At 53.0% G+C, this 57,671-nt stretch carries 52 protein-coding genes and 1 pseudogene (1 of these 53 running past the window's edge); 27 read left to right on the forward strand and 26 right to left on the reverse strand.

The annotated features are described in order from the left end of the window. Positions 1-39: 39 nt before the first annotated feature. The gene (locus tag ACFL9S_RS04505; RefSeq protein WP_405260477.1) at positions 40-1,170 is read right to left on the reverse strand and encodes an AI-2E family transporter; all 1,131 of its coding nucleotides are present in this window, start codon (positions 1,168-1,170) and stop codon (positions 40-42) included. Between the two features lie 125 nt (positions 1,171-1,295). Continuing rightward, positions 1,296-2,090: a spermidine synthase gene (locus ACFL9S_RS04510; protein ID WP_405260479.1), complete on the reverse strand. Its 795-nt coding sequence runs from the start codon at positions 2,088-2,090 to the stop codon at positions 1,296-1,298. Between the two features lie 292 nt (positions 2,091-2,382). Here ACFL9S_RS04510 and ACFL9S_RS04515 point away from each other — a divergent pair, with 292 nt between their 5' ends. Continuing rightward, on the forward strand, positions 2,383-2,676 hold the full coding sequence (locus tag ACFL9S_RS04515) for a hypothetical protein (RefSeq protein ID WP_405260480.1): 294 nt from the start codon (positions 2,383-2,385) through the stop codon (positions 2,674-2,676). A gap of 287 nt (positions 2,677-2,963) precedes the next feature. Here the strand turns inward: ACFL9S_RS04515 and rsmF are convergent, their stop codons facing one another. From rsmF to yebS, 3 genes are all read right to left on the reverse strand, one after another. Further along, positions 2,964-4,400, reverse strand: a complete 1,437-nt coding sequence (rsmF, locus tag ACFL9S_RS04520; protein ID WP_405260482.1) for a 16S rRNA (cytosine(1407)-C(5))-methyltransferase RsmF — start codon at positions 4,398-4,400, stop codon at positions 2,964-2,966. A gap of 169 nt (positions 4,401-4,569) precedes the next feature. Continuing rightward, a complete protein-coding gene (locus ACFL9S_RS04525; protein WP_405260484.1) occupies positions 4,570-7,203 on the reverse strand; it encodes an MlaD family protein in 2,634 nt (877 codons plus the stop codon). After that, on the reverse strand, positions 7,172-8,416 hold the full coding sequence (gene yebS / locus ACFL9S_RS04530; protein WP_405260486.1) for a membrane integrity lipid transport subunit YebS: 1,245 nt from the start codon (positions 8,414-8,416) through the stop codon (positions 7,172-7,174). The genes ACFL9S_RS04525 and yebS overlap by 32 nt, the downstream gene beginning before the upstream one ends. Positions 8,417-8,639: 223 nt before the next feature. Between yebS and ACFL9S_RS04535 the strand changes: the two genes are divergently transcribed. The 4 genes from ACFL9S_RS04535 to htpX all read left to right on the forward strand — a co-directional run bounded on the left by ACFL9S_RS04535 (position 8,640) and on the right by htpX (position 13,061). After that, entirely contained in the window at positions 8,640-9,140 is a 501-nt protein-coding gene (locus tag ACFL9S_RS04535; RefSeq protein WP_200642411.1) for a GAF domain-containing protein, read from the forward strand. 96 nt (positions 9,141-9,236) lie between these two features. Next, positions 9,237-9,929: an RNA chaperone ProQ gene (gene proQ, locus ACFL9S_RS04540; RefSeq protein ID WP_405260488.1), complete on the forward strand. Its 693-nt coding sequence runs from the start codon at positions 9,237-9,239 to the stop codon at positions 9,927-9,929. A 19-nt stretch (positions 9,930-9,948) separates the two neighbouring features. Next, positions 9,949-11,994 carry a carboxy terminal-processing peptidase gene (gene prc / locus ACFL9S_RS04545; RefSeq protein WP_405260490.1) on the forward strand — a complete coding sequence of 682 codons (2,046 nt, stop codon included), beginning with the start codon at positions 9,949-9,951 and terminating at the stop codon, positions 11,992-11,994. 185 nt (positions 11,995-12,179) lie between these two features. Continuing rightward, a complete protein-coding gene (htpX, locus tag ACFL9S_RS04550; RefSeq protein ID WP_405260492.1) occupies positions 12,180-13,061 on the forward strand; it encodes a protease HtpX in 882 nt (293 codons plus the stop codon). Between the two features lie 50 nt (positions 13,062-13,111). Here htpX and ACFL9S_RS04555 read toward each other — a convergent pair whose 3' ends face one another. Next, the gene (locus ACFL9S_RS04555) at positions 13,112-14,485 is read right to left on the reverse strand and encodes an MFS transporter (protein ID WP_405260494.1); all 1,374 of its coding nucleotides are present in this window, start codon (positions 14,483-14,485) and stop codon (positions 13,112-13,114) included. A gap of 188 nt (positions 14,486-14,673) precedes the next feature. Here ACFL9S_RS04555 and kdgR point away from each other — a divergent pair, with 188 nt between their 5' ends. Further along, positions 14,674-15,465 carry a DNA-binding transcriptional regulator KdgR gene (kdgR, locus tag ACFL9S_RS04560; RefSeq protein ID WP_405260496.1) on the forward strand — a complete coding sequence of 264 codons (792 nt, stop codon included), beginning with the start codon at positions 14,674-14,676 and terminating at the stop codon, positions 15,463-15,465. Between the two features lie 38 nt (positions 15,466-15,503). Here the strand turns inward: kdgR and ACFL9S_RS04565 are convergent, their stop codons facing one another. Continuing rightward, positions 15,504-15,740: a YobH family protein gene (locus tag ACFL9S_RS04565; RefSeq protein ID WP_405260498.1), complete on the reverse strand. Its 237-nt coding sequence runs from the start codon at positions 15,738-15,740 to the stop codon at positions 15,504-15,506. Between the two features lie 230 nt (positions 15,741-15,970). Between ACFL9S_RS04565 and ACFL9S_RS04570 the strand changes: the two genes are divergently transcribed. The 5 genes and pseudogenes from ACFL9S_RS04570 (at position 15,971) to rlmA (ending at position 19,193) form a co-directional block, all read left to right on the forward strand. Continuing rightward, complete coding sequence (locus tag ACFL9S_RS04570) at positions 15,971-16,246, forward strand: YebO family protein (protein ID WP_405260499.1); 276 nt, start codon at positions 15,971-15,973, stop codon at positions 16,244-16,246. Positions 16,247-16,265: 19 nt separating this feature from the next. After that, positions 16,266-17,270 carry an MBL fold metallo-hydrolase gene (locus ACFL9S_RS04575; protein WP_405260501.1) on the forward strand — a complete coding sequence of 335 codons (1,005 nt, stop codon included), beginning with the start codon at positions 16,266-16,268 and terminating at the stop codon, positions 17,268-17,270. A 535-nt stretch (positions 17,271-17,805) separates the two neighbouring features. Continuing rightward, positions 17,806-17,877 (forward strand): annotated as a pseudogene (locus ACFL9S_RS04580) (DUF2627 domain-containing protein); the annotation flags it as partial. An 85-nt stretch (positions 17,878-17,962) separates the two neighbouring features. Further along, positions 17,963-18,172: a transcription antiterminator/RNA stability regulator CspE gene (gene cspE / locus ACFL9S_RS04585; RefSeq protein ID WP_001062678.1), complete on the forward strand. Its 210-nt coding sequence runs from the start codon at positions 17,963-17,965 to the stop codon at positions 18,170-18,172. A 163-nt stretch (positions 18,173-18,335) separates the two neighbouring features. Next, positions 18,336-19,193, forward strand: coding sequence for a 23S rRNA (guanine(745)-N(1))-methyltransferase (gene rlmA / locus ACFL9S_RS04590; RefSeq protein WP_405260503.1), 858 nt, complete (start codon positions 18,336-18,338; stop codon positions 19,191-19,193). Here rlmA and ACFL9S_RS04595 read toward each other — a convergent pair. From ACFL9S_RS04595 to manX, 4 genes are all read right to left on the reverse strand, one after another. Beyond that, the gene (locus tag ACFL9S_RS04595; RefSeq protein WP_405260505.1) at positions 19,174-19,632 is read right to left on the reverse strand and encodes a DUF986 family protein; all 459 of its coding nucleotides are present in this window, start codon (positions 19,630-19,632) and stop codon (positions 19,174-19,176) included. The genes rlmA and ACFL9S_RS04595 overlap by 20 nt on opposite strands. 66 nt (positions 19,633-19,698) lie before the next feature. Next, complete coding sequence (locus ACFL9S_RS04600) at positions 19,699-20,547, reverse strand: PTS mannose transporter subunit IID (RefSeq protein WP_405260507.1); 849 nt, start codon at positions 20,545-20,547, stop codon at positions 19,699-19,701. A 15-nt stretch (positions 20,548-20,562) separates the two neighbouring features. Next, entirely contained in the window at positions 20,563-21,363 is an 801-nt protein-coding gene (locus tag ACFL9S_RS04605) for a PTS mannose/fructose/sorbose transporter subunit IIC (protein WP_405260509.1), read from the reverse strand. 57 nt (positions 21,364-21,420) lie between these two features. Next, complete coding sequence (gene manX / locus ACFL9S_RS04610; protein ID WP_405260510.1) at positions 21,421-22,380, reverse strand: PTS mannose transporter subunit IIAB; 960 nt, start codon at positions 22,378-22,380, stop codon at positions 21,421-21,423. Positions 22,381-22,895: 515 nt separating this feature from the next. Here manX and ACFL9S_RS04615 point away from each other — a divergent pair. Further along, positions 22,896-24,458 carry a TerC family protein gene (locus tag ACFL9S_RS04615; RefSeq protein WP_405260512.1) on the forward strand — a complete coding sequence of 521 codons (1,563 nt, stop codon included), beginning with the start codon at positions 22,896-22,898 and terminating at the stop codon, positions 24,456-24,458. Between the two features lie 81 nt (positions 24,459-24,539). Here the strand turns inward: ACFL9S_RS04615 and ACFL9S_RS04620 are convergent, their stop codons facing one another. The 4 genes from ACFL9S_RS04620 to pabB all read right to left on the reverse strand — a co-directional run bounded on the left by ACFL9S_RS04620 (position 24,540) and on the right by pabB (position 29,833). Next, positions 24,540-26,102: an EAL domain-containing protein gene (locus ACFL9S_RS04620; RefSeq protein ID WP_405260514.1), complete on the reverse strand. Its 1,563-nt coding sequence runs from the start codon at positions 26,100-26,102 to the stop codon at positions 24,540-24,542. Positions 26,103-26,342: 240 nt separating this feature from the next. Continuing rightward, positions 26,343-27,707: an L-serine ammonia-lyase gene (locus ACFL9S_RS04625; protein ID WP_405260516.1), complete on the reverse strand. Its 1,365-nt coding sequence runs from the start codon at positions 27,705-27,707 to the stop codon at positions 26,343-26,345. A gap of 196 nt (positions 27,708-27,903) precedes the next feature. Beyond that, entirely contained in the window at positions 27,904-28,476 is a 573-nt protein-coding gene (locus ACFL9S_RS04630) for a CoA pyrophosphatase (protein WP_405260517.1), read from the reverse strand. Then, positions 28,466-29,833, reverse strand: a complete 1,368-nt coding sequence (pabB, locus tag ACFL9S_RS04635) for an aminodeoxychorismate synthase component 1 (RefSeq protein WP_405260519.1) — start codon at positions 29,831-29,833, stop codon at positions 28,466-28,468. The genes ACFL9S_RS04630 and pabB overlap by 11 nt, the downstream gene beginning before the upstream one ends. A 115-nt stretch (positions 29,834-29,948) precedes the next feature. Between pabB and ACFL9S_RS04640 the strand changes: the two genes are divergently transcribed. Further along, complete coding sequence (locus ACFL9S_RS04640) at positions 29,949-30,179, forward strand: YoaH family protein (RefSeq protein WP_405260521.1); 231 nt, start codon at positions 29,949-29,951, stop codon at positions 30,177-30,179. A gap of 35 nt (positions 30,180-30,214) precedes the next feature. Here ACFL9S_RS04640 and ACFL9S_RS04645 read toward each other — a convergent pair whose 3' ends face one another. Then, positions 30,215-30,559 (reverse strand): RidA family protein, encoded by a 345-nt coding sequence (locus tag ACFL9S_RS04645; RefSeq protein WP_405260522.1) that lies wholly within the window; start codon positions 30,557-30,559, stop codon positions 30,215-30,217. A 132-nt stretch (positions 30,560-30,691) separates the two neighbouring features. Between ACFL9S_RS04645 and ACFL9S_RS04650 the strand changes: the two genes are divergently transcribed. The 5 genes from ACFL9S_RS04650 to rnd all read left to right on the forward strand — a co-directional run bounded on the left by ACFL9S_RS04650 (position 30,692) and on the right by rnd (position 37,149). Next, the gene (locus ACFL9S_RS04650; protein ID WP_405260523.1) at positions 30,692-32,602 is read left to right on the forward strand and encodes an ATP-dependent DNA helicase; all 1,911 of its coding nucleotides are present in this window, start codon (positions 30,692-30,694) and stop codon (positions 32,600-32,602) included. Positions 32,603-32,660: 58 nt separating this feature from the next. Next, positions 32,661-33,362, forward strand: a complete 702-nt coding sequence (gene tsaB, locus ACFL9S_RS04655) for a tRNA (adenosine(37)-N6)-threonylcarbamoyltransferase complex dimerization subunit type 1 TsaB (protein WP_405260525.1) — start codon at positions 32,661-32,663, stop codon at positions 33,360-33,362. A 59-nt stretch (positions 33,363-33,421) separates the two neighbouring features. Beyond that, complete coding sequence (locus ACFL9S_RS04660; protein WP_405260527.1) at positions 33,422-34,018, forward strand: Slp family lipoprotein; 597 nt, start codon at positions 33,422-33,424, stop codon at positions 34,016-34,018. 217 nt (positions 34,019-34,235) lie between these two features. Beyond that, positions 34,236-35,921, forward strand: coding sequence for a long-chain-fatty-acid--CoA ligase FadD (gene fadD / locus ACFL9S_RS04665; RefSeq protein WP_405260528.1), 1,686 nt, complete (start codon positions 34,236-34,238; stop codon positions 35,919-35,921). A 121-nt stretch (positions 35,922-36,042) separates the two neighbouring features. After that, complete coding sequence (gene rnd / locus ACFL9S_RS04670) at positions 36,043-37,149, forward strand: ribonuclease D (protein WP_405261060.1); 1,107 nt, start codon at positions 36,043-36,045, stop codon at positions 37,147-37,149. Between the two features lie 54 nt (positions 37,150-37,203). On the opposite strand, the gene minE is transcribed toward rnd, so the two are convergent. From minE to minC, 3 genes are read right to left on the reverse strand one after another with little or no spacing between them, the layout of a single operon-like run. Further along, positions 37,204-37,479: a cell division topological specificity factor MinE gene (gene minE, locus ACFL9S_RS04675; protein WP_133841840.1), complete on the reverse strand. Its 276-nt coding sequence runs from the start codon at positions 37,477-37,479 to the stop codon at positions 37,204-37,206. A gap of 3 nt (positions 37,480-37,482) precedes the next feature. Beyond that, positions 37,483-38,295 (reverse strand): septum site-determining protein MinD, encoded by an 813-nt coding sequence (gene minD / locus ACFL9S_RS04680; protein ID WP_405260530.1) that lies wholly within the window; start codon positions 38,293-38,295, stop codon positions 37,483-37,485. A 42-nt stretch (positions 38,296-38,337) separates the two neighbouring features. Continuing rightward, a complete protein-coding gene (gene minC / locus ACFL9S_RS04685; RefSeq protein WP_405260532.1) occupies positions 38,338-39,033 on the reverse strand; it encodes a septum site-determining protein MinC in 696 nt (231 codons plus the stop codon). 156 nt (positions 39,034-39,189) lie between these two features. Here minC and ACFL9S_RS04690 point away from each other — a divergent pair, with 156 nt between their 5' ends. The 4 genes from ACFL9S_RS04690 to ACFL9S_RS04705 all read left to right on the forward strand — a co-directional run bounded on the left by ACFL9S_RS04690 (position 39,190) and on the right by ACFL9S_RS04705 (position 41,842). Then, the gene (locus ACFL9S_RS04690) at positions 39,190-39,465 is read left to right on the forward strand and encodes a YcgL domain-containing protein (protein WP_405260534.1); all 276 of its coding nucleotides are present in this window, start codon (positions 39,190-39,192) and stop codon (positions 39,463-39,465) included. Between the two features lie 90 nt (positions 39,466-39,555). Next, positions 39,556-40,599, forward strand: a complete 1,044-nt coding sequence (locus tag ACFL9S_RS04695; protein WP_405260536.1) for a lytic transglycosylase domain-containing protein — start codon at positions 39,556-39,558, stop codon at positions 40,597-40,599. A gap of 69 nt (positions 40,600-40,668) precedes the next feature. Next, the gene (locus ACFL9S_RS04700) at positions 40,669-41,328 is read left to right on the forward strand and encodes a fumarylacetoacetate hydrolase family protein (protein ID WP_405260537.1); all 660 of its coding nucleotides are present in this window, start codon (positions 40,669-40,671) and stop codon (positions 41,326-41,328) included. 64 nt (positions 41,329-41,392) lie between these two features. Next, positions 41,393-41,842 carry a cysteine cluster protein YcgN gene (locus tag ACFL9S_RS04705; protein ID WP_405260538.1) on the forward strand — a complete coding sequence of 150 codons (450 nt, stop codon included), beginning with the start codon at positions 41,393-41,395 and terminating at the stop codon, positions 41,840-41,842. Between the two features lie 61 nt (positions 41,843-41,903). Here the strand turns inward: ACFL9S_RS04705 and dsbB are convergent, their stop codons facing one another. Next, positions 41,904-42,434, reverse strand: coding sequence for a disulfide bond formation protein DsbB (gene dsbB, locus ACFL9S_RS04710; protein WP_405260539.1), 531 nt, complete (start codon positions 42,432-42,434; stop codon positions 41,904-41,906). Positions 42,435-42,718: 284 nt separating this feature from the next. Here dsbB and fadR point away from each other — a divergent pair, with 284 nt between their 5' ends. Continuing rightward, complete coding sequence (fadR, locus tag ACFL9S_RS04715; protein ID WP_405260541.1) at positions 42,719-43,438, forward strand: fatty acid metabolism transcriptional regulator FadR; 720 nt, start codon at positions 42,719-42,721, stop codon at positions 43,436-43,438. 84 nt (positions 43,439-43,522) lie between these two features. Here the strand turns inward: fadR and ACFL9S_RS04720 are convergent, their stop codons facing one another. Then, a complete protein-coding gene (locus ACFL9S_RS04720) occupies positions 43,523-45,061 on the reverse strand; it encodes a SpoVR family protein (RefSeq protein WP_405260543.1) in 1,539 nt (512 codons plus the stop codon). Between the two features lie 509 nt (positions 45,062-45,570). On the opposite strand from ACFL9S_RS04720, the gene ACFL9S_RS04725 reads away from it, so the two are divergent. Both ACFL9S_RS04725 and dadX read left to right on the forward strand, forming a co-directional pair. Further along, positions 45,571-46,872, forward strand: a complete 1,302-nt coding sequence (locus tag ACFL9S_RS04725) for a D-amino acid dehydrogenase (protein WP_405260545.1) — start codon at positions 45,571-45,573, stop codon at positions 46,870-46,872. A gap of 28 nt (positions 46,873-46,900) precedes the next feature. Next, positions 46,901-47,971, forward strand: a complete 1,071-nt coding sequence (dadX, locus tag ACFL9S_RS04730; RefSeq protein ID WP_405260547.1) for a catabolic alanine racemase DadX — start codon at positions 46,901-46,903, stop codon at positions 47,969-47,971. Positions 47,972-47,973: 2 nt separating this feature from the next. Here the strand turns inward: dadX and ACFL9S_RS04735 are convergent, their stop codons facing one another. Continuing rightward, positions 47,974-49,164 carry a multidrug effflux MFS transporter gene (locus tag ACFL9S_RS04735; protein WP_405260548.1) on the reverse strand — a complete coding sequence of 397 codons (1,191 nt, stop codon included), beginning with the start codon at positions 49,162-49,164 and terminating at the stop codon, positions 47,974-47,976. Positions 49,165-49,316: 152 nt separating this feature from the next. Next, positions 49,317-50,786, reverse strand: coding sequence for an undecaprenyl-phosphate galactose phosphotransferase WbaP (wbaP, locus tag ACFL9S_RS04740; RefSeq protein WP_405260550.1), 1,470 nt, complete (start codon positions 50,784-50,786; stop codon positions 49,317-49,319). 239 nt (positions 50,787-51,025) lie between these two features. Between wbaP and ACFL9S_RS04745 the strand changes: the two genes are divergently transcribed. Further along, positions 51,026-51,166, forward strand: a complete 141-nt coding sequence (locus tag ACFL9S_RS04745) for a hypothetical protein (protein ID WP_405260552.1) — start codon at positions 51,026-51,028, stop codon at positions 51,164-51,166. 11 nt (positions 51,167-51,177) lie between these two features. On the opposite strand, the gene ACFL9S_RS04750 is transcribed toward ACFL9S_RS04745, so the two are convergent. From ACFL9S_RS04750 to yeaG, 3 genes are all read right to left on the reverse strand, one after another. Further along, positions 51,178-52,905, reverse strand: coding sequence for a potassium/proton antiporter (locus ACFL9S_RS04750; RefSeq protein ID WP_405260554.1), 1,728 nt, complete (start codon positions 52,903-52,905; stop codon positions 51,178-51,180). A gap of 308 nt (positions 52,906-53,213) precedes the next feature. Beyond that, positions 53,214-54,494: a YeaH/YhbH family protein gene (locus tag ACFL9S_RS04755; protein ID WP_405260556.1), complete on the reverse strand. Its 1,281-nt coding sequence runs from the start codon at positions 54,492-54,494 to the stop codon at positions 53,214-53,216. Positions 54,495-54,564: 70 nt separating this feature from the next. Beyond that, entirely contained in the window at positions 54,565-56,499 is a 1,935-nt protein-coding gene (gene yeaG, locus ACFL9S_RS04760) for a protein kinase YeaG (RefSeq protein WP_405260558.1), read from the reverse strand. Between the two features lie 432 nt (positions 56,500-56,931). On the opposite strand from yeaG, the gene ACFL9S_RS04765 reads away from it, so the two are divergent. After that, positions 56,932-57,671, forward strand: partial view of a MipA/OmpV family protein gene (locus tag ACFL9S_RS04765; RefSeq protein WP_405260560.1) — the 5' portion only. Its footprint extends 10 nt past the window's final position; 740 of the gene's 750 nt are visible here — the first part of the coding sequence; the start codon lies at positions 56,932-56,934; the stop codon falls past the right edge of the window.

The raw sequence follows: 57,671 nt of genomic DNA on the forward strand, positions 1-57,671 counted from the left end.
CCAACTTTTTGGGTGCAGTTCAGTATCAGCCCCGTTATTTTATGATTCGCTCTCTTTTTCTTTAATTTCCTGATGCGTCTGGCCTTCCTCGATAAAGTCAGGATCGATCTCATCGGTGTTGCCTTTATGGTCCTTACCGGACAACAGGTTCCAGCAGGAGATAAACAGCGCGGCAATCAAGGGACCAATCACGAAGCCATTAAGACCATAGATTTCCATGCCGCCGAGGGTGGAGATCAGAATCAGATAGTCCGGCATTTTGGTGTCTTTGCCCACCAGCAGCGGGCGCAGTATGTTATCGATAAGACCGATAACCACCACAAAGAAGAACGTCAGTGCCAGGCCTTTCACCATCGCACCGGTGAAGAAGAAATACAGCACAACAGGCAGCCAGATAATTGCCGAACCCACCGCCGGGATCAGTGACAGGAAGGCCATCAGTGACCCCCACAAAATGCTGCCCTGAATATCGGCAAACCAGAAAGCAATACCGCCCAGTGCCCCCTGAACCGCCGCCACTACCACAGTCCCTTTTACTGTTGCCCGCGATACCGCCGCAAACTTCACAAACAGATGCTGTTTAACAAACTGCGACAGCGGAATAGCATCCAGCGTCAGGCCGACAAGATAGGCTCCATCTTTCAAAAGGAAGAACAGCAGATACATCATCACGCCAAAGCCGATGGCAAAGCTGAAGGTGCTTTTACCAATCATCATCAGGCTGCCGGCAAAGAATTGTCCGCCTTTCATCGCCACGCCAGACAGCTTTTCCTGAATGGCGCTGGCATCGTTCATATTGTTTTCTTGCAGGAAGTGACGCAGCCAGTCAGGCAAATGATTCACAATGCTGGCAGCTACCGTGGTGAGCTCAGTCTGATTACCCTGTAAACGGTTGTAGAGAGCATTGAACTCCACTGCCAGTGAGGAAGCGACAACGGCCAGTGGGATAAACACAATCAGGCAGATCACCATCAGCGTCAGCAGCGATGCCAGGCCGTTTTTATCGCCGAGATGCTTTCTGATTTTGGTTTTAAGCGGATGGAAAATAATTGCCAGAATAGCGGCCCAGAGGATCGCGGAAAAATAAGGCCCCAGGATGTGAAAAAAAGCCAGCGTGGTGACCGCCAGTATAAAGATGAAGAATCCCTTACTAATGCCCTGAATGATCATTTTATTATCTCTGTTTATGGTCTCGGTAATGAACGTATTCCCTTTGATCGCTAAAAGTAGACCACGCTACGGTTACCAGCAATGTTCGCCGGACATTTAAAGTCAATGAAGTCAGAGCAACGGTCTCAGGCCTGTTGGCCCGGCCAGCGATAAATTTTGTGCGCCAGCAGGGAAACATCAGACTGATATCCTTCGCCGCTGGCTTTCATCATGGCGCGCAGTTGCGTCAGCGCCGTGCTGCAATGCCCAACGCAGGCATAAATCACCACATTGCCACTGGGCGTGGTGCAGTAGAGCACGGTGCGAAACAGTGTTGTGAGTGCATCGGAAAACGCGGAGTCTTCATCCGGTGCCTGCGGATGGTTCAGTACCAGCCAGCCGTCAGGCTGTAACGTTTGCGCGCACTGACGCAAAAACTCACGTGAAGACTGCAATGGCACAATGGCGCTGGCGGAGTAAAGGTCAGAAAAAATCAGCTGGTAGCGGGCAGGATCGGCCTGTGCAATGAAGTGGGCGGCATCATCAACATGATAGTGAATATCAGCGGTCACTGGCAGGTGAAAATGCGCCAGGGCAACATCCAGCACCACCTGGCGCAGCTCTACAACGTCAATCGCGATCTGCGGGTTGCGTGCAAATAGTGGACGTATCAGGCATCCGCCACCCAGTCCGAGCACCAGAACGCTGTTTGCGGGAGTCAGCGCCGTGGCCATCAACATGGCACAAATGTATTTGTGCACGGGGATCACCGGATTGCTTTTCTGCATTTTGCTCTGCTCGAAAACCCGGTCAAAGCTAAGAAGGCGATAGACTTTGTTATCGATCACGGTGACTTCACCGTGTGCATCCTCTGCGATAGCAACAATGTCGCCACGAATGCGAAACAGCATGGAGGAAGTGTAAACATCGTTGTCAGACATGATAATAGCTCCGTGACTCTCAGCCTGTGCTGAGTCCTTGATGATCATTCTGACGCTATGTTTGCATGTTACCGCAGGGCAGAGCAATGCGTGCCGATCGTAGAAGGGAAGTCCGGCCAGTAAGAAATCATGCCGAATGGAGTCGCATAAGTGTTTCATGGTGACATTTGGACGATTTAACCCCCTCTTTCTGCCATCGTGACTTGTACATCAGCGCCCGGCACTCTACGATGTCAGGTGGCCCGGTGCTGCGGATAACCGCAACACTGATGACTGGCCTGGAGCCTGTTGCATGAAAAGCGAGAAAGAAATTTCCATCGACCAGTTTACGGATGATGAGAAAGTATTGGTGGAGCAGCGGGTTAAAACGTTGACCGATAAACTGAGTCACGTCGCCAGTAAGAAAGAAGAGAAAGAGATCCTCAAAGAGGCCAAGCGCTTAGTGATGAAAGAGCGTGTTGTGCGCGAAAGCAGCAAAGTGGTACTGGCTAAGAAGCCGCGTAAACCGTCTGCGGCAAAAGAGAGTGAAGTGAAAGATTTTAGCTGGAGTGCTTCACTGCGTAAAAACCCGCGTGCGTTGAAATAATTCTGTTACCGGGGCTGTGATGGCCCTTGTATTTCCTGCCTGTTTATCTCGCCTTATCCCACGATAATCAAATGTACCAGTCGCGCCAGCACTTCAATAATTAACAAACTGCCTGCGGTAATCAGAGTCAGCATCAGATAAAACTGCCTGCGGTTGTTCATCGCTTTCAAATCCGTGAAGGTCAGAAAAACATCACTTTATAGCAAATGCTATAAACCATGCCTCAATGATATGGCGAAATAGAGTGGCTGTGAGGTTACTGGCGGCCCCGAAGAGCCGCTGTGGGTTTACACGCTGAACAGCTTGCCATCGCGTACCAGTTCACGTGGGTAGTTATTTTTGATGCGGCTGCCAACCTTTTTTGCAATACCAATGGGCTGCTGCTGATAACAAATTATCAGCTCATCGCCCGGCAGTTCACGTTCAGGATAAATATCCCGCCCGCGATACCACTCTTCCGCTTCACCGCTGCTCAATTCAACGGCATGGGCTGCCGCCGGGTCAGCCAGCGCAATAGCGGCTTCGTGCTGCCAGCGGTAGCCTTTCGGGAATGTTTCAGCCAGTTTCAGGCCAATACGAGAGAAGCGTACACGACCCAGCAGCGCTTCCATTGCTCTCGGGAACAACCACAGTTCTTTATCACGCTGCCACAGCGCCAGGTCATCTTCCCAGTGCAGCCCCGATTTCGCCGCTGCGGCGATCACCTCTTCCTGCTGTTTACGATTGAGCGGGCTGAACGGCGGTTTCCCCACTTTATAGCCCGGCACCGGCAGGGGAGGAACGCTGGCTGTTTTACGCAGACGGGCAACAAAGAAGCCTTCACTGTCGAAAATTTGCGGGAACACATGGAGGAAACCCTCCGGCGTGGCGGCCTGTTCCGCGCCATCGAACAACTGGTTCAGGGGTTCAATCTCCACGGCATCCGGGTACTGTTCTTGCAACCAGGCGATGACCTGCTGATTTTCACTGCGGTTCAGGGTGCAGGTGGAGTAAACCAGTGTGCCGCCTGGGCGCAGGGCATGAAACGCACTGTTGATCAAATCCTGCTGCGTGGCGGCAATGTCGGCGGTGCTGGCTTCTGACCAGTTACGTAGTGCATCCGCATCTTTACGGATCACGCCTTCGCCCGAACAGGGGGCATCCAGCAGAATAGCGTCAAAACATTCTGGTAACGCCGGGCCAAAGACGCGCCCATCGAAATGGGTCATCGCGGTATTACTCACGCCGCAGCGGCTGAGGTTAGCATGCAGCACTTTCACGCGACTGGCGGAGAACTCGTTGGCGAGGATGGCACCACGGTTATTCATCCGGGCAGCAATTTGCGTGGTTTTCGAGCCAGGTGCAGCCGCCATATCCATAATACGTTCAGGAGAGGTATCGCCGGAAAATAGTGCGCTGACCGGCAGCATCGAACTGGCTTCCTGGATGTAAAACAGCCCGGCGAGGTGTTCAGCGGTGCTGCCCAGCGGCAGCGTGTCGGCATCGTCACGGCTGATCCAGAATCCTTCTGCACACCACGGAATTGGCGTTAATGCCCACTGATACGGTGCCACCAGGGCGAGGAAGTCTGCCACGCTGATTTTTAACGTATTGACGCGCAGGCTGCGACGCAAAGGTTGTTCACTGATGGCAAGAAAACGTTGGTATTCGGTGTTATCTGGCAGTAACTGCTGCATTTGATCGAGAAAGGCTTGCGGGAAATACACGCGGGAAGAGTGAGACACAGGCTGAATCCAGGGGGGAATAAGAGCCCGCAGTTTAGCATGGTCATGGCAGTGGTAAAAAATATGAAGCCAAAAAAAACCTGTTTTTTCCTATAAAATATCGCGGATAAAGAGCGGGGCCTTATGTTGCGACATAAGGCCCCGCTGTGTTTTTGCCCTGTTTACCGCACTACTGCGGCAGGGCGGTGCCCCATTTGCGCCACTCTTTCGGCTCTTCTTCCTCTAGCAGGAAGTGCTTACCGGAAGAGGCCTGAGGAGCCAACGGCACGGTTGGCGGCGTTGCGAAGGCAATGCCTCCCTGAATGAACTGCTGGAAGGTCCCGGTTTTCACCACGCCACCAATCAGGCCAAATTTCAGGTTATAGCCCGACGCCAGCCAGAACACCGAGTTATTACGCACCAGATGCTGATATTTTTTACTGATACGCAGCGTAATCTGCACGCGGTCGGCCATTGCGCCCAGTGACGTCCCCGTCACCGTACCCACTTCCAGACCGCGGAACAGCACTGGCGTACCGACCGACAGTGAACCGCCTTCAGGGGCGTCCATCACCACGTTCAGCCCGTCCAGATAACGTGCGTCGGTGATGGTGGATTCCTGGAGTTCAAAGGTGCGCTGGGCACGGCCTTTGCCTGGGTCAACGTTGATATAAGGCTGCAACAGCGTTTCCAGATGGTTAACCCCGGCCGCCGAAATCTGCGGCGATACCACGGAGAAACGGCTGCCGAGACGGGCAAAGTCTTGCACGTATTCCGGGTAGAGCACCGCTTTGGCGATAACCTGATTGTTATCGGCTCCCAGTGCCAGTGACTCTAACTGCCCAATGGTGATACCGAGATAACGGATTGGCATGCCCGCAGCCAGCTTGCTGGCATCATACGTTCGCAGTGTGATCTGGCTGCCGACGGCGCGGGCTGCGGTTTCTGAATCATACAGCACGCGTTTATCCTGGCGGGTTAAGCCCACGCCCGCTCCGGTTAAATTATCAAAGCTGATCGCCCCCTTCAGCGCACGATTCAGCGGCGAGGCCTGCACGGTCAGACCGCTGCCGTTAAGCTGCACGCGCGCACCGCCTTCGGCCCAGAAGACGCTACTTTGCGTCAGCAGACGCCGGTACTCCGGTTTGATATGCACGTTAACGTCAAAGGCATCGGAGCGCGGCGTCACGCTGACAATCTCACCCACCTGGAACTTACGATAGAGCACCACTGAACCCGCCTGGATATCCGGTAGGCTACTGGCGGTCAGGGTGAGGGTGGTGGGCAGCTGGTCGCCAAGAATGCCTTCTTCGGCTTTCTCGCTGTTGGCATACAGCGGATAACTGTTTTTCACCGCACCTTTATTACCCGGATCAAGTCTGATACCGCCGTCGACCCACTCGCGTGCGCTGGCACCCAGCACTTCCATCCCGTCAATGCCCAGCTTCACATCCAGACGACTGTTAATGATAAATTTGCTGTCGCCATGCACCAGATGGCGGTACTCGGCGGCTACGGCAACATTGAAGGTGACGCCTTTTTCATTCAGGGTGCGTTTGATCACCTGACCAATACGCATGCCGTGCAGCATTAGCGGCTGACCGGCATCGATGCCGTAGCTTTCCGGGGCGTTGAGCGTCAGCTCAAGCGCGTTGGGCTGCTGTAACAGCGACTCATTGCTCGGCAAAACCGCATAATGGTTTTGTGGCTCACCGTCACCCGGGATCAGCTCAAGCGTATTGCCTGTCAGCAGGCTACTGAGGCTGGTATCGCTCAGGCTGATTTTCGGGCTACGCATTTCGATGCGGGTTCCTGTTCGCATCAGGCTGGTCACGGAGGGATCGAGGGTCAGTTCACCGCTGACTTTTCCGCTGTCCAGCAGCGTCATTTTTGTCAGTGTGCCAACTTCCAGCCCCTGATACATCAGCGGGGTACTGCCTTCCTTCAGATTCTTGCCATCTGGCAGATCGAGCGAGATCATCACGCCGCGCTGGCTTTGTGCCAGGTCAGGGTAGAGGGCGTAAGTGTCGTCGGATTTCGCCGCCTCCGATGTTTCCGGTGAGTCGAAGGCAATCGCACCATTGACCAGCGCGGCCAGGCTCTCCAGCTGCACTTTTGCTCCGCTAAGGCCGACATCGGCTTTCACGCCGGAGACATTCCAGAAGCGGCTCTCTTTTTTCACCAGATTGGTGAAGCGTCGTTCGATCAGCACATCAATGGTCACGCCTTTATTGCCAGAATTCAGGCTGTAGTCGTAGACGCGGCCGACCGGGATTTTGCGGAAATAAACCAGTGACCCGCTGTTCAGTGCACCGAGATCCGGGGCGTGCAGGTGGATCATCATTTCACCCGAATTGACGCGGTATTTCGGCTGAGTATCCAGCGCAACAAAGTTTTCGCGCGGTTCTCCTTTGCCGGGCATCATCCCGATGTAGTTGCCCCCGACCAGCGCATCCAGGCCGGAAACACCAGCCAGTGAAGCTTTGGGTGTAACCAGCCAGAACTGCGTGTCTTCACGCAGGGCATCCCTCATATCGCTTTTAATACTGGCCTTGATCTTAATGGTGCGCAGATCGTCAGTCATGCTGATGCCCTGCACCAGACCGACTTCCACCCCCTGATAACGCACTGGCGTGCGGCCGGGCACAATACCGTCAGCGGTGGCGAAGTCGATGGTTACCGTCGTGCCGCGCTCCTGGTAATTAGTCCAGATCAGCCAGCCGGCAATCAGCAGCGCAATAAAAGGTAGCAACCAGAACGGCGATATTTTGCGCCGGTTTTTGATGCGTGCGCTAGTCGGTGTAGTCGGCGTTTCCTGTTGCATGAGCATCCCAAAGTAAACGGCTATCCAGCCACTCAACGGCAAGGATAGTAAGTATGACCGCCGATCCGAAGTAGAACGCAGCGGGTCCCATTGTAAAAGCCAGAAGCTGATCGCGGTTGACCAGCGACATGGTTAACGAAATAACAAAGAGGTCGAGCATTGACCAGCGGCCAACCCATTTCACCACGCGCAACAGGCGTATGCGGGTTTTCAGCCCCTGTTCGCAATTAAAATGAATGCTGATTAACAGCGTCAGTAACACGATGACCTTAGTGAAGGGCACCAGGATACTGGCAACAAACACCACGATGGCCACCGGAATATTACCGGAGGCCAGAGAAAGGATCCCGGAAAGAATCGTGTCTTCCTGACGCGCGCCATTGAGGTAGATGATTGAGATCGGCAGCAGGTTTGCCGGGATCAGCAACACGATGGAGGCAATCAGTGATGCCCAGGATTTTTGCAGGCTGAAGTTACGACGAAAACGGAGTGGGGTATGGCAACGTGTGCAACGCCCACGATCGTCTGCAACGCCAGTATAGTGGCAGCTCAGACAAACCTGTAACTGCGCGATGGGCACATTGGGGTTTGGCTGCGGGTAGAAACGATGCCACAGCTGTTCAACATTCAGGTGAATCAACGTCAGCAGGCTCAATATTGTCAATATAATGAAGGCAATCAGCCCAATGCCTGGTGTGATCGACGCGTAGTCCTGAACTTTGATGGAGGCAATGGCAATACCCACCAGATAAATATCCAGCATCACCCACTCTTTCAGGCGATCGAGCATCAGCAGCACCGGGCGCAGGTTCATGCCCAGTTTTTCACCAAAGTAGAGATAAGCAATGGAGGCGACCAGCGTAACCGGGGCGCCAATGGTACAGAACGCCACCATCGACGCGGTAATAACATCGCCCTGTTGCGCCATCTGCAGGATGCCGCCCAGCAGGCTGGCATAAATGTTGGTTCCCAGCAGACGCACCGACATCAGCGATTCATTAAACGCGAACGGCATCAGCAACATCATCGTGACGGCCATTGCCGCCAGACGTGTCATGGACCAGTCACGTCCATTAAGGATAAGCGCATTGCAACGTGGGCAGTGTGCTGACTGGCGGGATTTCACATCTGGTAAGGAAAAAAGGGTATCGCATTGGGGACATCGCTGATAACGTGCCTGTGGCAGAGCATGACTGATGGCGTGTATTTTCATATTCCCGATCGTGCTTTAGCCCAAACAGCGCAGGTGCAGGGCAGGGTTAGGCTGATTAACGCCATGAGAGCAAGACTCAGTATAGCCATGCTTCAGTATTCGGATAATTCTAAGGTTATAGTAACTAACGGAATGATTCATCTGGTCCGCTGGTTTTTTAATGCTTAATTTTTCGGGCGATGCAGCTTTACTGCGTCGTCATCGTTTCGACAATGGTTAAACAATGACAAAAGCAGAATTTTATACCGACCTCAATCGTGATATGCGTGCATTACTCAGTGGCGAAACCAGCTTTCTGGCGGTGATGGGCAATTGTAGCGCGCTTTTATACGAACGTCTCGATGGGGTTAATTGGGCAGGTTTTTATTTGTTAACGGAAGAAAAAACGCTGGTTCTGGGTCCATTCCAGGGGAAAATCGCCTGTGTGCGTATTCCTGTGGGGCGTGGAGTCTGTGGAACAGCCGTGGCTGAGAATGCCGTTCAGCGTGTGGATGATGTGCATGCATTTCCCGGACATATCGCTTGTGACGCCGCCAGTAATGCAGAAATTGTGTTGCCGCTGGTGGTTAATGGCAGTGTCATTGGGGTTTTGGACATTGATAGTGTGGAATATAACCGCTTTGACAGTGAGGATGAAGCGGGGCTAAAAGCGTTGACGGACGGGCTTTGTGAGGTGCTTGCCGGATCGGATGTGGAAAAATTTATTCACATGAAACGCACCTAAAGCGCTGGATCACGTAGCAATTGCTGATGGTGTCATTATAATGACGCCTGTTCATGCCCGCGCTGATTGGCAAACCCGTTGTAATCAGGAAATTTCATGGAAAATCAACCTAAGTTGAATAGCACCAAAGAAGTCATCGCCTTTCTGGCAGAGCGTTTTCCACTATGCTTTAGCGCAGAAGGGGAAGCTCGACCACTTAAAATCGGCATCTTTCAGGATTTAGTCGACCGCGTGCAGGGCGAAATGAACCTGAGTAAAACTCAGCTTCGTTCAGCACTGCGTCTTTACACTTCCAGCTGGCGCTATCTTTATGGCATCAAAGCTGGCGCGGCGCGTGTTGACCTCGATGGCAATGCCTGTGGTCTACTGGACGAACAGCATGTTGAACATGCGCGCAAACAGCTTGAAGAAGCCAAAGCGCGCGTGCAGGCACAACGCGAACAGCAGCAGGCGAAGAAGCGTGAAGCGGGTGAAGACACCACACCGCGTCGTCCGCGCAAACCTGTTCGTAAACCTGCGGCAGAAGGTGAGCAGCCACGTAAAGTGCGCAGCAAACCTGCTCGTCCTCAGGTCGAACCGGGCTCTTCCGCACCTCGTGCAGAAACTCAGCCGGAGCCACGTAAACCGGTTACCGACACATCAGCGTTGCAAGTTGGCCAGAGCATTAAAGTTACCGCAGGTAAAAGTGCAATGGATGCCACTATTTTGGAAATTTCCAAAGATGGCGTTCGGGTGCAGTTAGCTTCCGGCCTGGCAATGATAGTACGCGCAGAACACTTGCAGTTCTGATACGGAGGCTAATCAGGGCATGAACACTCTTTTTAAAAGCACCATCATTGCGGGCCTGCTTATCGCAGGCAATGTTTTTGCGGCCGACAATATTACGCGCGCCGATCAAATCCCGCAGTTACATCAGGAAGCACAGCATGCCACCGTGAGTGAGCGTGTTACCTCCCGTTTCACCCGTTCCCATTATCGTCAGTTCGATCTCGACAAAGATTTTTCCGTTAAAATCTTTGAGCGCTATTTGAACCTGCTCGACTACAGCCACAATGTGCTGCTGGAGTCGGATATTACGCAATATGCGGACAAGAAAACTACGCTGGGCGACGAGTTCAAAAGCGGCCAGCTTTCGGCGTTTTATGATCTGTATAATCTGACACAGAAACGCCGTTTTGAACGTTATCAGTACGCGCTATCCGTATTGAATAAGCCGATGGTTTTCACCGGTAATGACACCATTGATATCGATCGCAGCAAAGCTCCGTGGCCTAAAAGTACCGAAGAGCTCAACACTCTTTGGGATGCGAAGGTCAAATATGATGAGCTGAGCCTCAAGCTAGCCGGTAAAGATGAGAAAGAGATCCGTGAGGTTCTCACTAAGCGTTATCAGTTCGCTGTACGCCGTCTGGCGCAGAGCAACAGCGAAGACGTCTTCCAGCTGGCAATGACGGCGTTTGCGCACGAAATTGATCCGCACACCAACTACCTCTCTCCGCGTAACACCGAGCAGTTTAATACTGAAATGAGCCTGTCTCTGGAAGGTATTGGCGCGGTGCTGCAAATGGATGATGACTACACCGTGATCAACTCCATGGTGGCAGGCGGCCCGGCGGCTAAGAGCAAAACCATCACCGTTGGCGATCGTATTGTTGGTGTAGGCCAGCCTGGTAAGCCGGTTGTTGATGTAATCGGCTGGCGTCTGGATGATGTGGTTGCGCAGATTAAAGGGCCAAAAGGCAGCAAAGTACGCCTGGAAATCCTGCCTGCCGGTAAAGGAACAAAAACCCGTACCGTCACGCTGACACGTGAGAAAATCCGTCTGGAAGATCGCGCGGTGAAAATGACCGTGCATAACGTTGGCAAACAGAAAGTCGGCGTGCTGGATATTCCTGGCTTCTATGTTGGTCTGACTGATGACGTGAAGGTGCAGTTGCAGAAACTGCAAAAGCAGAATGTTGACAGTATTGTCATCGACCTGCGTACCAACGGCGGTGGTGCTCTGACGGAAGCGGTATCGCTGTCTGGTCTGTTTATCCCTGGCGGCCCTGTTGTGCAGGTTCGTGATAATAACGGAAAAATTCGCCAGGATAGCGACAATGACGGTGTGACCTATTACAAAGGTGCGCTGGTGGTGCTGGTTGACCGCTTCAGTGCATCAGCGTCTGAAATCTTTGCCGCTGCGATGCAGGATTATGGTCGTGCACTGATTGTCGGTGAACCGACCTTCGGTAAAGGCACTGTGCAGCAGTATCGTTCATTGAATCGTATTTACGATCAGATGCTACGCCCTGAGTGGCCAGCGTTGGGATCTGTACAGTACACCATTCAGAAGTTTTACCGCATTAACGGCGGCAGCACGCAACGTAAAGGGGTAACCCCGGATCTGTTGATGCCAACCGGCGTAGAGGCGGTAGAAACAGGCGAGAAGTTTGAGGACAACGCACTGCCGTGGGACAGCGTCAAAGCTGCGACCTACGTGAAAATCGGTGACCTCAAGCCGCTGGAACCGAAACTGATCCAGGAACATCAGGATCGCATCGCGAAAGATGCCGAGTTCCAGTACATCATCAAAGATATTGCTCGCTTCAATGCGAATAAAGCGAAGCGCAATATCATCTCGCTTAATCTTGTCGAGCGCGAGAAAGAGAACCGTGAAGATGATGCTCTGCGTCTGGAGCGCATCAATGCGCGCCTGAAAGCAGAAGGCAAAAAAGCCCTGGTGAAACTGGACGATCTGCCGAAAGATTACAAAGAGCCGGACCCGTATCTTGATGAAACGGTGAAGATTGCTGAAGACCTGGCGCAGCTGGAAAAACAGCAGCCGCCAGCGACCCCCGCTGCGGCGAAATAAGCCCAACAGGCACAGCATTCGCTGTGCCTTTTTTTATCCCTCCTAGCATGGCGCGTAAAAAGTAAGACAAAGTGTAAAGTTATGTCTTTTTAAGCACTTAAAGATTAAGAGTGCTTGAATTGCGCAATATTGACCTTACGATGGTGTTACGCGAATAGCGGAATAACTGAGGAAGAATAAATTTTATGATGCGTATTGCTCTTTTCCTGTTAACCAACCTTGGGGTTATGGTGGTTTTCGGGCTGATCCTCAGCCTGACAGGGATCCAGTCAAGCAGTGTGATGGGCCTGATGATCATGGCGGGTCTGTTTGGCTTCGGCGGTGCGTTTGTTTCACTGCTGATGTCGAAATGGATGGCGTTACGTTCCGTTGGCGGTGAAGTGATTGAACAGCCGCGTAACGAAACCGAACGCTGGCTGATGGAAACCGTAGGCCGCCAGGCACAGCAGGCAGGCATTGCGATGCCGCAGGTGGCTGTTTACCATGCACCCGATATCAATGCTTTTGCAACGGGTGCTCGTCGTGATGCTTCGCTGGTCGCAGTATCAACCGGCCTGTTGCAGAACATGAGCCGTGATGAAGCCGAAGCGGTGCTGGCGCATGAAATCAGCCATATCGCTAACGGTGACATGGTCACCATGACGCTGATTCAGGGTATCGTGAACACCTTTGTGATCTTCATCTCGCGTATTTTAGCGCAGTTGGCGGCAGGCTTTATGTCTGGCAACCGCGATGAAGAAGGCGGCAGCAACGGTAACCCGATGGTGTACTTTGTGGTTTCAATGGTATTGGAACTGGTCTTCGGTATTGTCGCCAGCATCATCACCATGTGGTTCTCACGTCATCGTGAGTTCCATGCAGATGCAGGTGCTGCGCGCCTGGCCGGTCGTGACAAGATGATTGCCGCACTGCAACGTCTGAAAACCAGTTATGAGCCACAGGAAGCCAGCAGCATGATGGCGTTGTGCATCAACGGGAAGTCTAAGTCGCTGAGTGAGCTGTTTATGTCTCACCCGCCGCTGGACAAACGTATTGAAGCGTTGCGCAGCGGTGAGTACCTGAAGTAACCACCCACCCTGTTAAGTCAAAAACCCGCCTTCGGCGGGTTTTTTTATGCTCACGCGTTGCGGGGCTGAGTGATGCGCAGGGCACTGACCAGCGCGGCTACGGTGGCAAAGCTGCCAGCGAGCAGCAGAGAGAGGTGAGTTCCCTGAGTGGCGTAGAGGTTAAACATCAAGGCCACCAGCGCAGCACCGCTGGCCTGGCCCAGCAGCCTTGCTGTACCCAGCATTCCACTGGCACCACCGCTACGATGGCGTGGTGCAGAGGAAATAATGGTGTGATTGTTGGGCGACTGGAACAGACCAAATCCGGCACCGCATAACATCATGCGCCAGATAATATCGACGTCAGCAGGGTTGGCAGGCAATAAAGCGAGAGCAAACAACCCGCTGGCAAACATGGCCAGGCCAATAGCGCCCAGCAACCCGGCATGAACGCGTTCAATCAGCCTGCCAGCAATCGGCGCCATCACCATGGTGGCCAGCGGCCAGGGCGTCAGCAGTAGCCCTGTGGCGACCTCGCTGCGGCCCAGTACGCTTTGCAAAAAGAACGGCAGTGAAACCATTGCCAGCATTTGTGCACAGAAAGAGCACACCGATGTGCCAATCGACAACGCAAAGACCGGAATACGGAAAAGATCCACCGGCAGCAGCGGGAACGTCATCTTAAGCTGACGACGAATAAACAGAGTACCGACGACCAGCAGTAACAGCAGCTCTGCCAGCAACAGCCGTCCATCCACACCCTGGGCGAAGCCACTCAGTAGCGAGATAAGCAAGCCGAAGGTGAGGGCGTTCATTACGCCGCTGGTGACATCAAAACGCTGTCCCTGAGACTTTTGCTGATTGTCTGGCAGAAAACGCAGGGCCAGATACAGTGCGGCAATGCCGACCGGGATATTGATCAGGAATAGCCACTGCCAGGAGGCAACAGACAGTATCGCAGCGGCCACGGTTGGCCCGGCGGCGCTGGAAACAGCGACAATCAACGAATTTATCCCCATGCCGCGCCCGAGATGGCGCTGTGGGTAGATAATCCGTATCAGTGCGGTGTTAACGCTCATCAGTGCTGCGCCGCCAAATCCCTGCAACACGCGGGCGAACGTTAACATGCTCAGTGAATCAGAGAGCGCACAGAATAGTGACGTGCAGGTAAACAGCACCAGACCCCACTGATAGATGCGGCGATAACCCAGCATATCGCCGAGAAAGGAGAGCGACAGCAGCGAGACAATTATCGCCAACTGGTAGGCGTTCACAATCCAGATGGACTGCGCCGGGCTGGCATGCAGCTCGCGGGCGATGGTCGGTAGTGCAACGTTAGCAATGGCACCATCAAGCGCAGCGACAGTAATGCCGAGTGCAATGGCTAGAATTGCCCCGTAGCGTTGGGGTAACGGTAAACCGTCGGTCGGAGATTCAGGAGGCATGGTGATGAAATAATAAGAAGGGCGAATATCACCATGCTAATGGTTTTTACGATTTTTTCCAGTCTGTAACTGGCTGAAAACTATCACCGGATGTGTCCGCCATCACGCGCTGGTCGTTGCACACGCAGAGGGCGGGTCGTATAATGGAAATAGCGTTCCATTTTTTATAAAACACATAAAGGTAAAACATGATCAGTGCCGATTCAGATAAACAACCAGATTCCGTCTCTTCGGTTATGAAAGTGTTTGGCATTTTGCAGGCGCTGGGCGAAGAGCGTGAAAATGGCATCACCGAGCTTTCACAGCGAGTGATGATGTCGAAAAGTACTGTTTACCGTTTCCTCCAGACGATGAAAACCCTGGGATATGTCTCGCAGGAAGGGGAGTCCGAGAAGTATGCACTGACCCTTAAACTGTTCGAACTCGGGGCAAAAGCGTTACAGAATGTCGATCTGATCCGCAGTGCCGATGTGCAGATGCGTGATATTTCGCGCCAGACGAAAGAAACGATTCACCTGGGTGCCCTGGAAGAAGACAGCATCGTTTACATCCATAAGGTGGATTCGTTATACAACCTGCGAATGTATTCCCGCATTGGTCGCCGTAATCCGCTGCACAGTACGGCAATTGGTAAAGTCCTGCTGGCCTGGCGAGACCGCACTGAAGTAGAAGAGATTCTGGAGGGTGTCGAGTTTACCCGCAGCACGTCAAGGACGCTCGACAGTGCGGCTGCACTGCTGCCCGCGCTGGACCAGGTGCGTTCTCAGGGCTTCGGGGAGGATAATGAAGAGCAGGAAGAGGGGCTGCGTTGTATCGCTGTGCCGGTATTCGATCGCTTTGGTGTCGTCATTGCCGGTCTGAGTATTTCATTCCCGACTATTCGCTTCTCGGAAGAACATAAAAAAGGGTATGTTGCGATGCTGCATCTGGCGGCGAAAAACATCTCCGAGCAGATGGGCTACCACAGCTATCCCTTCTGATGCTGAACGGGCCAGCAGTGTGCTGGCCCGTTTGTTTGTCAGTTGTCGACCACTTCCGTACTTTTCCTCAACAGAGGGCAATCCGTCACGCCGATAATCCCGCTATCTGTATGCAGATACTGCGCAATCACCATACCGCGCGCCGTCAGATATTGGCACTGAAGCCCCATACCCGCGACATTTTTGTTGCTGCCTGTCAGAATGCCATAACCTGTCAATAGCATCGCCAGCCAGATGATGACCAGCAGTGCAACGATCCGTAGCAAAAATTTCATGTGTATCCCCTTATTATTGTTCAGGCTGTGTCCTCACTGCCCGCGCTAAGCATAGCAGCATGCAGGTTACTGGTAGTGAAATCGATAAGAGGATACTGAAAGCGCTGATCATTTCTGCCGTCGCACCGTGAGTATTTTGTGATGCAGCTATCAATTAACGCCTGAGCAGGTAAAATCATGTCTGCGGCGCTACCGTACTTCGGTAGCCCATTTTCAGTTTTGAGGCATGTATGAACGAAATGACGACAGGTGCGATGGATATCGCGTCAATGGGTGTGGTGACCGTGCTGGTCATTATCGGGTTGGTTGTCTGGTTTTTTGTGAATCGGGCCAGCGTCAGGGCAAACCAGCAGATTCAGTTGCTGGAAGCGCTGCTGGAAGAGCAGAAAAAACAGAATACGTTGCTGCGCCGCCTGACCGACTCGGTCGCCGGTAAAGAGCAGGCAGAAAAAACGCCGGATACCACTGAGAACAAAGACTTTACCCGTCTGATCCCGGAGCGTTAATTCCATAAAGGAGCCGTCAATGGCCTGGCAGAATCCCTGGTTTAACCCTGCGCAACCTCACCATACACCGGAGGGGTTTCGTAACCTGGAGCCGGACCTGCGTCAGAACGGCGATCTCAAGCGCTGGCGGCAAGAGCGTAAGCAGCAGGGATTGCCCCGTCCACCAGCGCAAGGCTATGAACAGTTCATCAGACAATGGTGGCAGCCCGCCGATCTCAGCGGTGAGCAGGATACCGTCTGGTGGCTGGGTCATGCCTGTTTGCTGTTACGGACAGCCGGACATTATACCCTGATCGATCCGGCGCTCTCGTCACGCGCTTCTCCTCTCAGTTTCTATGGCCCGCAGCGTAAAACGCCGCCTGCGTTGGCTATTGACGATTTACCTCGCTTAGATGTGGTGCTGATCTCCCACAATCATTACGACCATCTTGACCGTCCAACGATAAAAAAAATTCTGCGTCGTTTTCCGCACGTCACCTTTGTGGTGCCACTGGGACTGGAAACGTGGTTTAAGCATATTGGCGCGCGTCAGGTCGTGTCCCTGGACTGGTGGCAGCAGGTGCAAACGTGCGGACTTACCCTTCACGCGGTGCCTGCACGTCACTGGAGTATGCGCACGCTCTGGGATCGAAATCGCTCACTCTGGTGCGGCTGGGTGATACAAAATCCGACGCTTAATTTCTGGTTTAGCGGTGACAGTGGTTATTCAGACAGTCTGCTGGAGATCCCTCGTCGGTTAGGACCGTTTACGCTTGCCGCCTTGCCGGTTGGTGCTTATGCACCAAAATGGTTCATGCAGGGCCAACATATGGACCCGGACCAGGCGGTATCGTTGCACCATGCAATAGGTGAACCCGTGACGATCCCGATCCATTGGGGGGTGTTCGAGCTTGCTGATGAGTCGCTGGATGAACCGCCTCGCGTACTCGTGCAGGTAATGCAGTCCGCAGGGCTGGGTTTGGCCCGTTTTAAGCCGTGGATAATCGGTGGTAAAATGATGCTGGATAATATCAAGTCGGATTGACCTTAACGCTGTTTTCTTATATCGCGGTGAAAATTAAGAAACCCGAATCTAATAATGCAAATAGATTGATATGATTTTGATAATACACGTGGTGAGATCAATGCTTTTAAATGGGGCATAGAGATGGCGACTTTCATGATTTTGGTGCAATACAAATATACATTGGCGCCAATGCCGGATTTTTGTACAGTTAAAAACAGATCACCCCATTTATCGGGTGTTTATCAACGATAACTTTCATCAATGCTTTGCCATATTTATGCAATGATTTCAGCATAAAATATCAGGTTTATGCAGTATCAGCCTAGACTTCATGCTATCTGCGGTTTAAGATATCGCAACACTGAACAGGCAGTGAAAGGGTTCAGCAGGGGAATGTGTTCATCGTTGATGAAGCTTCATGCATTAATGTGCAATCTGTATCGGCTATCGTTTCAAATGTGTGCGACATCTCTATCTCTGTTTAAAAATGACTTGCCATTAATTAACGGATATGTGATAAAACATTCGGGTAAAACGAGGTACAGTTCTGTTTATGTATGGCATCTTCAGTAAAGAAGTTCTGAGTAAAGACGTTGACGTTGAATTCCACTTCCTTGCCGATCTTTAATTTAGTGCCTCATGCAGTAATGTCTCTGGTTTTTCTGTAAGTAAAGCCCACGGGCGAATAAACACTCTAAGGAATTTGCAAAATGGCAAAGATTAAAGGTCAGGTTAAGTGGTTCAACGAGTCTAAAGGTTTTGGTTTCATCACTCCTGCTGACGGCAGCAAAGATGTATTCGTACATTTCTCTGCAATCCAGGGTAATGGCTTCAAAACTCTGGCTGAAGGCCAGAACGTTGAGTTCGAAATCCAGGACGGCCAGAAAGGCCCTGCTGCTGTGAACGTCACCGCTATCTAATTTTCGATCTGAGCCTGTCATTGCCGCCCTGCGTGTAATCCAGGCTGAAATCTGAATACTAAAGCCTCGTCAGAAATGACGGGGCTTTTTTGCATCATTGTCTGCGGGATTTTCACCGGGCTTTGCAGTAAACTGCCGCGTCATCTGTTTATGGAGTGTTGTTATGTCGTACCAGTGTCCTCTCTGCCAGCAACCGCTGCTGTTTAACCAGCGCGTCTACAGTTGCCTGAATCATCATCAGTTTGATCAGGCAAAAGAGGGCTATGTCAATTTGCTGCCGGTACAGCATAAACGCTCTAAACAGCCCGGTGACAGTGCTGACATGATGCAGGCGAGACGTAACTTCCTGGATGCCGGGCACTATCAACCACTACAGCAACAGGTCTGTGATTTGCTGGTGCGTGTTTTACCGCAATCGCCAGTCAGTGTGCTGGATATTGGCTGTGGGGAAGGGTATTACACGCATGAAGTGGCCAACCGTCTGGAAGCGCAGGGGGAGGCGAAAGTCTACGGTCTGGATGTGGCGAAGATTGCCGTGCGTGCCGGGGCAAAGCGTTATCGGAATGTTGAGTTCTGCGTGGCGTCCAGCCATCGCCTGCCGTTCAGCGATCACCAGTTTGATGCCGTGCTGCGCATTTACGCTCCCTGCAAAGCAGAGGAGCTGGCGCGCGTGATCAGGCCGCAGGGTTATGTGCTGACAGTGACGCCCGGTCCGCGCCATCTGATGCAGTTTAAAGCGCTGATCTACCAGGATGTGCAGTTGCACGATACCACGCCTGAAGAGATGCCGGGCTTTACGCTGGTCGAAGAGCAGCAGCTAAGCTATCCCATGACATTGAACAGCGAAGAGTCTGGCGCGCTGTTACAGATGACGCCCTTCGCCTGGCGTGCGCGCCCTGAAGTGTGGGGCATCCTGGCCACTACCGAGCAGTTCTCCTGTGAGACCGACTTTACCCTGCGTCTGTGGCAGCGCGATACCGCCCCGGCCATCGCGATGGATGCTAACGACTCTCCAGCATGACCTGATAAATCTTCTCCAGATCGTCGAGCTGACGCACATGGATCAGTAAACGACGTTTTTCCAGTGCAATCACCAGCACGCCATCTTCAGACAGGTTGATGGCGCTGATCCGCTCCCACGGAATAAAAAGGTTAGCGTAGAAAAAGCCATGCTGCTTAAGCAGCAGCTTCGGCGCGCGGATCCAGAATAACCACGCCGTTAACGCACCCAGCGCCATCAGCAGCAGGGTGGTGATCTGCGGCCCCTGGTCACTGACATTTTTGTACAGCAGGATTGCTAACAGACCGACGAAAATCATGCTGTCGAGTTTGTTACGCCGCTGCAACAGCACTTTCAGCCGCGTTGGGCCATGCAAGTGGTCCATGATCAGTTCGTCGTAGATCGCATAAAGAAAAATCAAAACAATAGACAGAACAATCAGGTAATCAGTCAAAAACATATCAGCGTCCAAAAAAAGGGCCAGACTGTGCTGGCCCCTGATAGAAAATGTTGTAGCAATGCGCGGTTAAACGCCCAGCAGGCCGACCCAGTAACCGAAGATACCAATCACGAAGAAGCCCATAATAATCCACAACGCGTTGACTTTACGACGCAGCAGCCACATACATCCGAAGGTAAGCAGCAGCGGAATTAAGCCTGGCATCAGCTGATCAAGAATCGACTGCACGGTGGTGACGGTGGTTTTCCCGGTCTGGTCGGTGATCCTCGATACGACCAACGGCACGTTAACGTGAGTCCATTTATTGACCAGCGCCCCCATCACAAAGAGGCCGAGAATGGATGCCCCCTCAGTCAGTTTTTGCAGGAAGCCGCCGCCCATATCACTGACGATATCCACCCCTTTGCGATAACCGTAAGCCACGCCGTAATAACGTACCAGCAAACGCACAAAGTTAAACAGTACGAAGAACAGCAGCGGGCCAAGCAGGCTGCCACTCATGGCGATACCGGCACCCAGTGCCGCAAATACCGGGCGCACGGTTCCCCAGAAGATCGGGTCACCCACACCGGCCAGCGGTCCCATCAGGCCCACCTTGATGCCGTTAATCGCGGCGTCATCGATGGCGGCACCGTTCGCACGCTGCTCTTCCATCGCCATTGTCACGCCAAGCACCGGTGCGGCAACATACGGATGGGTGTTGAAAAATTCCAGATGGCGTTTAATCGCCTGTTTACGGTCGTCGTTGTTCTCCGGGTACAGACGGCGGATCACCGGCACCATGGAATAACAGAATCCCAGCGCCTGCATGCGTTCGAAGTTCCACGAACCCTGGAACAGGTTTGAGCGTAAGAACACACCACGGATGTCGCCTGGTGTTAATTTCTTCTGCGTAGTGGTAGTTGTATCAACCATTTCTCTCACCTTTCCTTAATCGAGTTCGTTATCAAGGTCATTATTCGCCGGGCCTGACGCCTGTGCTCCAGCAACACGGTTATATTTCGGTGCCAGCTGGATATACAGGATGGCCATCACCACGCCGATCACGCCCAGCGCGACCAGGTTGAAGCTGGTGAATGCCGCGGTCACGAAGCCGAGGTAGAAGAACGGCATCAGATAACCCGCACGCATCATGTTAATGACCATCGCGTAACCGACCACCACGATCATGCCACCGGCAATATTCAGACCGTTGGTCACCACGTCTGGAATTGAGTTCAGCAATTCCTGCACCAGATGGGTGCCGACAGAAACGGCAACAATCAGTGCCGGGATGGCGATACGCATGGCCTGCAAGACCAGCGCGGAAACGTGGATCCATGAGATAGCGCTTAAGTTACCTTTCTCGGCGGCTTTGTCAGCCGCATGCTGGAAGGCGACAGTAATAGTACGCACAATAATCGTGAGCACCTGACCGGCAGCGGCTAGCGGGATGGCGAGGGCAATACCGGCACCCACACTTTGCCCACCGGCAATAACCAGGATAGTTGAGATGATCGACGCCAGCGCCGCATCGGGCGCCACAGCGGCACCAATGTTCATCCAGCCCAGGGCGATCATCTCCAGCGTACCGCCGATGATGATGCCGGTTTTCATATCGCCGAGAACGGCACCAATTAACGTACAGGCCACTAATGGCCGGTGGAACTGAAATTCATCGAGGATCGATCCCATACCTGCAATACAGGCGACGATAAAAATCAGAACAATTTGCAGCGTGGTAATCTCCATTACACTTTTCCTCTTTAATGCCAGAACGGAGTTCAACCTGAAACATCAGGCCACGGGCTACTGAGCTATTTTGCCGATCAGATCCATCATTTTGAGCCGCTGATCGCTGGACACTTTGCGTACTTCCAGCTCAATACCGCGATCGTTTAGCTTTTTAAACGCCTCAATATCTTTCTCATCAACCGAGACTGCATTGTTCACCTGGGTTTTGCCCTGGCGGAAGGCCATGCCTCCGATATTCACCGAGGGGATGGTGACACCGGCTTCAACCAGGCGGACAACGTCAGTCGGATTGGTGAATAACAGCATGACTTTGTCTTTGCCGTATTTCGGGTTATCCCACACACGGATCATTTTGGCGACATCCACCACATGAGCGGTGACACCGGGTGGAGCCACCTGAGTGAGGAGCGTTTTACGTACCTTGTCAGCGGCCACTTCATCACTGACGACAATAATGCGTGTGACGTTGGTTTCCTTGGTCCAGCGTGTGGCAACTTGCCCGTGGATCAGGCGGTCATCGATACGCGCCAGCCCGATTTTCATATGTTCACCGGGCAGAAGAGGAGCCTGCGGAGCGGCAGGGGCTTTTGGTTTAGCGACAGGTGTAGCTTCAGGGATTTTGGCTTTCAGTGCTTTGACGCCCTCGCGCCCGGTTTCAACGGCCAGTGCGACCAGATCATCAAACGTGGGATTATCGTCACGTGCCATCAGCACTTCGACCAGCATCGGAATATTGACCCCGGCGACAACGTCGTAACCTGGTTTATCAACCACAATGCGGCTGGCGGCGTTAAACGGGCTGCCTCCCCATGTATCAACCAGAAACAGCACGCCCTGCGTACTGTCCATCTTTGCCAGCTGCGCCTGGTATTTTTCTATCAACGTCTCGGCGTTTTCCCCGGGGACAAAGTCGATCCAGCCGACATTTTCCTGTTCCCCTAACAGCATTTCGGCGGTCTTCAGCAGTTGTTCTGCTGCCCAGCCGTGCGTGCCAATCACTATAGCAATAGTCACTTGCTACCTCCTGTATCAGTTGGCAACGGCTCAGTTTGCAAGCCGCGCGAGGTTCACCTGAATCCTGTTGCATCCAGTATGATTGAGGTCCAACTTTTATTGCAGGCGGTGAAAACGTATCAGCGCCTTTAAACACACAGCGTAGTAACGGGAATTATTTTAGTACGCGAAAAAATAAATTATGTGACGGTGCTCAGCTATTTAGACGTTAATCGCGATTTCTGGAACCTGGGTGAAACATTATCCAGAAATGAACAACGCCTGCGGGAATGTAAGAAATTATTTTGCCGCGCATGTTTCACCTGATAGAGTAGGGATCCTTTTTCAATACAGGAGTAACGGGCCTCAGCCCTCCCTATGGACTGTCACCGAAGTCGCTTAATCATGCCGCCGGGCTTTCCGGTATCGCTTTTAACGTCTCCTGACGTAACCGTACATTCCACTTGTTGTCATCCCTGCTGCACGCTCATTCGAACGTCTGCTGCGTATTCCCGTTCCTTTTTCCGGAGTCTGTCATGGAATTTCTCTTAGACCCCTCAATCTGGGCAGGTCTCTTCACGCTCATCGTTCTTGAGATTGTGCTGGGTATTGATAACCTGGTTTTTATTGCCATCCTTGCAGACAAATTGCCACCGAAGCAGCGCGATAAAGCGCGTCTTATTGGCCTGTCACTGGCGCTGATTATGCGTCTGGGGCTGCTGTCGCTGATTTCATGGATAGTGACGTTAACCACCCCGCTGTTTAGCCTTGGCGACTTCAGCTTCTCCGGCCGCGACCTTATTCTGCTGCTCGGGGGACTGTTCCTGTTATTCAAAGCCACCATGGAACTCCATGAACGGCTTGAAAACCGTGACATGAATGCCGGTGGTAATAAAGGCTATGCCAGTTTCTGGTCGGTGGTGGTGCAGATCGTTATTCTTGATGCCGTGTTCTCGCTTGATGCGGTGATCACAGCGGTCGGGATGGTCAACAACCTCGCCATTATGATGACTGCCGTGGTGATCGCGATGGGTGTTATGTTGCTGGCTTCCAAGCCGCTGACAAACTTCGTCAACGCGCACCCGACGGTGGTCGTGCTGTGTCTGAGCTTCCTGCTGATGATTGGTCTCAGCCTGGTGGCAGAAGGATTCGGTTTCCATATTCCGAAAGGTTACCTGTATGCCGCGATTGGCTTCTCAATCCTGATTGAGCTGTTCAACCAGATTGCGCGCCATAACTTTATGCGCCATCAGGAAAGGCGACCGATGCGTGAGCGTACCGCCGAGGCGATTCAGCGCCTGATGGGCGGCCGTCGCCAGAACGAAAACCACGGCAGTGAGAGCAGCGAAGTCGCCGCCATCATGCCGCAGGAAGCGTTTAAAGACGAAGAGCGTTACATGATCAACGGCGTACTGACCCTGGCTTCACGCTCCGTGCGCAGCATCATGACACCGCGCGGCGAGATCTCCTGGGTGGATGCAACGCGTCCGATAGATGAAATTCGCATTCAGCTTCTGGATACGCCACACAGCTTATTCCCGGTCTGCCGTGGTGAGCTGGATGAGATTATCGGGGTGGTGCGTGCCAAAGAGCTGCTGGTTGCCCTGGAACACGGTCTGGATGTCGCCAGCTTCGCATCAGCCACACCGCCGATTATCGTACCAGAGACACTTGACCCGCTGAATCTGCTGGGCGTGCTGCGCCGTGCCAAAGGCAGCTTTGTGGTGGTGACCAGTGAGTTCGGTGTGGTACAGGGGCTGATTACGCCGCTGGATGTGCTGGAAGCAATCGCGGGCGAGTTCCCGGACGAAGATGAAACCCCGGATATTATCGCTGATGGTGATGGCTGGCTGGTCAAAGGCGGGACGGATCTGCACTCGCTACAACAGTTGCTGGATACGCAGGAACTGGTGAGGCCGGAAGACGATCATGCCTCGCTGGCGGGCCTGCTGATTGAGCAGAAAGGGCAGTTACCTAAGCCTGGCGAAGTGATTGAACTGCTACCGCTGCGCTTCCAGATTATCGAAGCCACCGATTATCGCATTGACCTGGTTCGTGTGACGAAACAGCGCGATGAGCACGACGAAGACGGCCATTAAAAAATAAAGGGGCCAGGTATTCACCAGGCCCCTTAGCAATAATGTTACGGGCAGACCCTGCAAAGGTCTGCCCGTTTTCGATCAGGTTTCCAGTGTTTCTTCATGATTCACCAGCCAGTCTGGGAAATCTTCTAACGGCATCGGGCGCGCATAGAAGTAACCTTGCAACACATCCACGCCTTTCTCGCGAAGATAAGCGGCCTGTTCTGCCGTTTCTACCCCTTCGGCCACCAGGCTGATATTCAGCCGTTGCGCCAGAGAGATCACCATATCGGTCACTGTTGCATTAATCGCATCGGTTCCAATTGCTGCCGTGAACACCTTATCGATTTTCAGCACGTCCGGGCTGAGAGTCTTCAGGTAGGAGAGCGAACTGTGCCCCGTACCGAAGTCATCAATCGCCAGTTTAACCCCAATCTTATGCAGATGTGAGACAACACGCTGATCGACTACCGGCAGTGAATCACGCTCTGTCAGCTCAACAATAAGCTGAGGCTTCGGGTTTGCCGGCCACCACAGGCGCTGTAAATCATCAATAATCGCCCGATCGTGGAAGTGGCTTGCCGCAACGTTGATAGCAATATGAAACGACTTACAGGCTGGCAGATCGGGCAGATGGCGAACCACCTCACTGATAACAAAGCGTGTCAGTGGAGCAATCAAGTTCTGCCGTTCAGCCAGCGGGATAAACACATCCGGCGGTATCCATCCCTGACGTGGGTTATGCCAGCGTAACAGCAGCTCAATACCGTCACAGCCACCGCTGCGCGCGTTAATCAGCGGCTGACAGTAAACCATAAACTCGCGTGCGGTAATGCCATAGCTGATTTGCCAGGACAAACTCATGCGGTTGGCGGTCGCCAGCCAGACAATGTATCCCATCAGTAAACTTAACAGCAGCGCCAGCGGCAGTTGCGAAGGTACCGTCATCAACGCCAGACGGGTAGGCGAGGGTCCGAACAGGGTAATAGAGAACGGGTAACGTAACGACGACTCTTCGTAGCTGACTTCATCCTCCGACGGCACCGCCGGTTCAATCATTGGATTCCCGTATTCGAGACTCTTTCCTCCGACATTGAAAATGGCGCGATCTACCCAGGGGAGCGTTGGCTCCAGCAGATAGTTGGTCATCAGCTCAATGTTGATGATCTGAATAATGCCTGAACGGTTATCCAGCGAACGCGGTGTCCAGAGCAGTAATACTGGAGAACCTTTAATCAGGTGTTCATCCACAGCCAGCATCATTCGCTGGTTATTCACCGCCAGTTCGGGGTAGTTATCAGTAAAAGGAATATCCGAACTGCCATAAATGCTCGAACAATAAATCCGGTCTTCATCGACCAGTAAAATGGATCTGACCGTCTGTAACGATGCCAGCTTCTCAATCAGTGGGAAACGTATGTCGCCACAGGTGAGCCCTACCAGACCAATCGTGTTATTCGCCGCCACATCCAGTGGCGAAAACATGCGATCAAAACGCTGGATGGCATTATCGGCAAATGTGCGCGATTGCTGCTCTATTCGGCCTTTCTCTTCCATAAAACGGAAGGTTAATGTGAGAATGAGCACCAACGCGGCAACAACCGCAGCGATGAGTAACCGCTTGCGGCGAAACTGTCCGAATACTTCCAGGGACATTTGCATCAGTAACCACCCTTAGATCAAGACGCGTATATAGAGATCGAATACCAATTATCGGCAACTGAGGCATTAAGTTTAGTAGTGCTGAAGAGAAAAGCGGAATGGCTCAAAAACAGGAACTTACTCTCAAAACACACGCCAAAACACTTTATCTATTTCCTGATGCTGGCGATAGCAGGGAGCTAAACTATTTTTGATGAATGGCGCAAAAAGAAACGCCACCGGGGAGGTGGCGTTGATGAATCAATCACACTGGACTTTTATCGCCAGTCCACCGCGCGATGTCTCGCGGTATTTTGCGTTCATGTCCTTGCCCGTCTCGTACATCGTCTCGATCACTTTATCGAGGGAGACGCGTGCTTCGCTGGTACGGCGCATCGCCATACGAGCGGAGTTAATCGCTTTTACCGAAGCAATCGCATTACGCTCAATGCACGGAACCTGAACCTGTCCTGCAACCGGGTCACAGGTCAGCCCCAGATTGTGTTCCATGCCGATTTCAGCCGCGACACAGACCTGTTCCGGGCTGGCACCTAGCAGTTCTGCCAGGCCTGCCGCCGCCATGGAGCAGGCAACACCCACTTCACCCTGGCAACCGACTTCAGCACCGGAGATCGAGGCGTTCATTTTATACAGAATGCCAATGGCGCCGGAGGCCATAAAGTAACGGGTAAAGATTTCCGGGGTAACGGGCTGAATAAAGTGGTCGTAGTAAGCCAGTACGGCAGGCACGATGCCGCATGCGCCGTTGGTCGGTGCGGTAACAACGCGGCCACCGGCAGCATTCTCTTCATTCACGGCCAGGGCAAACATATTGACCCAATCGATCACAATCATCGGGTCACTGGACATCTTATCTGAAGATACCAGCAGACGGCGCAGGGCAGAAGCACGGCGCGGAACGCGCAGTGGGCCGGGTAGCACACCTTCGGTATTCAGACCGCGATCGATACATTCACGCATTGTCTGCCAGATATCGGTGAAATAGCGCTCGATATCAGCACGGCTGTGAACGGCCTGCTCATTCTTCATGATCATGCCGGAGAGTGACAGCCCGGTCATCTGGCAGTGGGCCAGCATCTCTTTGGCCGAGTTGAACGGATAAGGAACGGCGACTTCATTGACCACCGATTTACCGAAGTTCTCTTCGTCAACGATAAAGCCGCCGCCAACAGAATAGTAGGTTTTGCTGTAGATACGCAGCTCGCCAGCAAAAGCGTGAATGCTCATGCCATTCTCATGCAGCGACAGGTTATCGCTGCGGAACACCATGCCGCCTTCACGTGGGAAATCAACTTCGTGGGCACCGTTGGCCAGCAGCAGACGCTGACGCTCTTCGACATCGCGGATAAAAGCAGGGATCGCGTCGATATCAACGCTTTCTGGCGATGCGCCAGACAGCCCCATAATAATGGCGATATCGGTATGGTGGCCTTTGCCCGTCAGGGACAGAGAACCATAGACATCGACAGCAATACGCGTCACCGAAGAGAGCTGGCGATTGTTCACCAGATCGTCGACGAACTGTTTGCCGGCTTTCATTGGGCCAACCGTATGAGAACTCGACGGGCCAATGCCGATCTTAAACATGTCGAAAACGCTAATCACGTTGTACGCTCCTTGGAGGATTTTTTAATCACGCAGTGGGAGAAGAAAAATTCGGGCACCCACAATTTGCGTGAAATATAAATGAAAAAACGCCGTATTGCAGTGATTTGGATCGCCATGTGGCAATAATCTGGTGAAAAATAATGTAAAGGCGCATTTTGAAGCAACTAATGGCTGTATTTTAGCCTGTTTATCATTATTTAGCCACTTGCAGGCTTAGCTGACGAATAATTCCGGCGGTCATGCCCCAGATAAAGTAGTCATCGAACCACGAAAGCCACACGCGGTGCATCTCTCCCGAGCGCTGAATGTCCAGCGGCGCATAGCGCCCAAGCCGCAGTGCTTCGCGCAGCGGCATCTCAAATACCGATTCCACTTCGCCTTCGTTAGCATGCCAGTTCAGGCCAGGTGGCAGCACGCCGACCACTGGTGTCACCTGAAAACCGGTGCTGCTGGTCACCGGCGGCAGCACACCAATCACCCGCACCGCATCAGGCGGGACAGCGACTTCTTCCTGTGCTTCCCGCAGGGCGGTGGCCACCAGAGAACGATCGCTGCTGTCCATCATGCCACCAGGGAAAGCCACCTGGCCCGCATGTTTTCGCAGCGAAGCCGCACGGCGTGTCAGCAGTAGCGTTGGTTCAGGATGCGCAATAATCGGTACCAGCACAGCCGCCTGACGGCGTGGCAAATTTTGCTGACCTGCCAGCGGCGGTTGCAACAGGAAACGGGTCAGAAAGCCTGCCAGAGACGGATGCTCAGCGTTCATCAGGCGGTGACTCCAGGCAGGGCAAAATGCGGTTCACTTTATCAAACGTCTCCTGATACTCAGAGGCTTCATCACTGTCAGCGACAATACCGCCACCGGCAGCACAATATAGCGTACTGTTCTCAGCAATCAGTGTGCGAATGGTGATGCTGGTGTCCATTCGTCCGCAGACGCTGAGATAGCCAATACTGCCACACCAGGCATTACGCCGTTGAGGTTCCAGTGTTTCAATAATTTCCATTGCCCGCACTTTTGGCGCGCCGGTAATAGAACCGCCAGGGAAACAGGCGCGCAGCAGATCGCAAGCGGTCAGGTCAGGCTTTAGCTCGGCGGTAATCGTGCTGACAAGATGATGCACGGCCGGGAACGCTTCGACGACAAATAACTCAGGGACTTTCACCGTGCCAGGTGTCGCCACGCGACCGATATCATTGCGCAGCAGATCCACGATCATCAGATTTTCGCTGCGATCTTTCGGGGAGCTCGCCAGCTTCTCGCCTTGCAGGCGATCGGCTGCGGGGTCCGCCAGGCGGGGAAGCGTACCTTTAATCGGACGGGTTTCAATCTGCCGGTGGCGCAGTTTAATAAACCGTTCCGGAGAAAGACTGAGGATCACGCTATCTGGCAGACGGATAAAGGCGCTAAACGGCGCGCGGTTAGCGCGGCACAGCCGTAAAAAGGCCTGCCACTCATCGCCGTGGTAGCGGGCGGCGAAACGCTGCGCCAGATTGACCTGGTAGCAGTCCCCGGACAGTAACCACTGCTGCACCTGGCGAAATTTTTCGCCGTACCGCTCGCGCGTCATATTTGCCTGCCACGCGCTGGTCAGCTGGAAGGGCAGCGCGGGCGTTGCCTGCTGAGCATCCAGCCACGTCAGACGCGTTGCGAGGTCACCCTGAACGACCAGCGTTAGCGTCTTCTTATGATGATCGGCGATTAACGCCCAGTCATAGATGCCGACCGCCATATCCGGTGTCGTCAGCTGTTGTTCGGCCGTTGCGGGTATCCGCTCAAAACGGCGCCCCAGATCATAACCAAACAGGCCAAGCGCGCCGCCCTGAAAGGGCAGATCATCCTGCTGTTGTGCCTGAAATCCGCAGGCTGTTAACTGCTGCTGGAGCAGCGTCAGCGGGTCGTCTTCGCTGACGCGGCAGATGCCATCCCGTTCAATCACGGTCTCCATGCCGCGCGCGGTCAGCGTCACCCGGGGATCAGCCACCATAATATCGAATCGGTTGTCACTGTGATCGGCGAAACCGGAATGCAGCAGCATCGCCCAGGGCCGATGGGAGAGGCGGGCAAAGTGATGCTCAACGGCATCTGGCGTATACTTAAGAAGATGATAAACAGGCGACATGGTTCTTCAGCAGAGAAATTTCAATCAGACGCCAAGCGTGACATATTTTTATGTCGCTGGCATCTCTTTGTCGCCCGTGGAATAATCCGCACCGCAATTCACCCCAGGAGTCACTATGTCTATAGGATTACCCGCGCTATCACACGAACAGCAGCAGGAAGCGGTTGAACGCATTCAGAAGCTGATGTCAGAGGGCATGAGCAGCGGCCAGGCGATTACCATGGTAGCTGCCGAAATCCGTGAGAACCACACTGGCGGTAATGTTCCGGTGATGTTCGATGAAGAAGAAGAAGACTACATGGGTGATAACAACCACGACGACGAAGAAGAAGAGTACGACGAATAAGTGGTTAACCCCTGCCAGCCCGGCAGGGGAAAGCGTTACCTGGCAGCAATCACTTTAATTTCGACCAGATATTTCGGGTTCATCAGGTTGGCCTGCACGGTGCAGCGCACCGGTGCGTTACCCGGAGAGACCCACGCATCCCACGCGCGATTCATCGCCGCAAAATCCGCTTTATTCACCAGAAAAATGGTGGCATCCAAAATCTTACTTTTGTCTGAACCGACGCGGGTCAGTAGCTTATCGATCACCGCCAGGGCATTTGCCGTCTGCGCTTCAGCATCTTCATCCAGATTTTCCGGTACGCTGGTGTAATACACCGTGTCGTTATGAATGACGGCTTCGGACATGCGGTGTTCAGGATCAATACGTTCAATGGTCATGCTGGCTCCTTTTAAATGCACTTAAAACCGCGACAGACTGGCACAGATTAGCGGTGCCTGTCATCTAAAGGGTGGAGTGCGCTGGCGGATACTGCCATAATCACTGTCGATTTAACCAGGTGGTGAGGGTATGTGGTAGACGATTTTGCAGCAGATGGCGCTCTGGCGCAGGCGATTCCCGGCTTCAGGCCACGTGAACCTCAGCGCGAGATGGCGGCTGCGGTTGCACGTGCCATTGACAGCAAAAGTGAGCTGGTCGTGGAAGCCGGAACAGGGACCGGGAAAACCTATGCCTATCTGGCCCCGGCGCTGCGCTCGGGTAAAAAAGTGATCGTCTCAACCGGCTCGAAGGCGCTGCAGGATCAGCTCTACAGCCGCGATCTGCCCACGGTGGCGAAGGCACTCAAATTCAAAGGCATCATGGCGCTGCTGAAAGGGCGATCTAACTATCTCTGCCTGGAGCGTCTGGAGCAGCAGTCAATGGCCGGTGGTGAACTGGCGGTGCAGGCAATGAGCGACCTTGTTCATCTGCGCGGCTGGTCAAACGAAACCGTGGATGGTGATATCAGCACCTGCGGTGGCGTCGCGGAAGACAGCACTATCTGGCCGCTGGTCACCAGCACCAACGATAACTGCCTGGGCAGTGACTGCCCGCAATATAAAGACTGCTTTGTCGTGAAAGCGCGTCGTAAAGCGATGGATGCCGATGTGGTGGTGGTCAATCATCATCTGTTCCTGGCGGATATGGTGGTGAAGGAGAGTGGTTTTGCCGAGCTGATCCCCGATGCCGACGTGATGATCTTCGATGAAGCGCATCAGGTGCCCGATATCGCCAGCCAGTATTTCGGGCAACAGCTTTCCAGCCGCCAGCTGCTCGATCTGGCAAAAGACATCACCATTGCCTACCGTACCGAAGTCCGTGATATGCAGCAGCTTCAGAAGTCGGCCGATCGTCTGGCACAAAGCACCCAGGATTTTCGTCTGTCGTTAGGTGATCCCGGTTTTCGCGGAAACCTGCGAGAGCTGCTGAGCAATCCGCAGATCCAGCGTGCCCTGCTGTTGCTGGATGATGCACTAGAACTCTGTTACGACGTGGCGAAACTCTCACTGGGGCGCTCTGCGCTTCTGGATGCGGCATTCGAACGCGCCTCTCTCTATCGCGGGCGCCTTAAACGCCTGAAAGACACTACGCAGCCCGGTTTCAGCTACTGGTATGAATGTAACGCGCGTAATTTTGTGCTGGCGCTGACGCCGCTCTCCGTTTCCGACCGTTTCCGTGAAGTGATGGATGAGCGCCCGGCGAGCTGGATATTTACCTCGGCAACGCTGGCCGTGAATGAACAGATGACGCACTTTGTTGAGCGGCTTGGCGTTGGGCAAGCGGAAACGTTGATCCTGAACAGCCCGTTTGACTTCGCCCGCCAGGCACTCCTCTGCGTGCCGCGTAACCTGCCATCACCCAATCAACCCGGCGGTGCCCGCCAGTTGGCCAGAATGATGAAGCCGCTGATTGAGGCGAATAACGGCCGTTGTTTCTTCCTTTGTACGTCCCATCAGGTGATGCGTGAGCTGGCTGCCGAATTTCGTGCCTCCATGACGCTCCCGGTTCTGCTGCAGGGGGAAACCAGCAAGGGACAGATCCTCAAGCAGTTTGTTGCCGCTGGTAATGCGCTGCTGGTGGCGACGAACAGTTTTTGGGAAGGGGTGGATGTACGCGGCGATGCGTTATCACTGGTGATTATCGATAAACTGCCGTTTACCTCGCCGGAAGACCCGCTGCTGAAAGCCCGTATGGAAGACTGTAAAGTGCGTGGCGGTGAACCGTTCGATGACGTGCAGCTGCCTGATGCAGTGATCGCGCTTAAACAGGGCGTCGGACGTTTGATACGTGACGTTGATGACCGTGGCGTCCTTGTTATCTGCGATAATCGTCTGGTGATGCGCCCTTACGGAGCGGTATTTCTTAACAGCTTGCCGCCAACGCCGCGCACGCGCGATCTGCAAAAAGCCGTGGACTTTCTCCAGTCAACGAAGCAGCAGTAATTAATCCAACGGCAATGTGCTATGATGCGCGCCGAAAATTTTCTCCCCTGAGGTTGGTATGTCCACGCGAATTTTAGCCATTGATACGGCAACGGAAGCCTGTTCGGTTGCATTACTGAATGATGATCGGTTGCTGGCACATTTTGAACTTTGTGCTCGCGAGCATACGCAACGTATCCTGCCGCTGGTGCAGCAGATTTTGCAGGAAGGTGGCGTCGCGCTGAAGGACCTGGATGCGCTGGCCTTTGGCCGGGGGCCCGGAAGTTTTACCGGTGTGCGTATTGGTATCGGCATTGCTCAGGGGCTATCGTTAGGCGCAAACTTGCCGCTCATCGGCGTGTCCACGCTGAAAACGATGGCGCAAAGCGCCTGGCGGCTGCACGGTGCCAGCCGTGTTCTGGCCGCGATCGATGCGCGGATGGGCGAAGTGTATTGGGCCGAATATCAGCGTGATGAGCAGGGCAACTGGCTGGGTGAAGAGACGGAAGCGGTGCTGAAACCCGATGCAGCGGCGGCGCGGATGGCGGCGTTGAGCGGGCAGTGGGCCTGTGTGGGAACGGGCTGGCAAGCCTGGCCACAGCTGGCAGAAAACAGCATGCTGGCACTGACGTTATCAGACGTGACACTGCCCTGTGCCGAAGATATGCTGCCGCTGGCGCAACAGGCGCTGGCAGCCGGTATGACTGTCGCACCGGAACAGGCGGAACCCACCTATCTGCGTAATGAAGTGACATGGAAAAAATTACCGGGCCGCGAGTAGCGAGCGGCAACTATTTTAAGCGGTAGCAGTCGAAGTAGCATAACAACGGGGGAGTTTCTATGCGTAAATCCAGTGTCTGGCAGTGCAGCGTTCTGTTTTTAGCGTCGCTGGTATTAAGCGGCTGTGTCACCGTGCCTGACTCGATAAAAGGGTATTCAGAGACCCCGCAGCAGGATCTGGTGCGGGTGCTGAGTGCGCCTGAACTGTTTACCGGCCAGGAGTCGCGTTTTGGCGGTAAGGTCATCAAGGTGGATAACCGTAACGGGATGACACGCCTGGAAATTGCCGCGATGCCCCTTGACGAAGGCGCCAGGCCTACACTGGGTTCACCTTCTGTTGGCCGCATTTTTGCCGATGTGAACGGTTTTATCGATCCGGTCGATTTTAATCAGCAGATGGTCACCGTTGTCGGGACCATCAGCGGCACAGAGAAAGGTAAAATTGGTGAGGCGCAGTATAATTTCGTGGTCATCAAGGTCACCGGCTATCAGCGATGGCACATGACCCAGCAAATTGTTACGCCGCCGCAGCCGATTGATCCCTGGATCTGGTACGGTCCTGGTTATGGCCGCCATCGCGGAGGCTACTGGGGACCCGCTCCCTGGGGTTACTACAATCCCGGCCCCGCTCAGGTGCAGACGATCCTTACTCAATAACGCGCACCGCATAAAAAAATAAAGGGCAGATCCGCTGAATATCAGCGGATAGGCCTTTTTTTATTGATTCTCTCAGGATGAGAGAAATTTAGTGATGGGCTTCGCAACCTCTCAACACAGACCTGAGCAAACTGGTACGCTGAGTTAAAATAATGTTAACAGGCGCTATTCGGTCGAGGCTGCGATGACGACAAATTATCATTTTCGAGGTGATTCCTTGCATAAGGTTTGGTTAAACCGTTATCCGGCGGATGTCCCGGCGGATATTAATCCTGATCGTTACAGCTCTTTAATTGATCTGTTTGAACATGCTGTGCTGCGTTATGCCACGCAAACGGCGTTTATCAATATGGGGCAGAGTCTTTCTTTCCAGCAGTTGGATGACCGCAGCCGGGCTTTTGCTGCCTATTTGCAACAGGGATTAGGGCTGAAGAAAGGCGACCGCGTTGCGCTGATGATGCCGAACCTGCTGCAATACCCGATCGCGCTGTTCGGCATTCTTCGTGCAGGGATGATCGTGGTCAACGTCAATCCGCTTTATACCCCGCGTGAACTGGAACATCAGCTGAATGACAGCGGTGCCAGCGCTATCGTGATTGTCTCTAACTTTGCCCATACACTGGAAAAAGTGGTGGCGAAGACGACGGTGAAACATGTGATCCTCACCCGCCTGGGTGACCAGCTTTCGCCTGCAAAGGGAACGCTGGTGAACTTCGTGGTGAAATACATTAAAAAGATGGTGCCAAAATACCATCTTCCCGGTGCGATTTCTTTTCGTCAGGCGCTGCAAAACGGTGCGCAGATGGATTATATCAAGCCCGCGATCATCAATGACGATCTCGCCTTCCTGCAATATACCGGCGGGACCACCGGCGTGGCGAAAGGCGCGATGCTGACCCACCGGAATATGCAGGCGAACCTCGAACAGACCAAAGCCACCTACGGATCACTGCTGAAAGCCGGTAAAGAAACCGTGGTGACGGCGCTGCCGCTGTATCATATCTTTGCCCTGACGGTGAACTGCCTGCTGTTTATCGAACTGGGCGGCGCCAATCTGCTTATCACCAACCCACGGGATATTCCGGGGCTGGTCAAAGAGTTGGGTAAATATCCTTTCACCGCCATCACCGGCGTGAATACGCTGTTTAACGCACTGCTCAATGATGAGGCCTTTAACAAACTGGATTTCTCCACGCTGACGTTATCCGCAGGCGGCGGAATGTCGGTGCAAAAAGCGGTCGCCGAACGTTGGGAAAAACTCACAGGTCACTATCTGCTGGAAGGATATGGTCTGACCGAGTGTTCACCACTGGTTTCCGTGAACCCGTATGATATTCAGTGCCACAACGGCAGCATTGGCCTGCCGGTTCCCTCCACCGATATTATGCTGGTTGATGATGACGGTAATGAAGTGCCGGAAGGAGAGCCGGGTGAGTTGTGCATAAAAGGGCCACAGGTGATGCTGGGCTACTGGCAGCACCCGGATGCCACCGATGAAGTTTTAAAAAATGGATGGCTTCGCAGCGGCGATATTGTTACCGTTGACCACGAAGGTTTCCTGCGCATTATCGATCGTAAAAAGGATATGATTCTGGTTTCCGGTTTCAATGTTTATCCGAATGAGATTGAAGATGTTCTGATGCTGCACCCGAAAGTGCGTGAAGCGGCCGCTATCGGTGTTCCTAACGATGTGGCGGGTGAAACGGTGAAGATTTGTGTGGTGAAGAAAGATGAATCACTGACCAAAGACGAGCTAATCGCCCACTGCAAGCGGTATCTGACAGGCTATAAAATACCCAGAATTGTTGAGTTTCGGGATGAGCTTCCGAAGACCAACGTCGGCAAAATCCTGCGCCGTGAACTGCGTGAGGAAGCGATAAAAGCCCAACCCCCTTCAAACTAAGGGACGTTGTTTTTTTGCCGATATCTATCATGCCGGGCTACCCGGCATTTTTATTGCGCACTTACAGTTGACCACCGGCATCACCCGCCAGTGGCGAGAGAACGCTATTTTGAATTACATCATGATCACCACCAATGACGCGCTGGCTGAGGTTTGCCTGCGTGCCCGCCAGGTTCCTGCGTTGGCGCTGGATACTGAATTTGTTCGCACCCGCACCTATTACCCGCGACTGGGGTTAATCCAGTTGTTTGACGGTGAAACCATCTCGCTGATTGATCCTCTGCCGATTACCGACTGGACGCCGTTCCGTGAACTTCTCATGGACCAGCAGGTTGTCAAATATCTTCATGCCGGTAGTGAAGACCTCGAAGTCTTCCAGCATGAGTTTGGTGTGTTGCCGCAGCCGATGATTGATACACAGATCCTCGCCGCGTTCAGCGGCCGTCCACTCTCCTGCGGTTTTGCTACCATCGTTGAGTCCTTCACCGGGATCGCGCTGGATAAAAGCGAATCACGTACTGACTGGATCGCGCGTCCATTGACGGAAAAGCAATGCGTCTATGCCGCCGCCGACGTCTTCTATCTGTTACCGATTGCCGAAAAGCTGGTGGCAGAAACGGAAGCAGCAGGGCAGATGGCCGCTGCACTGGATGAGTGTCGCCTGCTGTGCCAGCGCCGCACCACCGTGGTTGACCCACAGGAAGCGTATCGTGAGATCACCAATGCCTGGCAACTGCGTCCGCGTCAGCTTGCTGCATTGCGCCTGCTGGCAGCATGGCGTTTGACGCTGGCCCGCGAAAAAGATATGGCAGTGAACTTTGTGGTGCGTGAAGAGAATCTGTGGAAGGTTGCACGCTTTATGCCGGGTTCCCTTGGTGAGCTTGATCATCTGGGGCTGCCGGGGCAGGAGATCCGTTTCCATGGTAAGGCGCTGGTGGCGATGGTTGCTGAAGCCAATGCGCTCGCTGACGATCAGCTGCCGGAAATGGTGCCGAATTTAATCGACCACCCGAATTACAAGCAGGTATTCAAAAGTCTCAAAGCCCTGGTGGCAGAAACGGCGGAGCAGCATGGCGTCAGCCAGGAACTGCTGGCATCGCGTCGACAGATTAATCAGTTGCTTAACTGGTACTGGAAATTGAAGCCACAGTCCGCTAAACCTGAGTTAGTGGATGGCTGGCGGGGAGCATTGCTGGAAGACGGAATTGCTAAGGTTTTAGCGAACTAAGGCCTGCAATTTTCCCCTGCACAATAGCAGGGGAAAATCATGAGCAGGAGAAAATCATTTTGGTGCTTCTTCCGTTTCCGTTTCCGGTAACGTTACGTTCAGTTCAAGAATAGAAATATCATCATCTTTTTGATCCAGCTTCACCGTCAGCATCTCCGGATCAATTTTTACGTATTTACAGATTACTTCCAGAATGTCCCTTTTCAACTGTGGTAGATAGTGGGGCTCGCTATCGCCCCTTCTGCGCTCTGCCACAATAATCTGTAGCCGTTCCTTGGCAATATTGGCTGTGCTCTTTTTTCGGGATAAAAAGAAATCGAGTAAGGCCATGGTTTATCCCCCAAACAGGCGTTTCAGGAAACCCTTCTTCTCTTCTTCAATGAAGCGGAAGGGACGATCTTCGCCGAGCAGACGGTCAACGGTATCAGCATAGGCTTTACCTGCGTCAGATTCGGCATCCAGGATCACGGGCTCACCCTGGTTCGAGGCACGCAATACGGACTGGTCTTCCGGGATAACGCCGGCCAGAGGGATGCGTAAAATCTCCAGCACATCTTCCATGCTTAACATGTCGCCACGATTCACACGGCCCGGATTGTAGCGAGTCAGTAACAGGTGTTCTTTAATGGCATCCTGTCCTCTTTCTGCACGGCGTGATTTAGAGGACAAAATACCAAGGATACGGTCGGAGTCACGAACTGAAGAGACTTCCGGGTTGGTGGTGATAATGGCTTCATCAGCAAAATATAACGCCATCAGTGCGCCGGTTTCGATACCTGCCGGTGAGTCACAAACGATAAAATCGAATTCCATCGTTGCGAGGTCATTCAGCACTTTTTCCACGCCATCGCGGGTCAAGGCATCTTTATCGCGCGTCTGGGAGGCCGGCAGAATAAACAGGTTTTCAGTGCGTTTGTCTTTGATTAACGCCTGGTTCAGTGTGGCATCACCCTGGATGACGTTAACGAAGTCATACACAACGCGGCGCTCACAGCCCATGATTAAATCGAGATTACGCAGGCCGATATCAAAGTCGATAACGACGGTTTTTTTCCCTTTCTGCGCCAAACCGGTAGCGATGGCCGCGCTGGACGTGGTTTTACCAACGCCTCCCTTACCCGATGTAACAACAATAATGCGTGCCATATAATAATTTCCTTAAGAAAAGAAAGGGCTCGAGAGCCTGGCTCAGTTCAATGTCTGTATAGTCAATGCGCCGTCCTTGAGACAAAGACGAGACGCTTTTCCGAAAAATTCAGCAGGGATTTGATCCATCAGCCAATAATTTCCAGCAATGGATACCAGCTCTGCAGATAAACTGGTGCAAAAAATCTGAGACAGTTTGTCGCCAGACGCGCCTGCCAGCGCACGGCCGCGCATCATGCCATAAATGTGGATATTGCCATCGGCGATCAGCTCAGCACCCGCGCTGACGCTGCTGGTCACGATCAGGTCGCAGTTTTTGGCATAAATCTGCTGACCGGAGCGCACCGGCGCACTGATAAGCCGGGTTTTTATCGCGGGTTGTTCGACCGGAATAGCCACAGGTGGCGCACTATCGGCATTGAGCTTCTGTTCTTTGCCTTCACTCAACACCGGCAGACCGGAACGGGCGATCATGCGCTTCAACTGCTCATCTTTGCAGCCGCTGATACCCACAATGTGCAGACCCGTTTCGGCGATTGCCTGCTGCATTTGTCGCCAGTTCACCTCTCGGGTTAACGAGGATACGTTGATCACCACTGGAGCATTTTTCAGAAAAGCCGGAGCCTGGCTGACTTTTTCCTGAATGGCTTTACGCACCGTTTCAGGGTCGGTGTGATGCAAATGAACGACCGACAGCGTAAAACTGCTGCCTTTTAACTCGATTGGCGATTGTGACATCTGTCCCGCTCAGTCCTGTTATTTCCCATCCTGGCTAAATCAACGCCGATTTCAGGCGTTAAATCAAGACAGGCAATATTCCGAAGTTCTGCAAGCATGTTATAGTTACTGTAATATTCAGGCAAGTCACCATCCAGGTTAATTCGAGTAAAAAATATGTTTTGTGTGATCTACAGAAGTCCCCAGCGCGACCAGACTTACCTTTATGTTGAAAAAAAAGACGATTTCTCACGCGTACCGGAAGCACTGCTGAAGGGCTTTGGTAAGCCGAAGCTGGCGATGTTACTGCCGCTAGACGGCAGCAAGAAGCTGGTGGGGGCGGATATTGAGAAAGTGAAAATCGCGCTACGTGATGAGGGGTTTTATTTACAATTGCCTCCACCGCTGGAAAGTCTACTTAAGATGCATCTTAACGATGTTAAAAAAGATTAATTCGGATTCATCTGCAAATATATCTCCACCGGTCAGGGATCGTCTTTTATTTTAAATTACCGGTGGAGATAGCGATAAAAGGATGCCCGCATGAAGCTCTCAGCCCTAAATTCCCTCGTGTTCTCTCTCTTTCTTGTGGGGAATTCTGCCAGCCACGCCGCCTTCCTCAACTCAGGTAACAGCGCAAACGCGTCCGACACTACGCTGGCACAGCAAGGGCGTGACCCGGCGCAGTTCCCTGCCTTTGTTGAACAACTCAAAGCCCAGGCTCGCCAGCAGGGCTTTGACGATGCCACGATAGAAACGGCGTTCACCGGCGTGCATTTTGTTGACCGGGTGATTAAATCCGATCGCGGGCAGCTGGAGAATAAGGTCACCCTTAACGATTACCTTTCCCGAGTGATCACGACGGAAAAGATCGCTCAGGGCCGGGAATACCGGCAGCAATACCTGAATCAACTCCAGCCGATAGCCGATGCGTCCGGTGTTCAAACCCCGTATATCGTTGCGCTGTGGGCGCTGGAGAGCCACTTCGGCAGGATCCAGGGTAAGGAGGAAGTGGTCTCTGCGCTGTCAACGCTGGCCTTTGAAGGGCGGCGCGAAGCCTTCTTCACCAAGGAGTTGATGGCTGCGCTTCGTATTATCCAGCGTCAACAGATGACGGCTGCTGAACTGAAGGGGTCGTGGGCGGGAGCGATGGGCCAGAGCCAGTTTATGCCAAGCTCGTTCCTGAATTACGGTAAGGATGGCGATGGTGATGGCAAAATTGATATCTGGAACAATCTGGATGATGTCTTTGCCTCCACCGCTAACTATTTACAACGGGAAGGCTGGCGAGCCGGGCAAGGGTGGGGCGTGGAAGTGACGCTGCCTGCTGATTTTAATGCGCAACTGGCGGGATTAAAAACGGCACAGGCCAAAACGCCGACGCAGTGGCAGCAGTCCGGCGTGCAGCTGCTGCATTCTGAACCGAACACCAGCAGCAGCCAGCGCGCCTGGATCATCACGCCACAGGACGGTGATGGCCGCTCATTCATGGTTTATGACAATTTCCGGACGCTGATGCACTGGAATCGGTCTTATTATTTCGCTATCAGTATTGGCATGATGGCCGATGCCATAGCCGCGCAGTAAAAAGAACAGCAAGCAGATATGCGGCGGCATGATGTCGGCGCAGCCACTCTAACGAAGCAGGGGAAAAGCATGTATCAGCACCATAACTGGCAGGGCGCACTGTTAGATTTTCCGGTGAGCAAAGTGGTTTGTGTGGGCAGTAACTACGCAAACCATATTAAAGAGATGGGCAGCGCGACGCCAACGGAACCTGTTCTGTTTATCAAGCCGGAAACCGCCCTGTGTGACATCCGCCAGCCGCTCGCTATTCCGAAAAACCTCGGTGCCGTTCATCATGAAGTCGAACTGGCGGTGCTGATTGGATCGACACTCAAGCACGCGACCGAAGAACACGTCGCGCAGGCGATTGCCGGTTATGGTGTTGCGCTGGATTTAACCTTACGCGATGTTCAGGCGGGCTGTAAGAAAGCCGGACAACCCTGGGAAAAAGCCAAAGGGTTCGATAATTCCTGCCCGCTGTCAGGCTTTATTCCGGTGAGTGAATTCAAACACGATCCGCAGAATGTCGAGTTAAAATTGATCGTCAACGGTGAGGTCCGCCAGCAGGGTATGACGGCGGAGATGATCCATAAAATCCTGCCGCTGATCGCTTATATGAGCCAGTTCTTCACCCTGCGCGCTGGCGATGTGATCCTCACCGGGACGCCAGAAGGTGTGGGCCCGATGGTTTCCGGCGACCGTCTTGAAGTGTCGCTGGGTGGTCACGGTGTTGCCACGCGCGTGCTGTAAAACTTGCAACTGAAGCCTAAACCCTCTATAAGGTGCGGGCTTTTACTTTTACCGGACACACAACATGACTGATACCCCTTTCTGGCAGCGTAAAACGCTGGAACAAATGAGCGACGAGGAATGGGAATCCTTATGTGATGGCTGTGGCCAGTGTTGCCTGAATAAATTGCAGGACGCCGACACCGATGAAATCTACTTCACCAACGTCGCCTGTAACCAGCTGAATATCAAAACCTGTCAGTGCCGTAACTATGAGCGACGCTTCGAACTGGAAGAGGACTGCATCAAGCTGACACGCGAAAATCTGCCCACCTTCCAATGGTTGCCACCAAGCTGTGCGTACCGTGTGCTGGCCGAAGGGAAAACCCTGCCGCCCTGGCATCCGCTGCGCAGCGGGTCGCGTGCGGCTATGCATGCTGCGCGTATTTCGGTACGCCATATTGCTGTGCATGAAAGTGAAGTGGTTGACTGGGAAGAGCATATTATCAACCGTCCGCGCAGGCACGGTAAATAGACGTTCAGAGTGGGTATGATGAGCAGAAAAGCTCCGCGAATGCGGAGCTTTTTTTTGTCGTTTAACGTGAGAACAGGTCGCGTCTTTTCGGTTTACATGGCTGACCAATCAGCACCAGCACGGCAACGATCAGATAGGCAGCAAAGATGCCGACCAGCCACTGCGGCATACCCAGGCTCAGAAATGACCAGGATTTCTCTGCACAGTCACCGCTGGCGACAAAGACGGAAGGCAACCATTTGTCCAGCGGCAGCCATGACGGAAAACGGGCTGCAAAATCACAGGTAGCAAACGGAGAGGGATGCAACTGAATCATGGTATGTTCCCAGGCCAGCCGCAGGCCTTCCCACGCACTGTATAACCAGATCAAAATAGCGGCCCAGCGCAACGGTGATTTCGGTGCGATGGCACCGACGATGCCAGCACCCATAATGCCGAACAGGGCACAGCGTTCATAAATACACATCACACAAGGCTTCAGCAGCATCACATGCTGAAAATAGAGCGCAGTCATCTCTAGCGCGAAAGCGGTCAGTGCCATTAGCAACCAGGCGCCCCGGCCACGGGAGCAGCTATTCAGGTATCTCAACATTAGTTTATCCGTCTGGAATACATTTAGACGGCAGTGTAAACGAAAAGCGTCCGCAATCCAGCCTGGAGGGAAAAATTTAAGCAGGAAAGTGACTTAAAATAATGTTTTCGAAGAAAAACGAAGACCTGCGAAGGGGCTGAATCCTGGTTTCGACAACGGGACGACAATGCCATATTTTTGCAGACGATCGTCTTTTCGCTCGCCGCCAGGCTAGGTGATGCCTGGTGCCTCTGGTATGATGAGCCGAATTTTTGACGTATTGAACGCAACGGAAGAAGAACGCTATGGTTATTAAGGCGCAGAGCCCTGCGGGTTTCGCGGAAGAGTACATCATTGAAAGTATCTGGAATAGCCGTTTTCCCCCGGGTTCAATCCTGCCCGCTGAACGCGAACTCTCCGAACTGATCGGTGTCACCCGAACCACATTACGAGAAGTCTTACAGCGCCTGGCGCGCGATGGCTGGCTGACCATTCAGCACGGCAAACCGACCAAAGTGAATAATTTCTGGGAAACCTCCGGGTTAAGTATTCTGGAAACACTGGCCCGTCTTGATCATGACAGCGTTCCGCAGTTAGTGGATAACCTGCTGTCAGTGCGCACCAATATTTCGTCTATCTTCATTCGTCGTGCTATCCGTACTTACCCGGATAAAGCGCGTGAGGTGCTGGAAACGGCGAGCCATGTAGACGATCAGGCGGAAGCCTACACCAACCTGGATTACAGTATCTTCCGTGGGCTGGCATTTGCCTCCGGCAACCCGATTTACGGTCTGATCATCAATGGGCTGAAAGGTCTGTATACGCGCGTTGGCCGTCACTATTTCTCCAACCCGGAAGCGCGGCGCCTGGCGCAGGCGTTTTACCAGCAGCTGCTGAATATCCTCCATACCCAGCAATACGAGCTGATTGTAGACAGCGTTCGCGACTATGGTCGCCGCAGCGGCGAAATCTGGCATGCCATGCAGACCAGTATGCCAACCGACCTGCCTCCCGCACGTCGTTAACGCGGATGTGAGCGATAAAAAAGGCTGACCCGATCGCGCGGTCAGCCTGGTTGTTCTTTCCTTAACAGCACGCAAGCCGTCAGGTCAGATTACGGTCCCTGGGCGAGGAGGGCAGCGTTCGAGGATCTCGACGGTGCCATCATCATTCTGCTGTTCCAGATTGATGTCAAAACCCCACAGACGGTGTACATGTTTCAACACTTCCCGACGGCTCTTATCCAGCGGAGCGCGGTTATGCGGCACATAGCGTAACGTCAGCGATCGGTCCCCACGCAGGTCCACGTCATACACCTGAATATTCGGTTCGAGATTGCTCAGATTATATTGAGCAGAAAGCTGCTGGCGAATCGCCCGGTAGCCCGCCTCATCATGAATGGCGGCAATTTCGAGGAAATTATTGCGGTCATCATCCATCACCGTGAACAGACGGAAATCGCGCATGATCTTCGGTGAAAGGAACTGGCTGATAAAGCTCTCGTCCTTAAACTCCTTCATGGCAAAGTGCAGGGTATCCAGCCAGTTGGATCCGGCAATATCCGGGAACCAGTGACGATCTTCTTCCGTTGGCTCCTCGCAGATGCGCTTAATATCCTGGAACATCGCAAAGCCAAGCGCATACGGGTTAATTCCGTTATACCACTGACTGTTGTAAGGCGGCTGGAAGACCACATTGGTGTGACTGTGCAGGAACTCCAGCATAAAGCGCTCAGAGACTTTCCCTTCGTCATACAGGTGATTAAGAATGGTGTAATGCCAGAACGTGGCCCATCCCTCGTTCATCACCTGCGTTTGTTTTTGCGGGTAGAAATACTGGCTGACCTTTCTGACAATGCGCAGACATTCACGCTGCCAGGGTTCCAGCAGCGGCGCATTCTTTTCCATAAAATACAGCAGATTTTCCTGCGGTTCGGATGGATAACGCGTATTGGCGAACTGTGCTTCCTCACGTTCACGTCGGGGCAGGGTGCGCCACAGCATGTTCACCTGGCTTTGCAGGTACTCTTCACGGCTCTGCTGCCGCGCTTTCTCTTCCTGCAAGGAAATTTTCTGCGGACGTTTATAGCGGTCAACGCCATAATTCATCAGCGCATGGCAGGAGTCGAGCAGCCGCTCAACGTTCTCCACGCCGTAGCGCTCCTCGCACTGCGTAATGTAGTTACGGGCGAAGATCAGGTAGTCGACGATGGAGCTGGCATCCGTCCAGCTGCGGAACAGATAGTTATTCTTGAAGAAGGAGTTGTGGCCATAACAGGCATGCGCCATCACCAGCGCCTGCATCGTCATGGTATTTTCTTCCATCAGATAGGCGATACAGGGATTGGAGTTAATAACGATTTCATAAGCCAGGCCTTGCTGACCGTGCTTATAGCGCTGCTCTGTCTCAATAAATTTCTTACCGAATGACCAGTGCGCATAGTTTATCGGCATCCCGACGCTGGAGTAAGCATCCATCATCTGTTCGGAGGTGATGACCTCTATCTGATGCGGGTAGGTATCCAGTCGGTAGGATTTAGCGACGCGGTCGATCTCCTTGAGATACACATCAAGCAGGTCGAAGGTCCAGTCTGGTCCATCATCGAGTCGTTTGCTGTCCTTAATCGGATCGTCAAAGATCGTGGTCATAGCGCACCCCTTTTTATAAAACCGGATTACCTTACGGCAGAATGTCCGTTTTCATCTCGACTTAACTGCGCAACGGAGGCGCTGATAAGCCTGGAATTAAAGCCAATATCTCAATGATAGTTCACTGTCTCGTATCCCTCTCGTTAAAACAATTGAAATCTTCGATACAAAATCCAGCGCTGTTTAAAAAAAGATTTTTACGTAACAATAAATTCATTAAAAACCTTGTTTGGCAGGATAATATCCTGTTTATAGCATTAAGTTATGACAGATTGATATTGTGCTGGCGTTTACGCATATGTGCTGCAATTAAATTATTATCTGCTACTTAATGTATTAAACCAGTGGTTTTAACTGAATTAAGCTAAGCATCTTGTTTTTATTTACCTGAAGGGTAAAAAAGATGTGAAATATGTCAGCGGAATGTGAGTGTTATCACTGGTGTTTTCATCCATGTTGATGCCGATCATCCAGTGCATAATTCTTTAATGTTTCTCTACGAGGTGGGTATGCGAGTTGTCATTCTGGGTAGTGGTGTGGTGGGTGTGGCAAGTGCCTGGTATCTGGCGCAGGCCGGGCATGAGGTGACGGTGATCGATCGCCAGCCCGCAGCCGCACTGGAGACCAGTGCAGCCAATGCCGGGCAGATTTCACCCGGATATGCAGCACCCTGGGCGGCACCGGGTGTGCCGTTTAAAGCGGTAAAATGGATGTTCCAGCGTCATGCTCCGCTGGCGATCCGCCTGGACGGCAGCCGCTTCCAGTTACAATGGATGTGGCAGATGTTGCGTAACTGCGATATGCGTCATTACCAGCAGAATAAAAGCCGTATGGTGCGAATTGCTGAATACAGCCGTGACTGCCTCAAAGCATTGCGCCAGGAAACGGGCATTGCCTATGAAGGGCGTCAGGGAGGAACATTACAGTTGTTCCGTACCACTCAACAGTTTGACAGTGCAGCGAAGGATATCGCAGTACTGAAAGAGGCTGGCGTGCCCTACGAACTGCTGGAGGCCGCGCAGCTGCTGCAGGCAGAACCGGCACTGGCGGCAACCCAGCACAAGCTGACGGGCGGTTTACGCTTACCCAATGATGAAACCGGGGATTGCCAGCTGTTTACCCAGCGTCTGGCGGCGATGGCGACAGCGGCGGGTGTCACCTTCCGTTTTAATACGCCGGTCGATGCGCTGGTACAGGACGGCAACCGCATCAGCGGTGTTAAATGTGGCGGCGAGATGGTCACGGCGGATGCGTATGTGGTGGCATTCGGTTCATTCTCCACCGCGCTGCTGGACGAGATTGTTAAGGTGCCTGTGTATCCACTGAAAGGGTATTCCCTGACGATACCGATCAAAGATGCGGCTGCTGCGCCGGTTTCAACGGTGCTGGATGAAACCTATAAAGTGGCCATCACCCGTTTTGACAATCGTATTCGCGTGGGCGGAATGGCAGAAATTGTTGGATTTAACACCAAACTGTTACCGGCACGGCGTCGCACGCTGGAAATGGTGGTCGGCGATCTCTTCCCGCAGGGCGGGCATATTGAGCAGGCAGATTTCTGGAGTGGTTTACGCCCAATGACGCCAGATGGCACGCCAATTGTCGGGCGTACCCCGTTGAAAAATCTTTTCCTTAATACCGGGCATGGTACTCTTGGCTGGACAATGGCCTGTGGTTCAGGACAGCTTCTTTCGGATATTATTAGCGGTATTACACCGGCAATTTCCGCTGATGATTTGTCTGTTATGCGGTATCTGCCTGGGTTTATTCCGGCGCCGGTTCGCTCACTGCACAGTGCCAATATTCGCTAACGCATCGTATTTTTTACAAGGAGAGAGTATGTCTCGTCCTATTCTCGCAACGATTAATCGCGCTGCGCTGAGGCAAAATCTGGCCGTCGCGCGCCAGGCAGCAGGCGGTTCGCGTCTCTGGTCAGTGGTGAAGGCTAACGCTTACGGTCACGGTATTGATCGCATCTGGCAGAGTCTGGTGGAAACGGATGGTTTTGCCTTACTCAACCTGGAAGAGGCCATTCTGTTACGCGAGCAGGGCTGGAAAAAACCGATCCTGCTGCTGGAGGGATTCTTTCATGAAGATGAGCTGGCGATCATCGATCAGTATCGCCTGACCACCAGTGTTCACAGCAACTGGCAAATTCAGGCGCTGGCAAAAGCCAGGCTGTCGGCTCCGCTGGATATTTATCTTAAAATGAACAGCGGTATGAACCGGCTGGGCTTCCAGCCCGATCAGGTGCATAACGCGTGGCAAAAATTGCGTTCACTGGCTAATGTCGGCGAAATGACGCTGATGGCCCACTTTGCCGAATCAGAAACCACTGAAGGTATTGCTGGCCCAATGCAGCGTATTGAGCAGGCCGCCGAAGGGCTGAATTGCGCACGTTCGCTGGCGAACTCTGCCGCAACGTTATGGCATCCGCAAACGCATCATGACTGGGTACGCCCCGGTATTATCCTCTACGGCGCGTCCCCCAGCGGTCAGTGGCAGGACATTGCCAGCAGTGGTTTGCAGCCCGTGATGACGATGACGACCGAGGTGATCGGCATTCAGCACCTGACGGCCGGTGCCGCTGTGGGATACGGTGCTCAGTACCGTGCATCAGCTGAACAGCGTATCGGTGTGGTGGCCTGTGGTTATGCCGATGGTTATCCGCGCCATGCGCCGACCGGAACGCCGATTTTGGTCGATGGCGTGATGACGCAGACGGTTGGGCGGGTTTCAATGGATATGATCACTGTCGACTTAACCCCGTGCCCGCAGGCGGGTATCGGCAGTCAGGTTGAACTGTGGGGCAATAACGTCAAGATTGATGATGTAGCATCTGCGGCCGGCACCGTCGGGTATGAGCTGATGTGCGCGCTCGCCCCCCGGGTGCCGGTGATCGTTGAATAATCTCAGAGCGCGGTCAGCGTACCGCGCACATTTTTACTGATACGCCAGGCGGTAAATGCCAGCAGCGCACCGGCCGCCATCATCAGCGCCAGCGCAGATTTCTCCGCAATCGGCAACGCCATCACTAACAGACCTGCTGACGATCCTCCCGCCATCTGAATAAAGCCTGCCAGCGCAGAAGCAACGCCAGCCTGCTGCTGATACGGTTCCAGCGCGTAACTGGTGGCAGGACCCACGGTAAAGGCCAGTCCGGCTACGGAGATAGCGACAGGCAGCATGTACAGCGCCCAGTGCGTCTGCATGGCCGCCGGGAACAGCATCACACCCGCCATTAATAAAATCGCGCCAAGGGTCATCGCCAGTGCGCCAATCGCCAGACAAATCGGTCGACCCAGTTTGCGGATCATCTTATTCACCAGCACGCTGACCAGCATAATCCAGAAGCCGTTAGCACCAAACGCGATGGAGAATTGCAGTGCGCTGAGTTTACCTTCGGTCATCAGCACCTGAGGTGCCAGAGAAACATACGTCAGCACCATGCCCAGTGCGCCCGCGTTGGCAAAAGCAAAGGCGAGGAAACGCGGCTGGCGCAGAATTTGCCAGTACTGGCGTATCGGCAGGCCTTTCACTTTCTGCGTATTCGCAGGGCGGGTTTCCGGCAGGAACATCATCACCAGTACGGCAATAAACACAGCATAACCGGTCAGGAACCAGAAGTTTGCCCGCCAGCCGAACGCATCGGCCAGGAATCCCCCCAGCATCGGTGCCAGAGCCGGAACGATATTCAGAGCGCCGTTCAGGAAGCCATAAGCGCGCGCGGCTTCTTCACCATTAAGACGGTCGCGTACGCCGCTGAATGCCACGACGGCAGTACAGCATACGGCACAGCCCTGAATGACGCGGGCACTGAGAAACTGTGGCCAGCCGGTGGCAGTGGCGGCCAGGACGCTTCCGGTGACATACAGCAGCAGACCAATCAACGCGATGGGTTTACGGCCAAGGTTGTCCACCAGCGGTCCGGCGATAATTTGCCCCAGACCCATCACCAGTAAAAACAGCGGGATCGTCGTCTGTATGGCGGAAACAGGCGTGTTCAGACCGACAGCGATATCGGGCAGCGTGGGTAAATAGAGGTCAATGCCTAACGGTGCAAGTAGCACCAGGCTGAGTAACAGTAACGTAAATTTTTGCATGAAAGGTGTGGCGTCCAGATTAAAGCGAGCCGGACAGGGTAGAGATAACAGGGGGAAAAGAAAAGGAGAAAGTGATAAAAGCCGCAAGGTATGTAGCCATCGTCATTGTCGGGGGCGGCAATGACGATGGCGGGCAGGATTTTCAGCTCAGGTTAATACGCGCCGTCACGGCGCAGTACCACACCGGCTGTTTTGAACAGAATGGCAATATCGGTCCACAGCGCCCAGTTTTTGACATACCAGGAGTCGAAGTAAACACGGGTGTCGTAGTCGATATCGTTACGCCCACTCACCTGCCACAGTCCTGTCATACCCGGTTTAGCCATCAGATAGTAATCCACATCACCGGCATAACGCTCCAGCTCTGCTTCAATCACCGGACGCGGACCCACCAGGCTCATCTCACCGCGAATGACGTTCCACAGCTGCGGCAGTTCATCCAGGCTGGTCTTACGCATAAACGAACCGATTTTGGTGACGCGGGGATCGTTCTTCAGCTTAAAGTCTTTATCCCACTCCGCGCGTGCCTCTTCACTGGTGGCCAACAGGTTTTCCAGTACTTCCTTCGAATTCATCACCATCGAACGGAATTTCAGGCATTTAAACTTCTTACCCTCCTGGCCAACACGCTCGTGACCGTAGATCGGGCTGCCGCCATCACGGCTGACCATCCAGCAGATCAGGCCAAATGCCGGAGCGAGGAACAGCAACAACAGCGAGGCAACCACCACGTCGAAGGTACGCTTGAGGAAGCGTGAAGAGCGTTTTGCCAGGTTATTGCTGACGCGCAGCAACATCACTTCATGACTGAAGATAAAGGACATATCCGTACCATACAGCGGTACGCCACGCAGCGTTGGCACCACGGAGACGGAGCGACACTTTTTCTTCGACAGCAGCTTCAGCCACTTATCGCGGATGGCCCGCTGGTCGTTCTCCATCGCCACAATAAACTGGGTGTTATCAAGGTCGACGGTATCCCAGACAATATCTTTGTGGGTGATCACCGGAATGCCATTGAAGCTGTCAGCGCCGTTCTTTTCCCCCATCGGGGCAACGAAGGCTTTGACGTCATAACCCAGCAGCTCTTCACTTTGCAGTGCGGCATAGGCTTCGCGGGCATTTCTACCGGAACCAATGATGATGGTATGTTTCTGCCACTGTCCCGCTTTCAGGATGGCATTCTTAACGCAGGAGCGCAGGAGAGGCACCAGGATCAGTGCATACAGCCAGGTGAAACTCCAGAGCATGCGGGAGAAATCCCATTTGGAAAACGCAATGAGTGCCAGGTCTAACAGTGAAAAAATGACCAGCGTTTTAATAATTTCTTTTAATTCAAACCAGAAGGGTTTGCGATACGTATAGTGGCGCAGACGCATCCAGAACCAGCCGGTACACAATACTGACATAATGGATTGGGCGATAAAGCGAACTTCAACTTCTTGCGGCGGGATAAAAATATCCAGGTTACCCCAAATACCCTGCAGCGTTGCTGCGGATAAAAACAGTGCCAGATTGATGGAGAGTAAATCTGAAAAACTTAACGCGACTTTCGCAATAATGTTTTTTCGTGTGCCGCTGAATGTTCGGCGACTTTCATTCAGTACCAGAGTACTTGCCATAATGCCTGCTCTCTTATCATGAGGAATCAATGACCTGACGAGGATAAAGCACGCGTCCAGGAGTCTCTTCACTAAACCTTATGGGTTTATCAGACTGACGTTGGTGTTGCCATTATCATAACTGTGTTCAGGGCAGCGGAGCGGTGGATGAGTTGACCACGCTATATCCGTCACATAATGAAGTAATGAGTATGCAGGAGTTATTTGAGTTAGTTAATACGGGATAATCCTAAAAGCAGATGAAAAATCAAACAGGGGATGAATCTGAAGTTCTGGCGCTAAATGAAAAAACAAATAAACAATATGACAATACGATAAACAAAAAAGCGCTATTTGATGAAACTGAAACCGCCAGGGATAAATATGGCGGTTTCAGATAAATCTTGTGGGGCTATTCTCTCTCTTCCTGAACCCGGACACCGATTTTGACGATCTCATTGGCTTCTTTCTCTGCCACCGTCCAGACCATGTTCTTCCATTCCACCTGGTCACCGACCACCGGCGCGCCGCCAATCATCCCCAGCACCAGCTGCCCCAGCGTTTGCTGAGTATCCGCTTCCTCATCCAGTTCAATGCCGTAAATCTCCGAGACATCGTGCAGGCGGGCATCGGCTTGCAAAATGAAGTCACCAAAGAAGCGCTGATCCAGCGACACCGGCGGGGTCTGGCTGAACAACTTACCCAGTGCGGGCAGGTCGCGTTCACGGCCAATCACGCACAGCACATCATTCTCTCTCAGGCGGGTGCTGCCAGAAGGGTGCAGCAGCAGGTTATCGCGGAACAACGCCGCAATACGGGTTTCTCGCGGCATTCTGAGGTCACGCAGTGCGGCACCGACACACCATTTGTCAGCGCTGAGCTGATAAACAAACTGCTCCCAGGGGTTTTCCGGGTGAATATCCAGACCGACGCGGGAAATAGGATAAGCCATCGGCGGAACCACAACCCTGGCCTTACGCGCTGCCCAGCCCAGTGATGTGCCCTGAACCATCAGTGACACCAGCACCACAAAGAAGGCAATATTAAAGAACAGAGAGGCATGGGGCAGTCCGGCCATCATTGGGAAGACGGCCAGAATAATCGGTACGGCACCTCTGAGTCCGACCCAGCTGATGAAAATCCTTTCACGAATATTGAAACCGCGAAACGGCAGCAGTCCGATCATTATCGACAGCGGGCGAGCCACTAGAATCAGACAGAGTGATAACAGCGTGGCCGGAATGGCGATATGCCAGAGGTCGGTAGGATTAACCAACAGACCCAGCACGAGGAACATGCCGATCTGACTCAGCCACGCCATGCCGTCAAAGGTTTGCAAAATGCCATGACGGTTGCGAATAGGGCGGTTACCCAGCACAAAGCCGCACAGGTAAACGGCGAGGATACCGCTGCCTTCCAGAGCGGTGGTCAGGGCGAACACCAGAATCCCTCCGCTGACGGCAAGCAGCGGATAGAGACCGCTGGCCAGCGACACACGATTTACCAGTTGCAGTAACGCCCAGCCGCCGCCCAGCCCCAGCACGATGCCCAGTCCAAACTGCTGCACCAGGTGCACGACAAACATCCAGCTCAATCCGCTCTGGCCCTGTTGGATCATTTCAATCAGGGTGATGGTCAGGAACACGGCCATTGGGTCATTACTGCCGGACTCAATTTCCAGTGTGGCGCTGACGCGTTCATTCAGGCCTTTACCGCCGAGCAGTGAGAACACCGCAGCGGCATCGGTGGAGCCGATAATTGCCCCGACAAGAAAACCGTTCATCAGATTCAAATCGAACAGCCAGGCGGCGGCGACGCCGGTCAGCCCGGCGGTGATCAGCACGCCCACCGTTGCCAGCGACAGCGCCGGACCGAGCGCGACTTTAAACGAGCTGGCCTGGGTTCGCATACCGCCATCCAGCAGGATCACGGCCAGTGCCAGGTTACTGATCAGATAAGCTGCGGGGTAGTTGTCAAAGGCGATCCCGCCGATACCGTCAACCCCTGCCAACATACCGAGCGCCAGGAAGATAACCAGAATCGGGATACCCAGTTTTGATGAAAACGAGCTGAGTAGAATGCTCGACGCAACCAGCACAGAACCAATAATGAACAGACTATAAATCGCGCTGGCTTCCAATGGGCATCTCTCCTGTGATGAGTAAAAAACCGCTTCACCATGTGAAGGGCCAAAATCTGTACGCAATTCATTTGCGGGCAGAAGAAAAAGATCAGTCAGAATAAAATATCGCAAAACAGCCAGAAGTAAATGCCGCTGAGTACGACAAAAATGGGCTTTATTTGACGCATTAGCGATGCAGAAGCGAAAAAATGGTGTGAAGGCCGGATAAAAGCCTGGCGGAGGACAGTATGACACGTGTTAAAAGCGGGGAAGGTATTATATGAAGAATTTCTCAGCCGACGACAGGCATCGGCTGAGCGGGGACATCAGTAATTTTCTTCTGCCTGTTTGTGGAACAGGGCACGGAACACCGGGTAGATATCTTCCGGTTCACGGATGTGCTGTATGGCAAAGTTATCGAAGGTCGATTGCAGATGTTCGTACTCACGCCATAAGGTTTGATGGGCGCGCCGGGTGATTTCGATATAGCTGTAGTAACGCACCACCGGCAGAATATTTTTTGCCAGTATTTCGTGACACAGCGGGGAGTCATCGGCCCAGTTATCCCCATCGGAAGCCTGTGCGGCATAAATATTCCACTGCGTCGGGTCGTAACGTTCTTTCACGACCTCATCCATCAGTTTCAGTGCGCTGGACACGATGGTCCCGCCCGTTTCCTGTGAGTAGAAAAACTCCTGCTCGTCGACTTCTTTTGCCTGGGTATGGTGACGGATATACACCACATCGACGTTTTTATACGTCCTGCTGAGGAACAGATACAGCAGAATATAAAAACGTTTAGCCATGTCTTTGGTGGCCTGGTCCATTGAACCTGACACATCCATCAGACAGAACATTACCGCCTGGCTGGAAGGCTCCGGGCGTTTTTCGAAGTTTTTATAGCGCAGGTCAAACGTATCAATAAAGGGCACGCGCTTGATGCGGGCGCGCAGCTCTTCAATCTCTTTACGCAACCGGTCTTCTTCCAGCAGCTGAGCAGGTTCACTGTTCTCAACCCGCAACAGCGATTCTTCCAGTTCAGCCAGCAGACGCCGTTTACCTGCCGTCATGGCGGTACGCCGCGCCAGTGAGTTTTGTAATGAACGTACCACGCTAATATTGGCCGGTACACCGTTCGCGGTATAACCCGCACGGTGGGTTTTATATTCATTGAGTTGTCGATGCTGATTCTTCTTCAAATTCGGCAACGCGAGATCTTCAAACAGCAAATCGAGATATTCATCTTTCGAAATATTAAAGACAAACTCATCCTGGCCTTCACCATCCTTTCCGGCATTGCCCTGGCCACTGCCGCTGCCACCGCCACCGCCCTGAGGGCGTTCCACGCGGTCATTCTGCACGAAATGGTCATTACCCGGATGAACACGATGGCGCTGGCCGCCGCGTCCCTGATGGAAACTCGGTTCGTTAATATCTTCAATTGGAATAGAGACGGATTCACCGCTCTCAACGTCGGTAACCGAACGCTTGTTGATGGCCTCGGCGATCGACTGTTTGATTTGCGATTTATAGCGGCGCAAAAAGCGCTGACGATTGACCGCGCTTTTGTTTTTACCGTTAAGACGCCGATCGATAAAATAGGCCATAGCTCCCCCAAACAGTGTTGCCAGACGGGTCAGGGCATCAGCCCTGGCCCGAACGGGTACGACTTCCGAATCAGGACGATTTTCTGACGCGCAGATACCATTCGCACAGCAGGCGAACCTGTTTGCGGGTGTAGCCTTTTTCCATCATACGGTCGACAAAGTCGTCGTGTTTTTTCTGTTCGTCGGTGGACGTTTTGGCGTTAAACGAAATGACCGGCAGCAGCTCTTCGGTGTTCGAGAACATTTTCTTCTCGATCACGGTGCGCAGCTTCTCGTAGCTGGTCCAGTTCGGATTACGGCCGTTATTATGAGCACGGGCGCGCAGGACAAAGTTGACGATCTCATTACGGAAGTCTTTCGGGTTACTGATCCCGGCGGGCTTCTCAATTTTTTCCAACTCCGCGTTCAGGGATTCCCGGTCAAACAACTGCCCGGTATCCGGATCTCGATACTCCTGATCCTGAATCCAAAAATCAGCATAGGTCACATAGCGGTCGAAGATGTTTTGACCATATTCAGAGTATGACTCCAGATAAGCCGTCTGGATCTCTTTGCCGATAAACTCAGCATATTTCGGGATCAGGTAGCCTTTCAGGTGTTCAAGGTATTTCTCCGCCTGCTCCTGTGGGAACTGCTCACGATCGATCTGCTGTTCCAGCACGTAGAACAGATGCACCGGGTTAGCCGCGACTTCAGCATGGTCAAAGTTGAACACGCGGGAGAGGATTTTGAAGGCGAAGCGGGTGGAAAGCCCGTTCATGCCTTCGTCTACACCCGCGTAATCGCGGTACTCCTGATAGGATTTCGACTTAGGATCGGTATCCTTCAGGCTTTCACCGTCGTAGACGCGCATTTTCGAATAAATACTGGAGTTTTCCGGTTCTTTCAAGCGCGAGAGAATCGAGAAACGAGCCAGTGTTTCCAGCGTACCCGGCGCGCAAGGTGCATGGGTCAGCTCACTGTTGACCAGCAGCTTGTCGTAGATTTTGATCTCTTCCGACACGCGCAGGCAGTAAGGCACTTTGACGATATAAACACGGTCAAGAAACGCTTCGTTATTTTTGTTGTTACGGAAGGTCACCCACTCAGATTCGTTGGAGTGCGCGAGGATTATGCCGTTAAACGGCAGGGCAGAGATCCCCTCAGTCCCGTTATAATTCCCTTCCTGGGTGGCGGTCAGCAGCGGATGCAGCACCTTGATGGGCGCTTTAAACATCTCAACGAACTCCATAATCCCCTGGTTTGCCCGGCATAGCGCACCGGAATAACCATAAGCATCAGGATCGTTTTGTGCGTGGTTTTCCAGCTTGCGGATATCCACTTTACCGACCAGCGCCGAAATATCCTGGTTGTTTTCATCGCCGGGTTCGGTTTTGGCAATTGCCACCTGTTCCAGAATAGAAGGCCAGACTTTGACCACTTTGAAGCGGGTGATATCACCACCGAAATCGTGAAGGCGTTTGGCGGCCCACGGCGACATAATGGTGCCCAGATAACGACGTGGCACGCCGTACTCTTTATCCAGAATGTTGGCATCTTCCTGCGGATTAAACAGGCACAGCGGATGGTCATTTACCGGGCTACGTTCGCCATCTGCCGTGAGCACATAGATGGGCACACGTTGCATCAATGATTTCAGTCTTTCGGCCAGAGAGGATTTCCCTCCACCCACCGGCCCCAGCAGATACAGGATCTGTTTCCTCTCTTCCAGGCCCTGCGCTGCATGTTTCAGGTAGGAAACGATTTGTTCAATCGCATCCTCCATACCATAAAATTCTTCGAATGCAGGGTAGCGGGCAACCACACGGTTAGAGAACAGTCGGGAAAGGCGTGGCTCCAGAGCGGTATCTACCATCACTGGCTCACCAATAGCCATTAACAGTCGTTCCGCCGCATTGACGTATGCACTGCGATCTTGCCGGCAAACCGTAAGAAATTCCTGCAGTGTGAACTCTTCGTCCTTGGCAGCTTCATAGCGCTGACGGTAGTGATCGAATATATTCATGGCGATGCCCGTCCTTTCGTTTTTAGCACAGGTACCAGGAGCCTAAGTTTGGTCAGCCCCTGAAGGAACTTACAGTGAGTACAGCAACCCTTATGCCAACCTGACTTTTTTTATCGGGAAACACAAAATTGCTGGTCACTCTGCTCGTTGGAATTTAGCGTCTTATAAATAAGCGTAGATTGCATTTAGGAAATTTCCTGATTTACTGAGCATTTTCAATGAAATTTCAATAACAAAGTCATAAACCAGCTATACCATCCCCTTGGTTGATGCGGTCTGACGGGCTTTTGTAAACATCAACATCAGTCCGTTGCGATAGCATTTCGTCGGGTTATTGATTATATGTGCTACTAATAATGTAAATGTATGACTCAATACAACCATACTGTTTAGACTGATGACCGATTGTTATATTAATGGACTGAATAAATTGTGAACCAATTCAAACTTACAGCGCTTACCGCTCTTTTACCTGTCTGTTTTGCTGCGCCTCTCGCACAAGCCAATCCGTTAACGCTGGGCGCATCGCTGCTTTATAGCCAAAGCCCCTACAAGAGCGGCCAGGACCGCTACTATCCGGTTCCCATCATCAATTATGAGGGCGACAGCTTCTATATCCGTAGCCTTCAGGCCGGGTATTTCCTTTGGAAAGACCAGCAGGACCAGCTGTCACTGACGGTGCTTGGCTCACCGCAAAACTATGATCCGGATGAGGCCGATGACGGGGATATGAAATCGCTGAACAAGCGCCATATGACTCTGATGGGCGGTCTGGCGTATCGTCATTCAGCCGACTGGGGTATCGTTCGCACCACGCTGGTAGGCGACATGCTGGATAACAGCAACGGTATTATCTGGGACCTGACCTACCTGTATCGCTTTGAATTCGGCCAGTTCACCCTGACGCCGGGTATCGGTGCGTTATGGAACAGCTCAAACCAGAACGAGTATTACTATGGTATCTCGTCTGCGGAATCCCGCCGCAGTGGTCTGGATCGCTACGATCCGGACAGTAGCTGGAGCCCGTATGTTGAACTGACCGCCGGCTGGGCCATCAGTGACAACTGGAATGCGACACTTTCTGGTCGTTACAGCCGGCTTGGCGATGAAATCAAAGACAGTCCGATGGTGGACAAAGATTCACAGATGCTGTTGTGGACCGGGGTCAGCTA

The sequence above is a fragment of the Erwinia sp. AnSW2-5 genome, assembly GCF_045107195.1.
In the GTDB taxonomy this organism is placed as follows: domain Bacteria; phylum Pseudomonadota; class Gammaproteobacteria; order Enterobacterales; family Enterobacteriaceae; genus Erwinia.

Excerpts from the sequence above, each read along its gene's own strand:
- ACFL9S_RS04505 (WP_405260477.1), bottom strand. The coding sequence starts at position 1,170 with ATGATCATTCAGGGCATTAGTAAGGGATTCTTCATCTTTATACTGGCG.
- ACFL9S_RS04510 (WP_405260479.1), bottom strand. The coding sequence starts at position 2,090 with ATGTCTGACAACGATGTTTACACTTCCTCCATGCTGTTTCGCATTCGT.
- ACFL9S_RS04515 (WP_405260480.1), top strand. The coding sequence starts at position 2,383 with ATGAAAAGCGAGAAAGAAATTTCCATCGACCAGTTTACGGATGATGAG.
- ACFL9S_RS04525 (WP_405260484.1), bottom strand. The coding sequence starts at position 7,203 with ATGCAACAGGAAACGCCGACTACACCGACTAGCGCACGCATCAAAAAC.
- yebS (WP_405260486.1), bottom strand. The coding sequence starts at position 8,416 with ATGAAAATACACGCCATCAGTCATGCTCTGCCACAGGCACGTTATCAG.
- ACFL9S_RS04535 (WP_200642411.1), top strand. The coding sequence starts at position 8,640 with ATGACAAAAGCAGAATTTTATACCGACCTCAATCGTGATATGCGTGCA.
- proQ (WP_405260488.1), top strand. The coding sequence starts at position 9,237 with ATGGAAAATCAACCTAAGTTGAATAGCACCAAAGAAGTCATCGCCTTT.
- prc (WP_405260490.1), top strand. The coding sequence starts at position 9,949 with ATGAACACTCTTTTTAAAAGCACCATCATTGCGGGCCTGCTTATCGCA.
- htpX (WP_405260492.1), top strand. The coding sequence starts at position 12,180 with ATGATGCGTATTGCTCTTTTCCTGTTAACCAACCTTGGGGTTATGGTG.
- ACFL9S_RS04555 (WP_405260494.1), bottom strand. The coding sequence starts at position 14,485 with ATGCCTCCTGAATCTCCGACCGACGGTTTACCGTTACCCCAACGCTAC.
- kdgR (WP_405260496.1), top strand. The coding sequence starts at position 14,674 with ATGATCAGTGCCGATTCAGATAAACAACCAGATTCCGTCTCTTCGGTT.
- ACFL9S_RS04565 (WP_405260498.1), bottom strand. The coding sequence starts at position 15,740 with ATGAAATTTTTGCTACGGATCGTTGCACTGCTGGTCATCATCTGGCTG.
- ACFL9S_RS04570 (WP_405260499.1), top strand. The coding sequence starts at position 15,971 with ATGAACGAAATGACGACAGGTGCGATGGATATCGCGTCAATGGGTGTG.
- ACFL9S_RS04575 (WP_405260501.1), top strand. The coding sequence starts at position 16,266 with ATGGCCTGGCAGAATCCCTGGTTTAACCCTGCGCAACCTCACCATACA.
- cspE (WP_001062678.1), top strand. The coding sequence starts at position 17,963 with ATGGCAAAGATTAAAGGTCAGGTTAAGTGGTTCAACGAGTCTAAAGGT.
- rlmA (WP_405260503.1), top strand. The coding sequence starts at position 18,336 with ATGTCGTACCAGTGTCCTCTCTGCCAGCAACCGCTGCTGTTTAACCAG.
- ACFL9S_RS04595 (WP_405260505.1), bottom strand. The coding sequence starts at position 19,632 with ATGTTTTTGACTGATTACCTGATTGTTCTGTCTATTGTTTTGATTTTT.
- ACFL9S_RS04600 (WP_405260507.1), bottom strand. The coding sequence starts at position 20,547 with ATGGTTGATACAACTACCACTACGCAGAAGAAATTAACACCAGGCGAC.
- ACFL9S_RS04605 (WP_405260509.1), bottom strand. The coding sequence starts at position 21,363 with ATGGAGATTACCACGCTGCAAATTGTTCTGATTTTTATCGTCGCCTGT.
- ACFL9S_RS04615 (WP_405260512.1), top strand. The coding sequence starts at position 22,896 with ATGGAATTTCTCTTAGACCCCTCAATCTGGGCAGGTCTCTTCACGCTC.
- ACFL9S_RS04620 (WP_405260514.1), bottom strand. The coding sequence starts at position 26,102 with ATGCAAATGTCCCTGGAAGTATTCGGACAGTTTCGCCGCAAGCGGTTA.
- ACFL9S_RS04630 (WP_405260517.1), bottom strand. The coding sequence starts at position 28,476 with ATGAACGCTGAGCATCCGTCTCTGGCAGGCTTTCTGACCCGTTTCCTG.
- pabB (WP_405260519.1), bottom strand. The coding sequence starts at position 29,833 with ATGTCGCCTGTTTATCATCTTCTTAAGTATACGCCAGATGCCGTTGAG.
- ACFL9S_RS04640 (WP_405260521.1), top strand. The coding sequence starts at position 29,949 with ATGTCTATAGGATTACCCGCGCTATCACACGAACAGCAGCAGGAAGCG.
- ACFL9S_RS04645 (WP_405260522.1), bottom strand. The coding sequence starts at position 30,559 with ATGACCATTGAACGTATTGATCCTGAACACCGCATGTCCGAAGCCGTC.
- tsaB (WP_405260525.1), top strand. The coding sequence starts at position 32,661 with ATGTCCACGCGAATTTTAGCCATTGATACGGCAACGGAAGCCTGTTCG.
- ACFL9S_RS04660 (WP_405260527.1), top strand. The coding sequence starts at position 33,422 with ATGCGTAAATCCAGTGTCTGGCAGTGCAGCGTTCTGTTTTTAGCGTCG.
- rnd (WP_405261060.1), top strand. The coding sequence starts at position 36,043 with ATGATCACCACCAATGACGCGCTGGCTGAGGTTTGCCTGCGTGCCCGC.
- minE (WP_133841840.1), bottom strand. The coding sequence starts at position 37,479 with ATGGCCTTACTCGATTTCTTTTTATCCCGAAAAAAGAGCACAGCCAAT.
- minD (WP_405260530.1), bottom strand. The coding sequence starts at position 38,295 with ATGGCACGCATTATTGTTGTTACATCGGGTAAGGGAGGCGTTGGTAAA.
- minC (WP_405260532.1), bottom strand. The coding sequence starts at position 39,033 with ATGTCACAATCGCCAATCGAGTTAAAAGGCAGCAGTTTTACGCTGTCG.
- ACFL9S_RS04690 (WP_405260534.1), top strand. The coding sequence starts at position 39,190 with ATGTTTTGTGTGATCTACAGAAGTCCCCAGCGCGACCAGACTTACCTT.
- ACFL9S_RS04695 (WP_405260536.1), top strand. The coding sequence starts at position 39,556 with ATGAAGCTCTCAGCCCTAAATTCCCTCGTGTTCTCTCTCTTTCTTGTG.
- ACFL9S_RS04700 (WP_405260537.1), top strand. The coding sequence starts at position 40,669 with ATGTATCAGCACCATAACTGGCAGGGCGCACTGTTAGATTTTCCGGTG.
- ACFL9S_RS04705 (WP_405260538.1), top strand. The coding sequence starts at position 41,393 with ATGACTGATACCCCTTTCTGGCAGCGTAAAACGCTGGAACAAATGAGC.
- dsbB (WP_405260539.1), bottom strand. The coding sequence starts at position 42,434 with ATGTTGAGATACCTGAATAGCTGCTCCCGTGGCCGGGGCGCCTGGTTG.
- fadR (WP_405260541.1), top strand. The coding sequence starts at position 42,719 with ATGGTTATTAAGGCGCAGAGCCCTGCGGGTTTCGCGGAAGAGTACATC.
- ACFL9S_RS04720 (WP_405260543.1), bottom strand. The coding sequence starts at position 45,061 with ATGACCACGATCTTTGACGATCCGATTAAGGACAGCAAACGACTCGAT.
- ACFL9S_RS04725 (WP_405260545.1), top strand. The coding sequence starts at position 45,571 with ATGCGAGTTGTCATTCTGGGTAGTGGTGTGGTGGGTGTGGCAAGTGCC.
- dadX (WP_405260547.1), top strand. The coding sequence starts at position 46,901 with ATGTCTCGTCCTATTCTCGCAACGATTAATCGCGCTGCGCTGAGGCAA.
- ACFL9S_RS04735 (WP_405260548.1), bottom strand. The coding sequence starts at position 49,164 with ATGCAAAAATTTACGTTACTGTTACTCAGCCTGGTGCTACTTGCACCG.
- wbaP (WP_405260550.1), bottom strand. The coding sequence starts at position 50,786 with ATGGCAAGTACTCTGGTACTGAATGAAAGTCGCCGAACATTCAGCGGC.
- ACFL9S_RS04745 (WP_405260552.1), top strand. The coding sequence starts at position 51,026 with ATGAAAAATCAAACAGGGGATGAATCTGAAGTTCTGGCGCTAAATGAA.
- ACFL9S_RS04755 (WP_405260556.1), bottom strand. The coding sequence starts at position 54,494 with ATGGCCTATTTTATCGATCGGCGTCTTAACGGTAAAAACAAAAGCGCG.
- yeaG (WP_405260558.1), bottom strand. The coding sequence starts at position 56,499 with ATGAATATATTCGATCACTACCGTCAGCGCTATGAAGCTGCCAAGGAC.